Source organism: Mesorhizobium escarrei, from assembly GCF_935825525.1.
Lineage (GTDB): Bacteria > Pseudomonadota > Alphaproteobacteria > Rhizobiales > Rhizobiaceae > Mesorhizobium > Mesorhizobium escarrei.
In genome coordinates, this window is sequence record NZ_CAKXZT010000118.1 from 1 (window position 1) to 54,276 (window position 54,276).

The following is a 54,276-nucleotide window of genomic DNA, read 5'->3' on the forward strand; positions in this document are numbered from 1 at the left end:
CCCGCATCGAAAAACCTTCACCAATCCGGACCTCGCGTGTTGAGACATCAACGTCGCGTTGCCGTACCAAGCAGACCGTCGGCTTATCCAGAGCAGCATTCGAGTCGAGTGGATCGCGCCCGTGACGTGGGTTAGGTGACGGCTCGCTCGCCGTGCTCTCCGGAACAGGCCGGGCAGATCAGCGCCCGCGGCTGGCAGGCTGATGAAGGGATCTTCGCTCAAAGGTGCGATGGTTTCCAGCGTCATGGATCTGCGAGGCGATGGCCTGCATCACTGGCACAGCCGTGAACGGAATCCCAACTCAGCAGGCGACGGGGCTGGACCAGGAAACGCTCAGCGTGCTAGGATTGTTCATTCAGCAGGAAGCGATATGCTCAGACCACTGTCTGCGGTGGCGTTCTGGTTCGGATTGACGGCGACAGCCGCGATGGCCGGACCCCTTCATGATGCGGCGCAATCCGGGGATGAAACGGCACTCAAGGCCCTGCTCGATGGCGGCGCGGCCATCGACGAGAAAAACCCAACCGGTGAGACAGCGCTGGTCGTAGCCTGCCTCGCCAGCCAGCCGGAAGCCGTCGCCTTGCTGATCAAACGCGGTGCCGATGTTGTGGCAAGGAACAACCGCGGAATGACGGCTTTGCACGGCGCATCCTATGCGGGGTGCGCGGAATGTGTGCGGCAGCTGCTGGTGGCCGGGGCTTCGCCTAGCGATGCCGAGAACCGCTTCAAGACGACGCCATTCATCGTCGCCGCCGAAGAAAACCATCCGGACATACTGGCGATGCTGCTGGCCGCCGGCGCTGATGCGGAAGCAACCGAGCGGCACGGCTTCACCGCATTGACCCGGGCCGGATTCAAGGCGCGGAAGGAGACAATCGCCTTCCTGCTGGCGCGCGGCGGCCGGTGCCAGCCGGCGAAGATAGCAGGTGGGTGGAGCGGGGAATGTCTGAAATTGGCGGCCGAATTGGCACGTGCACCCTGAGTTCGCAAACGAAAGGACGAGTGAGATGAAACACCTTGGATTGATTTGTCTCGGTATCTTTGCCGCATCGACCGTGCCGGCTGGGGCCGGCGAGGTCAACACCGGCTATTTCGGTAATGTCGCCATCGAGGGCTACGACACTGTCGCCTATTTCACCGAAAAGCAGGCGGTGAAGGGCTCGGAGAAGTTCCAATCCGAATGGCTCGGCGCTACCTGGCAGTTCTCCAGCGACGAAAACCGGAAGAAGTTCGATGCCAGCCCAATGGACTACGCGCCGCAATATGGTGGCCTGTGCGCCGAGGGTGTTGGCTACAACGAGATGACGGTGAACATTGAACCGGAGGTCTGGCAGATTATCGACGGTAAGCTCTATATATCGGCTGGCGCCGCCTTCGAGGACCTCGCCACCAACCGACTCAAATCGGATGCCAACTGGCCGACAATACACGCCGAACTGCAGAAATAGATTTGCGCTATTTGACGGAGAAAAAGCGAAGCGTGTCGGGCAGAACCAGCGCGTAGTCCAGGCCGGCGCTCTTGTCCGCATAGACCGCGCCGCATTGCCAGTGACCGCGGAAGCTCGCCTCGAACTGCAGGCAGAGCTGGTCGTTCTCAATTCGCGCCAGCCCGGTCAGAAAGGTGTTGGCGCCGCGATAGGCGGCCCGGAAGTCTTTGGTGACCTGCAGAAAGAAAGGCGCCGTTTCGCCGCGTTTGAACGTGGTGATCCCCTGCCAGCCACGTCCAACGGTGAGAGTGGCCAAGGCCTCGCCGCGAATGCGAGCTTGCTCATTCCCCCGATAGTCGAGTGGCCATTCGGGAATGCCGGCCTTGGCTAATAAGGAGAGATAGCGTGCGAGATCGGATGGATTGCGGAACAAGCCGGTGTAAAGGTTGCGAAAGGCGGCAAGGTTGGCGAATGGATAGTTCGTCAAGAAGTCAGAGAGCTTGTGCGCCTCGCCAGTTTGGCCGAGCGCGGCATAGCAGGCGGCCAGATATTCCCGCGTGCTTTCCGAGGCCGGAAAGGCGGCGGCCACAGTCTCGAGCTCGGTCCGCGCCAGCTCGTATTTCCCGGCCAGCGTGTGCACGATGCCCGCAACCTGAAGGAACCCGGGTTGCGGTTTCGGGTTCAGGCGCATGGCCTGGGCAATGGCGCTCACCGCTTCGTCCAACTCGCCGGAATAGGCCAGCACCAAGGCGAGGTTCGCCTTGGCCTCGGCTTCGCCGGGATTGAGCGCCGCCGCGCGCCGCACCGAGGCGATGGCGTCGTCGTGGCGGCCGTCAGCCAACTGAAAGACTGCGAGCGCCGCGAAGGCGCGGGCATTGTTGGGATCGAGCTCCAGCGCCTTGCCGGCGGCCTCGTAGGCCCGCTTGCGGGCGACCGTTGCGGACAGAACCTGATCCGACACGGTCAGCCAGATCTGGGCCGACGTCCGCGCATAGCCGGCATAGGCATCGGCGAAGGAGGGGTCGAGCGCGATCGCCTTGTCGTAGGCGGCCAAGGCCCGGCCCTGCGTCGTGGCATCGACGACATAATAGCTCTGCGCTTCGGCGCGCAGGTACCAATCGTAGGCCTCGAGGTTGGCGGTCGGAATGCGCTTCAGCTCGGCCGCTTCCGCGGAGGTGAGCTCCACCGCAAGCGCTCCCACGATCTCGTTGATCACCTCGTCCTGCACGGTGAAGATGTCCGAGAGGCGCCTGTCGAACTGTTTGGCCCAGATTTGCTGGGCGGTCTCGGCTTCCACCAGGTTGGCGCTGATGCGCAAACGGTCCTGGGACTTGCGCACGCTGCCTTCGAGGACGTAGCGAACGCCCAAGTCGCGGGCGACCGTCTGGGGGCTGACGGTCTTTCCCTTGTAGGGCAGCACCGAGCCGCGGGCGATGACGAACAGGCCGGAAAGGCCGGTGAGTTGGGTGATGAGACCGTCGCTCAGGCCGTCGGCGAAGTAGTCCTGCTCGGAATCGCCGCTGACATTGGCGAAGGGCAGGATGGCGATCGACCGCTTGCCGGCGCCGGCTGGATCGGTGGTGGTATCAGGTCGCGGCGCGCCGCTCAGCCAGAAGGCCGCGACCGCCAACCCGACGAACACGAGCAGCGCGGCGGCGATTGCCGGTAGGGCGAACTTCGGCTTGCGACCTGGGGCCGCTCGGGTGCCGGCCTCCACGCCGTCAAGCGCCACCCGGAAGGCGCGGATCGGCCGGGCGATGTTCTTGACCTCGATTTCGCCCATGTCGACGAACCTGACAGGCAAGCGATCGCGCACCTCGTTGCGCACGGAACGATGCACGCAGATGCCGCCGGGCTCCGCCAGCGCCTGCAGGCGCGCGGCTACATTGACGCCGTCGCCGAACACATCACCACGATCGGCGATGACGTCGCCCAGGTGCACGCCGATGCGAAACGCGAGCTTGCGGGCACCGGGGCTGGCCGCGGCGCGCGCCGCCATATCGCCTTGGATGGCGAGCGCGCAGCGCATCGCCTCCACTACGCTGGGAAATTCGGCGAGGAAGCCATCGCCCATGCGCTTGAATATGCGCCCCTGGTGCTGCGCCGTTTGGGGAGACAGAACCTCCTCGTCCACGGCCCTGAGGTCTCGCAGAGTTCCTTCCTCGTCCTCCCCCATCAGCCGCGAATAGCCGGCGATGTCGGCGGCTAGGATCGCGGCGAGCCGCCGTTCCAATTTGTCTTCGGCCATTGCGATGGACGTTCGAGAGTTTCTGCCGATTTTTCGCTACACTTGCGGCGAACGCTGCGTCATTCCGGTATTTACCATGACAGCCCATCCAAAGCCATTTCCATCCCCAGCAGTCTCGAATGGGTTCCGTTATCGGCCATCAGCAACACGATCACCAGTTTTCTACCTGAAGCCAACGCGACCGCCCTTTTCTCGGCTCGTTCGCGAAGTACTCTTCCATCCGCCTTCCGGCCGAACTCGACCGCATGTTACAAGACGGGTAACTGGTCAATGGGTAGGCCGGCTCCCGCAGACCTCCATTACCAAACTGCCGTCAGCGATCTCGTAATAGCGACCAGTTCAGCACCGCCTCAAAATCATCGCGGCAACTTGAACGTCGCCCTTACAGGCGAAATCGTCCGTTCGGCAGTCACCCAATCAATGACAAGTCATGGCGCAAGGCAGTCATTAACGAGGAACCGCGTCGCCCGCTCGCCATCCCTTGTCATCCCCGCATTCTTCCCCTAATCTCCTTCTGAGAAAACCTTTTCCCAAACCACCCCGCGCTCGCTGGCTCCACCACCCAGCACCTCGCAGGACCATAAGAGAAAAGCTTTTCTCAAACGGGAGGATCGATATTCAAATCATGGCGTCCGACACCCAGCCAACGCCAGTCTCCGCCAAGACCCCAGTCACCCTGCGTGAGGTGGCAACCCTTGCCGGTGTCAGCGTCGCCACGGCCTCAAAAGCGCTCAACGGGCAGGGGCGGATGACCGCCGAGACGCGCGAGCGTATTCGCGAGACGGCGCAGCGGCTCGGCTTTCGGCCGAACAGCCTGGCGCAGAGCCTGTTGCGCCGGCGCAGCTTTACCGTCGGTCTGTTGACCAACGATACCTATGGCCGCTTTTCGCTGCCGGTCATGTCGGGCATTTCGGATGCGCTGGTCGACAAGGGCGTCTCGGTGTTTCTGTGCAATGTCGAGGACGACCAGCGCCTCGGCCAGCTGCATGTCGATGCTATGCTCGACAAGCGCGTCGACGGCATCATCGCCACCGGCAAGCGCATCGACCGCCATCTGCCGGTCGATCTCGCCAATCTGCGCATTCCCGTGATCTACGCCTTCACCCAGCCCGATCCCGGCGCCATCGCCTTTGTCTCTGACGACGCCGGCGGCGCGCGCCTGGCGGTCGAGCATTTTTGCCGGCTTGGACGGTGCCGCATCGCCCATGTCACCGGGCCGGCGAGTTTTGCGGTGGTGCACGCGCGGGCCCAGGCCTATCGTGACGTGCTAACCGAGAAAGGCCTGCCGGTCATGGTACCATTGCTCGGATCGTGGTCGGAAGCGTGGGGTCACGAGGCGGTGAAGCAACTCTTCGACGGCAAGCTGTCGAAGAGCGGCGGCGAAAAGCCCGATGCCGTGTTTTGCGGCAACGACCAGATCGCGCGCGGCGTCATCGACGCGCTGCGCGAGCGTGGGCTTGATGTGCCCGACGACGTCGGCGTCATAGGTTTCGACAATTGGCAGATCGTGGCCGAGGCGACCCGCCCGCCGCTGACCTCGGTCGACATGAATCTGGCGGCACTGGGGCGCGAGGCCGGCCTTACCTTGCTTTCGCTCGTCGGCGGCGAACCCGCCCAGCCGGGCATCCGAAAACTGCCGTGCCGGCTGGTGGTGCGTCAGTCATGCGGCCGTCCGCCGGGCGGTTGAGCCAATGCATGTTGCCCAAAAGTGCGCAGCGGTTTTGGGACGACGACATGCATCAAAGCGAAAGGCCGCTGCGCAGGGAGCGCGGCCGCAGGAAAGAACTATGAGGAGAAAAACATGAGGAGGAGAACCATGAAGACCATGATTGCCGGGTTCGCGCTTGCCGCGAGCCTGTTTGCCTTCCCAGCCGCTGCCGCCGAGACCGCCAACATCTGGGTCCGCGCCGACGGCTCGAACTTCATGCCGCGCATCGTCGATGCCTTCAACAAGGGACATGAGAACCAGATCAAGCTGGACATCATCCCCAATGCCGAGATCATCCCGAAATATGGCGCTGCCGCTGCCGGCGGCACAGCACCCGATGCGCTGTCGCTCGACCTGATCTACACGCCATCCTTCGCGGCCGCCGGCCAGTTGGAAGACATCACCGACTGGGCGACATCCCTGCCTTATTTCAACAGCCTGTCGCCGGCGCACGTCAAGACCGGCACCTACAAGGGCCGCATCTACGGGCTGCCGTTCTCCGCCGATAGTTCGGTGCTGATCTGGAACAAAAAACTGTTCAAGCAGGCCGGCCTCGACCCTGAAAAAGGCCCGACTAACTGGGCCGAGATCGAAGCCTATGCCGAAAAGGTCAATGCGCTTGGCGGCGACACCAAGGGCTTCTATTTCTCCGGCAATTGCGGCGGCTGCAACATCTTCACCTTCACGCCGCTGATCTGGGCCTCGGGCGGCGACATCCTCACCGAGGACGGCTCGAAGGCGACGCTCGACAGCCCGCAGCTGCGCGGCGCCATCGACCTCTACCGCTCGATGGTCAAGAAAGATCTGGTGCCGGCCGGCGCGCAGACCGACACCGGCTCCAACTTCTTTGCGGCGTTTGCCGCCGGCAACATCGGCATCTCGCCGTCCGGGGCCTTTGCCATCGGCGCGCTGAACACCCAATATCCCGATATCGACTACGGCGTCACCTTCCTGCCTGGCAAGGATGGCGGCTGGTCGTCCTTTGCCGGCGGCGACAATTTCGTCGTCACCAAGGGCACCACGAAAATCGCGGTAGTCAAGGAGTTCCTCGATTTCGCCTATTCGCCCGAGGGCCAGACCATCCTGGCCAAGTACGGCAGCTTGCCGGTGCGCGGCGACATCGCCAATGAGGCCCTAAAAGACCTCGACCCGCGCTACAAGATCGCCGCCGAGGCCATGGCCAAGGGCCGCACGCCCTATTCGGTGGTGTTCAATGACCTGATCAACTCCGCCAACGGTCCGTGGAACCAGATGATCAACGAGGTCTTCTTCGGCGAGGACGTCAATGGCGCCATCGCCAATGCGCAGGAAACCATGCAGTCGATCATCGACTCGGCGCCGCAGCAGTAAGCGCCGGCTTACCTCCCCCTTGAGGGCCCTTGAGGGCCCTTGAGGGGAGGTCGTACCGCAGGTCCGGGTGGGGTCGTCTCGGCAGTGCTCGACGTTCTTTTTTCGTCGGCGCGCGTCAGAGGCGACCCCACCCCCGGCCTTCGGCCGGACCTCCCCTCGAGGGGGAGGGGGACGTAGCGCTAACAGCAAGGCTATCGTATTGAGAAAAGACCCCCTCATCCGGCCGCTTCGCGGCCACCTTCTCCCCGCCGGGGAGAAGAGGCTGGCGTCAACGCTGGCGACCTCCTCTCCACCCGGGGAGAGGTCGGATTGCCCCGAATTGCGTTTTGCAATTCGGTTGGCAATCCGGGTGAGGGGGTCTTTTCCCGTTGCGGTTGCCCTGAACCCAGTGAGCGGCCAGCTATGACCACCATCGCAGCAACCTCCGCACCCGCCCGCCGCCGCAAACTGGTCGGCGCCGGCCGCCGGCAGTGGATCGGCCTGCTTTATGTCGCACCGGCCGTTGCCCTGGTCGTCGTCTTCTTCATCATCCCGCTTTGCATGACGGCGTGGATGTCGCTGCACAACTGGCCGCTGATGGGCGCGCACTCGTTCATTGGCCTCGACAATTACTGGGCGATCCTGCGCGATACCAGGTTCTGGAACGCGCTCAAATTCACCGGCTACTATACGGTGATCGTCACCATCGCGATCTTCGTCGTCGCCTTCCCGCTGGCACTGTTCATCGAAAGGCCGCGGCCGCTGACCGGCTTCTACCGGACGTCGTTCTTCATGCCGGCCGTCATCGGTTTCGCCTCGGCCAGCCTGCTGTGGTCGTGGCTGCTCAATGTCGATTCCGGCCTGTTCAGCCCGGCCGCCTTCGAGCTCGGCCTGACCGAGAAGAAGGTCAATCTGCTGGCGACGTTCCAGCCGGCGTTCTGGTCGATCATCGCCATGGTCGTCTGGAAGGTGGCGGGTTTTACCATGATCATCCTGATGACCGGCCTGCAATCGATACCGCCGGATCTGCAGGAGGCGGCGATGATCGACGGGGCAGGGCCGCTGGCGCGGTTTCGCGCCATCACCCTGCCGCTGATGCGCCGCACTTTGGCGCTGGCGCTGATCCTGTCGGTTGCCGGCTCGGTGCTCGCCTTCGACCAGTTCTACATCATCCTGCGCGGCGGGCCGCGCAACCAGACGCTGACCGCCGTCTACTGGATTTTCAATCAGTCGTTTGTGTCGTTCAAGCTCGGCTATGGCGCCGCACTGTCGATGGTCCTGCTGGTCATCCTGGTCGCGCTCAGCCTGATCCAGCTGCGGCTGCTGCGCCAACCTGAGGGCGTTGAATGATGGCGCAGGCACGAAGCCGCAATCGCCGCATCGGCATGCAGGTCGCCGAGCACGCGACAGGCATCATCGCCTCATTGCTGTTCCTGGCGCCGATCGTCTGGACCGTGCTTTCGGCGTTCAAGCCGGCGCAGGAATCGCGCCAGCCGCCGCTGCCGCCCTGGCCGACGACGGGTTTTTCGGTCGAGAATTATGAAACGCTCAACACTTTCGGCGACGGCCTGTGGCTGCCGGCGCAAAACAGCATCTATGTCTCTGTGATGACGGTGGTGCTGTCGGTGATCGTCAGCGTGCTGGCTGGCTACGGTTTTTCGCGCTTCCGCTTTCCGCTAAAAAACCTGCTCTTCGTCCTCATCCTGTCGACCATCATGATCCCGTTCCAGTCGATCCTGACGCCGATCTTCCTGGTGCTGACCAAGATCGGCCTGCACAACACGCTGACCGGGCTGGTCTGCGTCTATGTCACGCTGCAGCTGCCGTTCTCGATCTTCATGATGCGCAACGCCTTCGACGCGGTGCCGCGCGAGATCGAGGAAGCCGCCCGCATGGACGGCGCCAACAACGTCACCATGCTGCTGCGGGTGATGCTGCCGCTCGTCTGGCCGGGCATCGTCACCATCGCGCTGTTCGCATTTCTCGGCGCCTGGAACGAGTTTCTGGCAGCGCTGGTGCTGATGACCGACCAGTCCAAATTCACGCTGCCGATCATGATGACGGCGCTGCAGTCCGGCCGCTTCGGCGCCATCGACTGGGGCGCGGTGCAGGCCGGCGTCACCGTGATGATGGTGCCGTGCCTGGTGCTGTTTCTGCTGCTGCAGCGCTTCTACATCCGCGGCCTCATGGCAGGGGCCGTGAAGTGACCAACCCGAATCGAACCGGAGTAAATTGATGACCGCATCGCAATCCGCCAGTCAGGGCGCCACGCCGGGGCAAACCGGCAAGTTGGGCAAGCCGAAACTCGCCTTCCGCCCGCTGCCGGTGCCGCAGGTCGATGTGCGCGGCTTCTGGGGCGACCGTGTCGATGCCGTCGCCACCAGGACCGCCGGCATCCTCTATGACCGCTGTGTCAAGGCGCGCATGCTCGAGCAGATCGATCCGGACCGGCCATCGCCGGGCGTCGTCATTCCGTTCCATTCACCCTCGCCGGACGAGGCTGCGACCGCCGGCAACGAGTTCACCGGCTCGACCGTGACGACGCAGATGTTCTGGGACAGCGACTGGGGCAAGACCATCGAGACCGCCGCCTATTCGCTCTACCGTCGCCGCAATGACGAGCTGGAGAAGAAGATCGACGCCGTCATCGACATGTACGGCAGACTGCAGCAGCCCGACGGCTATCTGTCGAGCTGGTACCAGCGCATACAGCCCGGCTTGCGCTGGACCAATCTGCGCGATTGCCACGAGCTCTACTGCGCCGGCCATCTGATTGAGGGCGCGGTCGCCTACTACCAGGCCACGGGAAAACGCAAGCTGCTCGACATCATGTGCCGCTATGCCGACCATATCGGCGAGACCTTCGGCCCCGAGCCCGGCAAGAAGAAAGGCTATTGCGGCCATGAGGAGATCGAGCTGGCGCTGGTCAAGCTCGCGCGGGCCACCGGCGAGCAGAAGTATATGGACCTGGCAAAATACTTCATCGACCAGCGCGGCCAACAGCCGCATTATTTCGACGAGGAGGCGCGTGCCCGCGGCGCCGACCCGAAGGCTTACCATTTCAAGACCTACGAATACAGCCAGTCGCACCAGCCGGTGCGAGAACAGGACAAGGTCGTCGGCCATGCGGTCAGGGCGATGTATCTCTATTCGGGCATGGCCGATATCGCCACCGAATATGGCGACGACACGCTGCGGGCGCCGCTCGACCGGCTGTGGGACGATCTCACCACCAAGAACCTCTACATCACTGGCGGCCTCGGGCCGTCGTCGCACAATGAGGGTTTTACCGCCGACTACGATCTGCCCAATGAAACCGCCTATGCCGAGACCTGCGCTTCGGTCGGACTGGTATTCTGGGCGAGCCGCATGCTCGGCATGGGCCCCAATGCGCGTTACGCCGACATGATGGAGCGGGCGCTCTACAACGGCTCGATTTCGGGCCTGTCGCTCGATGGCTCGCTGTTCTTCTATGAGAATCCGCTGGAAAGCCGGGGCAAGCACAACCGCTGGAAATGGCATCGCTGCCCGTGCTGCCCGCCCAATATCGGCCGCATGGTCGCCTCGATCGGCAGTTATTTCTACGGCCTGTCCGACGATGCCCTTGCAGTTCATCTCTATGGAAACAGTACGGCTCGTTTCGATATCGCAGGTCGGCGCATAGAACTGACCCAGGCCAGCAATTATCCGTGGAGCGGGACAGTCTCGATCGGCGTCGAACCCGAGGCGCCGACCGAGTTCAGCTTGCACCTGCGCCTGCCGGGATGGTGTCGCAACGCGGCGCTCAAGGTGAACGGGGAGGCGGTCGATCTGCATGCGGTCACCAGCGACGGCTATGCCGCGATCCGGCGCGAATGGCGCAAGGGCGACCAGGTCGAGTTCGACCTCGAAATGGCCATCGACCGGCTCTACGCCAATCCGCAGGTGCGGCAGGATATCGGCCGCGTCGCGCTTGCCCGCGGCCCGCTGATCTATTGCGTCGAGGAGACCGACAATGCCGGCCAGCTGCACCGCATCGCCTTGCCGCCGACAGCCGAGATCGAGGCGCATCAGCAGCCAAACCTATTGGGCGGCGTCGTGACGCTTTCGGCTGTTGCCAGGAAAGAGGCGTTTGAAGACTGGGACAACGGCCTCTACCGCACCGAACCGCCGGCGGTTGAAGAAGCAAAAATCACCGCTGTGCCGTATTTTGCCTGGGACAACCGCGATCCAGGCGAGATGCTGGTCTGGATCAGAAGCGCCGGATAGGGCCGTAGCGCCGATTTCAGCATACCTTGAATTCACCATGGCGCGCGTCATCTAGTTTTGAGTGGCGTCAGCCATTTGAACGGGCGGAGGCAGATTGTGGCGCTCGAAGCTGTTGTGCGTGCGAACGCCAGCGGTCGGCTTATAGTCGTGACCATCGCGGCGGTGCCGTTGCTGTTCGTGATCAGCGGACTGGCCATTCGCTATGCGGCTTTTGCTTCGGTGTCGGAGGAAACAGGTTTCGCGGCCTATGCCCGTGCGCTGTGCCGGTGGGATTGCGCCTGGTACATTGGCATCAGCGAACAGGGCTATGAGCGCTTTCCCATTCCAGACCACAGCAATGTCGGTCGCTGGGGCTTCTTCCCGCTCTACCCGATGCTGGTGGCGGCGATCCGGTCAGTTTTCCCTTTTCCTACGATACTGATCGCGACGATCACCTCGATTGCGTGCAGCTACGCCGCCTGTCTGGTGGCGTGGCCGCTGCTCGAGAAGAACATGAGCGCCTATGTGCTGTATTGCGCGTTTCTGCTCAGCGGCCCGTTCTCCTTTCACTTCACGACCTTCCTCAGCGAACCGCTTTTCGTGCTGCTGACCTCGTGCGTTTTTCTGGCGCTCAAGCGCTCCAGCTATCTCGCCGCGGGCGTTTCATCCGCGCTGCTGTCGGCGACCAGGCTGGTCGGAGTCTTCGTCGTCTTTGCAACCGTCATTCAAATGTTCAGCGAGCACCGCCGGCAGGGCGGATCGGCGCTGTCTTTCCCGCACTGGCTGCTTGGCCGACCGGTTCTGCTGGTCGCTGTCCTCATCTCGCCCGCCGGTTTGTTCGCTTACATCCTGTTCCTGTACCTCACCGTCGGAGACGGCTTTGCATTCTTGCACATCCAGCGCGCGTTCGGACGGGTGGCTGGTAATCCGCTGGTCTTTCTATGGGACGGGCTCTCCGCCGTTCCGACCACGGGATGGCTGCCCAGGGCGCCGCAATGGAGCGCGCTCGCCGCGATCACCGGATTGGCGCTGTCGGCCGTTCTGGCGGCCCGCAGGCAATATGGCGCGGCACTCTTCTGCGCGCTCTGCATCATCCTGCCACTGATCACCAACCTGGCCTCGATGGTCAGATACGTCATTGGGCTTGCGCCTCTGACAATGATGCTCGCCGTCCTGTTGTCGGCGTCGCAACTCATTTGGCTCGCGGCTTTGGTTCTCTTCCTTGGCGCCTGCTATTTCACGACTGTGGCGTGGATCGGAGGCTACCTTGCCCTGGTCTGACGTTCCGGGCCCGTATCGGCGCGCCGCCTCGCTCGGTGGCTACGCGCTCGCGGCGGTTCTGGCCGGGTCCGAGATCGTCATCCTTGCGCTTGCTCTCAATCCGGACGTCAACGCCGATTATCGCGCCTATTACATCGATCGGACGACGACCTGTCTCAATCGGGATGCCGTCGGCAGCTACACGCTTGGCCAGACGGTATCGTTCCGGAACGACGGCGCCAAGCAGGCGGCCGGCATAAAGGTCTGCGGCTGGTCGGGACCCGTCGCCGACGGCACCCATTCCCTGGGCGAGACCTCGCGGCTTCGCGTGAAGATACCGCCGCTGAGCGACGGGCTGGCCGCCACGCTGCAAATGGCCGCCGTCATTCGTCCGCCACAGATCACGCAGAGGGTTGTGATCTCGGTGAACGGCGTTCGGGCGCATGCGGTGACGCTGTCCGGCAAAGAACCACGAACGGTCTCGTTCGTCATTCCACCGGCGGCGCTCGGCAAGGCCGATACACTCGAAATCGCTTTCGACTATCTCGACGGCATTTCGCCAACTCCGGCCGCCAGCAACATCTACAAGCGCTCCATCAAGCTGGTGTCGTTCCGGCTGGATGCCATTTGAGACGGATTAGCGGTCGCTTTGCCGGCTAGGTTCTCGCTGCGCAAAAACCCATCGGTCGAGTATGAGAAGATTGACCGCTGGAATAATCAGGCATGTAACCAGAATGGCAATGATGGGCGGCAGGCCGAGTTTCGCCGTCAAAAGCGCCGGCGCCGCGTAAGCCACGGCAAAGCCTGTCGCCGTCAGCAGGACAAAACGCCCAGCTTCCGATCGGTGCGATCCGTTCGACATGAAGGTTACTGATTTGTGGGCGAGGTACGAAAACACGGCAGCCGCGGCGTAAGCCGCAAGCGACGCCTGGACCGGCGTGAAGCCGATCCATTTCGATTTGACCAACGCAATAGCCAGGACAGCATACAGGCTCGTCGCGGCGATGCCGACCAACCCGAAGCGCGCCAGCAGCTTCAGCCCGGCGCCGGCGGTCGAACCGCCTTCAGACATGCGCGCTGCACGCATACTGGGCTCCGAGCGGTAGCGGCGCGAGCAGGCGCTCGAGTCTTCTGGCGAACGGCCTGGCCGACGGCAGCAGCAGGAAGTGCTCGGATCGGATATCCTGAAAACCCGTCTGCTGAAAAAGCGACCTTGCCCTGGCGGCGTTGAGCAGGACCGCGTCCTGGTCGAACGGACACCGGAACACCGCAAGACGCGTCAGCGGATTATAGGGATTATGCTCGATGATGCAGGCGACGCCGCCGGGTCGCACGACGCGCCGCATTTCCCGGAAGAAATCGAGCCAGGAGGCGGGCGGAACATGATGGACGACGCAACTGGCGAAAGCCAGATCGAACGCGCCGTCGCCATAAGGCAGGCGCGGCGTCGTGCAGGCCCTGTAAGACACACGTGGATTGTTCTGGCTGGCGCGCAGGATTGATTGTTCCGAGACGTCGCAGCCATCCAGGCTCTCGAAGACGCCTTCGAGATAAGGGTGGAGCGACCCGACGCCGCAGCCGACATCCAGCGCCCGCACCCACTGTCGAAGCCCTCGCTCGACAACGAGACGCTGTAGCAGGTCGGCCTTGGCGATCAGAAAAAAGTCGTGCCTAAGTCCGGAAAACCGGATGGATCCTGCGACCGCCTCGCCATAATTCGATTTATAGTTGTCGAAGAGTTCGGCCATCAGCCGAGGCTCCGTTCCTGGGTTTCCGAAACGGTCGACGGCTCTCACTGGCGGCACGCATCGCCTTGTCGAAGCCGGCGACCCGATCGATCACGTAAAGCGGACGGCGTTTAACCTCGGCGTGGATGCCGCCGACATAGAGCCCGACCACGCCGGTCATGAAAAGATTGATGCCGCAAAGGAGCGACACGATCACCACGGTGGATGTCCAGCCGGCAATGATGCCGGTTTCAAAAATCCAGGCGAAGATCGCGTAAATGCCGAACACCACCGCAAGCGCGGAGATCGCCAATCCGCCCCACAGCGCCATGCGCAGCGGCTTCTCGGAGAAGCTGACGATGCCGTGAACGGCAAGGCGCATCATCTTCCAGAATGGGTATTTGGTCTGGCCGAGGGTCCGCGCCGGGCGTTCGAAAGGCACCGCTGTCTGCTTGAACCCCATCCAGGCGAACATGCCCCTGACGAAACGGTCGTGTTCGGGCATTTGCTTGAAGGTCTCCAGGGCCTTGCGCCCGACCAGGCGAAAATCGCCGACGTCGCGGGGGATGTCGACCGACGTCATCTTCTCCAGCAGGCGGTAGAAGAGACTCGCCGTAAAGCGCTTGAACCAGGATTCGCCCTGACGCTTGACACGGCGGGCATAGACGATCTCGAAGCCTTCCTTCCACTTCGCCACCAGATCGAGGACCACCTCCGGCGGGTCTTGCAGGTCGGCATCCATGACGATGACGGCATCACCCGCAGCCGCATCCATGCCGGCCGTGATCGCGACCTGGTGGCCGAAATTGCGGGAAAGCTCGATCAGCCGGAAGCGCGGCTCGACGGCGACGACGTTGCGAAGGTATTCGACGCTTCCATCGAGGCTTCCGTCATCGACGAAGATCGCCTCAGCCTCGCCGTCCAACCGGCAGATCAGCGAACTGATCCGCTCGATCAGTCGCGGCAGCACCTGTTCTTCATTGTATATGGGAAGGACCAGCGAGTACCGCGGCGGCGACACGTTCACCGCAGTCCTGATGCTTTGGATCACAGAGTCTCGCATGCCGTTGAAAATGGAACGCAAGCTACAAAGTTCCAAGGACACACAAGAAATCGCTAAATTTAGCGGTTTCGGGCAGGTGCCGATCATGCGTGGAAGGACAAAGGCGTTACCGCAATCGAACGTCCATATGTGCTCGGCGCACGGCGTCAATGAGCTATCGGCCAGTCCGAAACCGCCGCGAAGCAGCCTTTGAGGACCCGCTTCGATCATACCGCCCAAAACCGGGTGTCTGCTGGCCCGATCTACCCCGCTTGCCACTTCTGCCATTGCACAAGCCACATCGGAACAATAGATGGTGCGGAGCGGCCGCCCCTTATGTCAGGCGGAAAAAACAGGACTATGCGCATGACCGATACGCTGGACTCAGCGAAATTGACCGACCGGGTCGCGGCCTTGGTCGAGGCTGCCAAACGGGCCGGCGCCGACGCCGCCGACGCAGTTGCGGTGCGCGGCCGTTCGACCGGCGTGTCGGTGCGGCTTGGCAAGGTCGAAGGCACCGAGGCGTCCGAGAGCGAGGATGTCTCGCTGCGCGTCTTCGTCGGCAAGCGGGTGGCGAGCGTCTCGGCAACCGCTGCCTCCGACCCGAAAGCGCTAGCCGAGCGGGCCGTGGCGATGGCGAAAGTCTCCCCGGAAGATCCCTATCAGGGCCTCGCCGATCCGGCCTTGCTGGTCAAGAAGCCGCGCGACCTCGATCTGTTCGATCCGACGGAAGTCTCGGCCGACCAGTTGAAGGAAGCGGCGCTGGCCGCGGAAGCGGCGGCCCTTGCGGTCAAGGGCGTTACCAATTCGGCCGGCAGCGGCGCCAGCGCCGGGCTTGGCGGGCTGGTGCTCGCCACCTCGCACGGCTTTGTCGGCCACTATGTCGCCTCGCGCTTTTCGCGCTCGACCAGCGTCATCGCCGGCGAGGGCACCGGTATGGAGCGCGATTATGAATTCTCCTCGCGCCAGCATTTCTCCGATCTCGACGCACCCGAGGACATCGGCCGCAAGGCCGGCGAACGCGCCGCACGGCGCGTCGGCGCGCGCAAGGCGGCGACCGGGCCGATCGACGTGGTGTTCGATCCGCGCGTCGCCCGCGGCATCGCCGGCCATCTCGCCGGCGCCATCAACGGCGCCTCCGTCGCGCGCAAGACCAGCTTTCTGCGCGACATGATGGGCAAGCAGGTGGCGGCGGCCGCGATCACCGTCACCGACGAGCCGCTCCGGCTCCGTGGCCAGGCGTCGCGTCCGTTCGACGGCGAAGGCATCGAGGGCGAAAAGCTGCTCATGGTCGAGAAGGGCGTTTTGAACCACTGGTTCCTGTCGACCTCAGTCGCGCGGGAATTGGGGCTGACCACCAACGGGCGCGGCTCGCGCAACGGCTCCTCCGTCTCGCCGTCATCGACCAATCTTGCCATCGAGCCGGGCGAGCGGACGCCCGAGGACCTCATCAAGTCGATCAAATCAGGCTTTTACGTCACCGAAGTGTTCGGCCAGGGCGTCGACATGGTGACAGGCGAGTACAGCCGCGGCGCTTCCGGCTTCTGGATCGAGAATGGCGAGCTCGCCTATCCGGTTGCGGAAGTGACCATCGCCTCGAACCTGAAGACCATGTTCCTCAGCATGGTTCCGGCGAGCGATCTCGATCGCAATTTCGGCACCGCCGCACCAACGCTGCTGATCGAAGGCATGACCCTTGCCGGAGCTTGACCAGGTCGCCTCGGCCGCCGGGGCTCGCGAGGATCTGCCGCTGCTGCGCGACGCTGCCCGCGAGGCGGGCGCCATCGCCATGCGCTATTTTGGCAACAATCCGCAAGTGTGGATGAAGGGCGGCACCTCGCCGGTAAGCGAGGCCGATCATGCCGCCGACGCCTATTTGCGCGAAACCTTGCTTGCGGCGCGGCCGGACTATGGCTGGCTGTCGGAAGAGACGGCCGACGATCCGGCAAGGCTTGCCGCCCGCCGCACCTTCGTCGTCGATCCGATCGACGGCACGCGCGGCTTCCTCGAAGGCCTGCGCTCCTGGTGCGTCAGCATCGCGGTGGTCGAGGACGGTCGCACGCTTGCCGGCGTGCTCGAATGTCCGGCCACGGAGGAGACCTATTGGGCGCTGCCCGGTGAGGGGGCATTCCTGAATGGCCGTCGCATTGCCGTGCGCCGCCCGGCAGCGATGGTCGAAATTGGCGGGCCGAAGCCATTGATCGCGCTGATGCCGGCGCAATGGCAGGGCCGCCTGAGCCGCGTGCCCTATATTCCCTCGCTCGCCTACCGGCTGGCGATGGTCGCCAATGGCAGGCTCGACGCGACCTTCGTCAAACCCAACGCACATGACTGGGACGTCGCCGCCGCGGATCTCATCCTGCGCGAGGCCGGCGGCGCATTGCTCGACCAGAAGGGGCGCGCACCGCGCTATGCCGGCGAAGTGATCCACCATGGCGCGCTGGTTGCCGGCAGCGGCGAACTGCTCGCCGTCCTCTCCAACGTCGTCGCAGGGCTGGACGGTTGAACATATCATCAACGGTTCCAAAGTCGGCGGCTTTGGTCTAGACCTGTCACAAACTCACGATATGTGAAGGACCGACATGACCGCGGAAGACGGAAAGAAGCAGCTTTTGCACCTGGTGTTCGGCGGCGAACTGAAGACGCTTGGCGGGACAGAATTCCGTGATCTCGACGCGCTCGACATCGTCGGCATCTATCCGGATTATCAATCCGCGCAAACGGCGTGGAAAGCCAAGGCTCAAGCCAGCGTGGACAATGCCCACATGCGCTATTTCGTCGTTCACCTGCACCGGTTGCTCGACCCCGACAACAAGCCTGCCGGTTGACATGGATGGATCATGAAGCCGTGAAAGGGCCGGCCACGAGGTCCGCGGCAAGGGGGCGCCGCGGTGGCACCCCGAAGACGTTCTGGCGCAAGATACGCGAACCGCTGGCGCAATCGCGATTCGTCAAGAACGCCATCGCCAGCCTGTTTGCGCAGTTCGTTCGCCTTGTCCGCCTGACCAACCGTGATGTCGGCGGATCGGCGCAGATGTCGGGCGGCGCCTATTCGCAGTTCGAACCCGTCATCATTGCGCTGTGGCACGGCCAGCATCTTCTGACACCGGCCTACTATCCCGGCGGACGGCCGCTGGTCGCCATGGTGTCGCGTAGTGCCGATGCCGAGCTCAACGCACTGATGATCGAGAAATTTGGCATCGAGGCGGTGCGCGGATCGGGCGGACGCGAAAGCTCGAAGCGTCGCGACAAGGGCGGCGCCAAAGCGTTGATTGCCCTGAAAAAGTCACTCGCCACCGGCAAGAATGTCGCCATGATCGCTGACATTCCCCATGGCACGCCGCGCGACGCGGGGCTTGGCATCGTTCTCCTGGCGCGGCTTTCGGGCCGCGCGATTCTGCCCGCCGCCATCGCTACCAGCCGCCGCAAGGTGCTGGAGCGCAGCTGGGACAAGACCACGATCAATCTGCCGTTCGGCCGTTCCTCGATCGTGCTTGGAGCGCCGGTGTTCGTTCCGGCCAACGCCGATGAGGCCGAAATGGAACGAAAGCGCCAGGAGGTCACGGCCGCGCTCAACGCCGCGACCGCCGAGGCCTACCGCCTCGTGGATGGCTCAAAATGAGCGAGCGCTGGGCGCGCACTTTCCTGACGGCGTATCGTTTCGCAGGCGCAGCCGCCTATCCCCTGGTCGGGCCCTATGTCGCCTGGCGCACCTCCAGAGGCAAGGAGGACCGAATTCGCCGGCGCGAGCGCTATGGCATCGCCGGGCGCGAGCGCCCCGAAGGGCCGGTCATCTGGATCCATGCGGCGAGCGTCGGCGAGACGATCGCCGTCGTGCCGCTGGTCGAGAGCATCCTCGACTACGGCGTCAACATCGTGCTGACGACGGGGACCGTCACCTCCGCGCAGGTTGCCGACGAACGGCTCGGCGACCGCATCATCCACCAATACGTGCCGCTCGACCTCAAGCCGGCGGTCAGCCGCTTCCTCGACCATTGGCGGCCGGATCTGGCGATTATCGCCGAATCGGAGATCTGGCCGATGACCATCCTCGAGCTCGGCGCACGCCGTGTGCCGCAGGTGCTGGTCAATGGCAGGCTGTCGGACCGTTCGTACAAATCCTGGAAGAAGCGCGCCAACATCGCCGAAGCGCTGTTCGAGAATCTCGCCCATGTTGTCGCCCAGTCGGATGTCGACGGCGAGCGCTTCCTCTCGCTCGGCGCCCGGCCGGTCACCGTATCCGGCAATCTCAAGGTCGACACCACGCCGCCGCCGGCCGATGAGAGGGCGCTGTACACGCTGAAGCGCCAGATCGGCGCCCGCCCGACCTGGGCGGCAATCTCGACCCATGACGGCGAGGAGGTGGTCGCCGCCGAGGTTCACGCAATGCTGCACAAGCGTCACCACGGTCTTTTGACGATCGTCGTGCCGCGCCATCCCGATCGCGCCGAAGCGCTTGCCGCGCAGATCTCCGGCATGGGCTTGAAAGTCGCGCGGCGCAGCAAGGGCGACCGGATCATCGCCGATACGGACATTCTGCTCGGCGACACGATGGGCGAGATGGGGCTTTATCTCAGGCTGACAGAGATCGCCTTCGTCGGTCGTTCGCTCACCTCGGAGGGCGGCCAGAACCCGCTGGAGCCGGCCATGCTCGACACGGCGGTGCTGGCCGGCCGCAATGTCCAGAATTTTCGCGAGACCTATCAGCGCCTGCTCGACAGCGGCGGTGCCAAGCTGGTGCGCGACCGCGACATGCTGGCCGGCGCCGTCAATTTCCTTTTGACCAACGAGGTGGCGCGCCATGAGATGATGGCGGCGGGTGCGGCGACGGTCGAAGAGATGCGCGGCGCGCTGGCGCTCACGTTGAAGTCGCTCGAACCCTACATTCAGCCCTTGGTCGTCAAATCGCGCCTCAAGGGCGCCAACGGCCGTTAAGATGGCCAGCGAAGCGCCCCCCTTCTGGTGGGAAGAACCGGACTGGCGGGCGCTGGCGCTGGCGCCGCTGTCGGCGGTCTATGCGCTGGTTGCCGGCCGCCGCATGCGCTCAGCGGCGCGCGAGAAGATCGAGGCGCCGGTGCTTTGCGTCGGCAACTTCACCGTCGGCGGCACCGGCAAGACGCCGGTGGCGATCGCACTGGCCCGGCAAGCCAGGCGCATGCAGCTCAATCCAGGTTTCCTGTCGCGCGGCCATGGCGGCTCCTTTGCGCGGCCGCATGTCGTCGATCCGCATCATGACGCCGCCAAGCATGTCGGCGATGAACCGCTGCTTTTGGCCGAGCACGCGCCAGTCGCAGTGACGCCGAACCGTGCCGCCGGCGCACGCCTCCTGCTGGAAAAGCATGGCTGTGATTTCCTGATCATGGATGACGGTTTCCAGAGCGCGCGCATCCACATCGACTATGCGCTGGTCGTCGTCGACGCACGCTACGGTGTCGGCAACGGCCGCGTCATTCCTGGCGGTCCGCTCAGGGCTGGTATCGTCGACCAACTGGTTTTCACCAGCGCGCTGCTGAAGATGGGCGAGGGCCTTGCTGCCGATGCCGTCGTTCGCCAGGCGGCGCGCGCCGGCCGGCCGATCTTCGAGGCGCGTACGCGGCCAACTAGCAAGGCGAGGCTGGCCGGCAAGCGATTTCTGGCCTTTGCCGGTATCGGCCATCCCGAGAAATTCTTCGACACGGTCCGTGAGGCCGGCGGCGAGGTTGCGCTGGCCCGGTCGTTTCCGGACCATCATTTCTATGGCCAGGACGAGCTTGCCGAACTGGCAACGGCAGCGCGAGGTGCCGGACTCGGCCTCATCACCACCGCCAAGGACGCCGCCCGGCTGCGCCACGATGCCGCGTCGGCCGATTTCCTCGGACAGCTCGATGTGCTGGAGATCGACACCGTGTTCGATCCCGACCACGTGCCCGAACGCATCATCGACGAGACGCTGGATGCCTGGCGGCAGCGCAAGCTGCAGGGTTGAAAGGCCTTCGGCGTCGCGACGGCAGAACCTTGCGGAATGCTGGCGGGACAGGATCGCTACAGAGCGGCTTCCATATGCGTCAGACTAGCGCCGGCTGCGCAGTTCGGGATGTGCCTCGATCTCGCGGCGCAGCGAGGCCGCGGCACTCACATAGGGCTCCTGCCTGGCGACACTCCAATATTTGAGCTCATCGAGCGGGATGCTCTCGCCGGTGACCGCGCAGCGCACGAAGGCGCCGGGGCTGGTCACCTGGAAGTCGCCGTCCAGATAGCGGATACGGGCTTCCTTGCCGCCGGGGCCTTCAAAGCGGTTCATCATGACATGGAGCCAAGGTTCATGACGATGTCATCGCCACAAAACGCCGGCAAGGTCAAGCTTGGATCGAGACAGGATTGGCTTCAGTCGGCTTCGTTTCGGACGGCAGCCAGCCGAGCAGGCCGGCAAAGTGGATGCCCCGCATCTTACTGCTCGGCTGCGATGAAATCCTCGATCTTTTCCGCCGCCAGTCCGGCCTGGGCCGCGATGCGCCGGGCAAGCTCGGCTGCGGCGGCGCGCGGGCGCCCGATAGGCCGGTCGAGCCAGTAGGATATCGGGCTGAGGACGACGCGGTCGTCGGCGGCGATGATACGGCCAGACTTCAGTTGATCCTCGGTCATCGGCGGCCGCGCCAGCGCGATGCCGAGACCATGGGCTGCGGCGCCGAGCACCAGATTGTAGTCCTCGAAACGGCGGTCCTGCGGACGCGGGCGGTAATCGATGTCCTGTGCGGCAAACCAGGCACGCCAGGCCGAGGCGTCGGAATCGTTGATCAGCGGGAATTTGAGCAGCCGGGCAGGGTCGCCTCGGCCGATCTCGCGGGCGAGATCCGGCGAGGCGACCGGAAACACATGTTCCTCGAACAGCTGCACCGAGACGCGGCCGGGGATGCGGCCGCGGCCGCAGCGGATCGACAGATCGATGCCCTCGTCGGCAAGGTCCGCCTGGCGGATATCGACGTCGAGCACGATGCGCAGCCTGGACGGATTGTTTTCCAGCGCCGCCATGCGCGGCATCAGCCACAGCCCGCTGACCGAGGGGATCGAGGTCAGCCGCACCACGGCGGTGCCGCGCGGCTCGATCCAGCGGTCCGAATTGCTCGATATCAGCGCGAAGGCCTCAGTGGTGCGCAGATGCAGGCGGTTGCCTTCGATCGTCAGCGACACCCCACGCGCGCCGCGATCGAACACTTTCAGCCCGAGCCAATCCTCCAGCTTGGCGATCTGCCGGCTGACGGCGCCATGGGTGAGATTGAGTTTTTCGGCAGCGGCCGAAAAGCTGCCCGTTCGTGCCGCGGCGTCGAAGGCGCGCAGGGTTTCAAGCGGCAGCATCGCGTCTGAGCTGTGATCCATAGTCACAGCTGGCCCTCGATTTGGTCGTTTGTCAATCTATCAGGAAAGGCGTTTTGTGCCTTCTGGACAATATTAGGCACGAGGCTAAGAGATGAGCGCCTGTACCGGCACGTTGAATACGACACAGCGGATAGATACCACTGCGGCCATTGCGGTGGCGCTGACGGTGGTCGGCTGGGCCTCCGCCTTCCCGGCGATCCGCGCCGGCCTCGTCGCTTTCGGGCCGCTGGAACTTGGTGCGCTGCGCTTCGCCATCGCGGCGGTGCCGGCGGCGATTTTCCTCGCCGTCAAGCGGCCGGCGCTGCCCCGGCTCGATGAATTATGGCGCTTTGCCTTCGGCGGCGCCGTCTTCGTTGCGCTGTACACGGCAATGCTCAATTTCGGCGAGCTGACCGTTTCGGCGGGTGCTGCCGGATTCATCATCAATGTCAGCCCGATCTTCACCGCGATCATGGCGATGGCGCTGCTTGGCGAACGCTTCTCAGGCCTGGCCTGGGCCGGCACATTCCTGTCCTTCGCCGGCATCGGCATCATCGCCATGGGCGAAGGGCAAGGCTTGCATTTCAACAATGGCGCGCTGCTGATCCTCGGCTCGGCGCTGTGCTCGGCGGTCAACACCATCGTGCAAAAGCCGCTGTTTGCCCGCCATCATCCGCTGACCATTTCGGCCTCGAATATGGTGCTCGGCGCGCTCTGCCTGCTGCCTTTCCTGCCGAACGGCCTGGCGCAGGCGGCAGTTGCCGACAACGCCGGTCTCGGCGCCGTCATCTTTCTTGGCATCGTGCCAAGCCTCATCGCCTACGCTGCCTGGGCAACCGCGCTCTCCCGTTTGCCGGCGGCGCGTGCCTCGAACTTCCTCTATCTGGTTTCGCCGGTGGCGACACTGATCGGCTTCTTCTGGCTGGGCGAGGTACCGACGCTGCTGGGCATTCTTGGCGGCGCGCTGGCGCTCGGCGGCGTGATCGTGGTGAATTTGAAGCGGTGAATCAGAGGCTTGAAGGTTTGATTGAATCATAGAGATCTGTTTCGAACGGCTCTTTATGATTTCCCCTCTCCGGTTTGCTTCGCAAACCACCTCTCCCCACTTCGTGGGGCGAGGAACCCGAGTGTTTCCAACGTCGCGGCTTTGGCGATTAACGTTTCCTCGCCCCCACGACAGTGGGGGAGAGGTGGCCGCGGAGCGGCCGGAGAGGGGGCTTCGCCAGCGGACCTCGTAAGCCGCAGCCTTACCGCCGCCCGAACAGCCGCTCGATATCTGCGAGCTTCAGCTCGATATAGGTCGGGCGGCCATGGTTGCAGGTGCCGGAGCCCGGCGTCGCCTCCATCTGGCGCAGCAGCGCGTTCATCTCTTCCGGCTTGAGCAAGCGGCCGGAACGCACGGAGCCGTGGCAGGCCATGGTCGCGGCTATTTTGTCCAGCCGCTCTTTCAGCGTGTCGACGGTGTCGTTGTCGGCGATCTCGTCGGCAAGGTCGCGCACCAGCTGCTGGACATTGGTTTCGCCGAGCATCGACGGCGTCTCGCGCACCGCGACCGCACCCGGGCCGAAGCGTTCGACGGCGAGGCCGAAGCGGGCCAGCGTTTCGGAATGCAAGGCGAGCCGCTCTGCATCCTCTTCCGGCAGATCGACGATCTCGGGCAGCAACAGCATCTGCGACGGCACGGCGCGCGAATGCAATGCGTTCTTCAGTGCCTCGTAGACCAGCCGCTCATGCGCCGCATGCTGGTCGACGATGACAAGCGAATCCCTGGTCTGCGCGACGATGTAGTTCTCGTGTACCTGGGCGCGTGCGGCGCCCAGCGCCATGCCGAGCAGCGTCTCCGCCGTCTCAGTCTGTCCGGCGCGCGCGTCGGCGCTGTGCAGCGGTCCGGCGTCGAACGCCGCCTGATCGTTTTCGCCGAAGCCGCCATTTGCAAATCCTGCATCGTCAAGTCCCATCTCCAGCGGCCGCTGCGGCGAGCGGGCCGCGTCGAAACCGGCGAAGCCGGAGGCACGGTAGGCCGCCTCGTAGCTGCGATGCCCGTTGGCCGGCCCGGAATGCGCATAGGACGCCGCGCCCGGCCGGAATGCCGCCATCATGCCGGCCGCCCCTGATGTGGCGGCACGGATGCCGGCATTGGCCAGCGCCTCGCGAATGGCGCCGACTATCAGCCCGCGCACCAGCCCCGGATCGCGGAAGCGGACGTCGGCCTTGGCCGGGTGGACATTGACGTCGACGATGGCCGGATCGAGCGTCAGGAACAGCACCGTCACCGCATGGCGGTCGCGCGGCAGCACGTCGGCGAAGGCGCCGCGGATGGCGCCGGCAATCAGCTTGTCGCGCACCGGCCGGCCGTTGACATAGGCGTATTGCTGCAGCGCGTTGGCGCGGCTGAAGGATGGTATCGAAACGTGGCCGGCAAGATGCACACCATCGCGCATGGCGTCGATGGCGATCGCGTTGGCCGGAAAGTCGGCGCCCATCACTTGCGCGACGCGGCGCAGCCGGCCTTCCGGGCTGTCGTCGGTCGCCGGCAGTTCCAGCGTCGAGCGGTCGGAACCGGCCAGCGTGAAGCGCACGGCCGGGAAAGCGATCGCAATGCGCTTGATCACGTCGCTGGTCGCCGAGCTTTCGGCGCGCTCGCCCTTCATGAATTTGAGCCGCGCCGGCGTCGCGAAGAACAGGTCGCGCACCTCGACTGTGGTGCCGCGATTGGCGGCCGCCGGCTTGACGGCGGACACGCGCCCGCCCTCGATGCCGATCTCGGCGGCGCTGTCGCCGTTGGCCGCGCGCGAGCGGATCGACAGCCGCGCCACCGAGCCGATCGACGGCAGCGCTTCGCCGCGAAAGCCGAGCGAGCGGATGTCGTGAATGTCATCGGCGAGCTTCGAGGTGCAATGGCGTGCGATCGCCAGCGGCAGTTCCTTTTCCGGGATGCCCGAGCCGTCGTCGGTGACGCGGATCAGGTTCAGCCCGCCGCCGGCGGTGACGATCTCTATTCTGGCAGCGCCGGCGTCGAGTGCGTTCTCGACCAGTTCCTTGACCACGCTTGCCGGACGCTCGATGACTTCGCCGGCGGCGATCTGGTTGATCATCGTTTCGGAAAGCTGACGGATGGGCATGGGGGTAGTATACGCGGATTCGTGGGCGATGAGAGGCTGAAATGCATTGACCGCTAGCAAGGGCAGCCAAACTATAACCGTTGCGCTCCGTCCCACCCCCCTCTGGCCTGCCGGCCATCTCCCCCGCAAGGGGGGAGATCGGATGTAGCCTCGGCCTTCGCCAATCTCCAGCGGTTGAAGGCTTGTTGCGGAACGCGTGAACTGCCCATCTCCCCCCTTGCGGGGGAGATGGCCGGCAGGCCAGAGGGGGTACTGTTCCGCCACGACATAGAGATAGGAATATTGTTGAAGTGAATGGGCTTGGCCCCCAATTGACTTAGTGGAATTGGTCGGGCTAAGGCCAAAATCAAATTGCCGTTGGAGGCGACATTTGGACGACATCCTAGATTACTTAATGGTAAAATTCGGTCGATGGATACAGCGTCGAAAGGGTAGAATTGCGAAAATAGTGTGGTTCACAATCTGGACGGTTATTTCGATATCGCTTACGGTTTTTCTGGTTTACCTCCTGTATATACGAGATCTGACCATATAGCTTCTTGTTCTATCGTCGGGTCGTTCTCGAGGAAATCCACGCAGCTGAGCGTGCATTCAACTCATGAGCTTGGGCAGCGCTGCCGCCAGCGCATCGACGGCAAGACGCACTTTCATCGGCAAGTGAGGCGTCTGCAGCCAGAGCGCATAGGCGTCGTAAAGAAATTCCGGCTGGTCCGATAACAGCGGGACAAGTGCGCCGGCCTGAATGCGCTCACGGACCAGCCAGTATGGCAGCCAGGCAAGCCCCATGCCGGCTGCCGCAGCATCGGCGATCGCAGCGAGGTCGTCGAACCGCAACCGGCTGACCGGCATGACTTCCAGCGCAGGCTGGCCGTGGCGCGGGAACAACCACGGTTGAACGACACGGCCAGAACGGCGGTAGATGATGGTCTGGTGGCTGCCGAGATCCTCTATCTGCCGTGGCAACTTATGCATCTCGAGATAGGATGGCGACGCGCAGACGACCATGCGCTGGCGCGCGACGCGACGCGCCATCACGCCGGCCTGATCCTCCAGATTGCCGGTCCGGATGGCAAGATCGCAGCCATCCTCTGCAAGATCGGCGATGGGATCGCTGAACGACAGGTCGAGTTCCAGAGCGGGATATCGCTGCGCAAGCTCCAGCAGGATCGGGGCAACGCAGCGCCGGCCGAAGTGCACAGGCATGATGACGCGCAGCTTTCCGCGTGGTTCGGAAAGTTGATCGGCCGCGAGTGCATCCGCAGCTTCGGCTTCAGCCAGTACCATCCGGCAGCGCTCATAGTAGGCGCGCCCGAAGTCGGTCAGGCTCTGGCGGCGTGTGGTCCGGTTGATGAGGCGCACGCCCAGACGCTCCTCGAGAAACCGGACATGCTTGCCGACCATCGGTCCGGACAGGTCGAGAGCGGCAGCAGTCGCTGCGAACGAGCCGAGATCGACGGTTTTGACGAACACAGCCATGCTCGTAAGGCGATCCATATTCAAAACTCCTAGTTTCTACTGTCTTGCCCAAGCAATCATTTATCTGCCAGTCGGCCGCTGGCATAGCGTATTCGGTTCAAATATTTTGGAGTTATGACCGGATGACACATGTTGTTCGTTTTCATGAGCATGGTGGCCCCGAGGTTCTGCGCATCGAGAATCTCGATATTCCCGCGCTCGGTCAGGGCGAGATTCAGATCCGGGTCAAGGCATTGGGTCTCAACCGGGCCGAGGCGCTGCTGCGTTCGGGCACTTATATCCAGACGCCGCCGTTGCCTTCCGGTCTTGGCCTTGAGGCAGCGGGTGTCGTCGAAGCGGTCGGCGAAGCCGTGCACGGTTTTGCGCCAGGTGACGCCGTCAGCGTCGTGCCGCCATCATCGATGGCCCGCTGGCCTGCCTATGGTGAGATTGCCACATATCCCGCCGAGCTGGTGGTCAAACATCCGCCATCGCTCAGCTGGGAAGAGGCGGCAGCCGTCTGGATGCAATATCTCACCGCCTATGGCGCACTGATCGACATTGCCAAGCTCAGCAAGGAGGACTTTGTCGTCATTACCGCAGCATCGAGCAGTGTCGGACTTGCCGCGATCCAGATTGCCAACATCGTTGGTGCGACCGCGATCGCGGTCACGCGGACATCTGCCAAGCGAGAGGCCCTGCTCAAGTTCGGCGCGGCCCATGTCGTCGCTTCAGCGGACGAAGATCTGGAAGCCCGGCTGAAGGAAATCGCCAGTCCGGACAACATCCGAGTGGTGTTCGACGCTGTCGGCGGCCCGATTTTCGCGCCTCTGACGGCGGCGATGGCACGGGGTGGCATTCTCATCGAATATGGCGGCTTGAGCCCCGAGCCGACGCCGTTCCCGCTATTCGCTGTGCTGGCCAAGACGCTGACGCTGCGCGGCTATCTTGTCCACGAGATCACTGGCGATCCGGTGAAGTTGGAAGCTGCCAAGGCGTTCATCCTCGACGGATTGATGTCAGGCTCGCTAAAGCCGGCAATCGCCAAAACCTTTTCATTCGAGCAGATCGTCGAAGCGCATCGCTTTCTCGAGTCGAACGAGCAATTCGGCAAGATCGTCGTGTCGGTTGATTGAGCATTAATGGGAGCCTCATGCTTGCGCGGCCAGCCAGTCCCGCACCTTGCGAGCATTGTCGCTGAGCTCGCGGTTTCTCGACCAGATGACATGAAAGCCCTTGCCGGTCGTCATTGTGTGGCCGGTGACGCGCACCAGCAGTCCCGATGCCAGCAAGCGCTCGGCAAGGTGGCCCCAGCCGAGTGCAATGCCTTGCCCTTCCATGACCGCCTGGATCACCAGCGCATAATCGTTGATGCGCAATCCGCGCCCGGCATCTGTGATGTTGACCCCGGCCGACTGGAACCACTCGTCCCAGCTCGCGGCTTCACGAAACGGCTCTTCGAGATGGATGAGCCGGTGCGATGGCAAATCCTCGACGGTCTCCGGCAATCCGAACCGCGCCACGTAGCTCGCGCCAGCGACCGGGAATATTTCCTCATCGGCGAGCGGCAGCGAATGATAGTCCGGCCATCCCTGGGGTTCGCCGCCACGAACGCCGAGCGGGATGTCTTCGGCGATGATGTCGAGATCGCGGTCGGCGGTCTGGATGCGCAGGTCGATGCCCGGCAGTTCGTCGCGAAACTGCTGCAGGCGCGGCATCATCCAGAACGAGGCGAAGGCGGTCGAGGCAGCGAGCGTCACATGAGCGCCGACGGCGATCTGGCGCAGATCCTCCGCCGACTTGCGGATGTGCGACAGGCCGAGCGAGACGTCGGCGTGGAAACGCTCGCCGGCTTCGGTAAGACTGACCTGACGATGGCGGCGCTGGAAGAGTTTCGCGCCGAGCTGCTGTTCAAGCCCGCGGATTGCATAGGACACGGCAGCCTGCGTCATGCCGAGCTCCCGCCCGGCGGCGGTAAAGCTCGACAGCCGGCCGGCGGCCTCGAAAACGATCAGGCTGCCGGCCGAAGGCAGCAGACGGCGCAAGCTTCGCATAAGCTGAGCTTATACAAGTGATCAGGATTTTCCAGCGTCACAGCCATATTTCCTCTCGCTAGGCTGGCCGTCATTGGGAGGATAGAGTTGCCATGAACGCACCGGCCGCCGAAGTCACCGAACCCGCCAGCCGCCGAGGTGGCGGCCGCCTGGGCCGCAAGGCGCTGCGGGGAACTCCCATGGCGTCGTTTCCGACGCTGGTTCGCAACATACCCGCATACCAAATGGTCCCGGACGAGGCTGTCGAGCTGATCCACCAGGAGTCGCTCTCGATCCTCGAAGAGGTTGGCTGCGAGTTCCGCGACGACGAGGCCATAGCACTGTGGCAGGCCGCCGGAGCCGATGTCTCTGAGACGCGCGTTCGCATTGACCGCGCGCTCCTGATGGAGCTGGTCTCGAAAGTCCCGCCGGAGTTCACGCTCAATGCGCGCAACCCTGAGCGCTCGGTCCGCGTCGGCGGTAAGAATTCCATCTTCGTGCCGATGTATGGCGCGCCTTACGTGCGCGACCTCGACAACGTCAGGCGCTATGGCACGCTCGCCGACCTTCAGAATTTTCATAAGCTCGCTTACATGGCGCCGGCGCTGCACTCGTCGAGCTCGATCATCTGCGAGCCGATGGAAATAGCGGTGCCGAAGCGTCACCTCCACATCATTCATTCGGCGCTGAAGCATTCCGACAAGCCGTTCATGGGCATTGTGACATCAAAGGATCGCGCCGAAGACACGATGGCGATGGCGGGCATCGTGTTCGGCGAGGATTTTGTCCGTGACAACCCTGTGTTGGTCGCAATCACCAATTGCAACTCGCCACTGGTATGGGACGCCACCATGCTGGACGCGATGAAGGTCTATGCGCGTCACAACCAGCCGTTGATCCTTGCGCCGTTCGCGCTGTGCGGCGCCTCGACTTCGGCCTCGGCGGTGGGAGCGGTCGCGCAGGTCAATGCCGAAGCGCTGGCGGGCGTCGCCTTCACGCAGTTGCTGCGTCCGGGTTCACCGCAGATCTACGGACAGTTCATGGTTACGGTCGACATGAAGACCGGCGCGCCGATGGGCGGCACGCCCGAGGCCGCCCAGATGATGTATCTGATGGGAGCACTGGCGCGGAAATACCGGCTGCCCTGGCGCACCTCGGGCTTCCATGTCGGGTCGAAACTCAACGACGCCCAGGCGGGCTACGAGGCGAACATGCTGATGCATGCCGCCATCCTTGCCGGCGCCAACTACATCTGGCACTCCGCCGGATGGCTCGAGGCCGGCCTGACCTGCGGCTATTCAAAATTCGCCACGGACTGCGAACAGCTTGTCGGCTGGTACAAATATGCCGGCGGCCTGCCGTTCGACGATTTCAAGGAAGCGATGGCAGCGATCCGCGAGGTCGGGCCGCAGGGCCATTTCCTCGGCACCCAGCACACGCTCGAGCATTTCGAGTCCGCCTTCTTCATGCCCAGCATCATGGACTTCAATTCGTATGAACAGTGGAAGGCTGAAGGGGCAAAGGACCACGACACGCGCGGCCGCGAGAAAGCGCGCAACATGCTCGCGGATTATGAGGAGCCGAAGCTCGATGAGGGCATCGCCGATGGTCTCGAAGATTTGATCGCGCTGCGCGAGGAGAAGCTGCCGGACAGCGTTAGTTGATAGGACAGGCGCAGATCTGACGGGAACCAGACGGGAGGAAAAAATGGCAGTCTTCAGAAACAGCGGCGATCGCGTGCCGAGCGCCATCGAGGCGATGGCTAAAGAAGCCCGCTCAGGCCGGATGGACCGGCGCGAGTTTCTGGCGCTGGCAAGCGCGTTCGGGGCATCGACTGCCCTTGCCTACGGTATGATCGGTCTTGCGGTGCCGGGACGGGCTTTGGCCGAAGAGCCCAAGAAAGGCGGAACGCTGCGCGTATCGATGTCGGTAAAGGCGCAGAAGGATCCACGTACTTACGACTGGGTGGAGCTTGCCAACATTTCGCGCTGCTGGCTGGAGCCGCTTGTCCGCTACACCCGCGAATTCACTTTCGAGCCGGTCCTGCTCGAAAGCTGGGACGTCAACGACGACGCGACCGAATATGTGCTGCATCTGCGCAAGGGTGTCACCTGGAACAATGGCGATACCTTCAACGCCGACGACGTGGTCTACAATCTGACGCGCTGGTGCGAGAAGGATACCGCCGGCAATTCCATGGCCGCCCGCGTCGGTGCGCTGATCGACGCCAAAACCGGCAAGGCCAGGGACGGGGCGATCACCAAGGTCGACGACAACACGGTCAAGCTGACGCTGAACGAACCTGATATCTCGCTGATCCCGAACTTCACCGACTATCCAGCGCTCGTGGTCCACCGCAAATTCGATACCGATGGCGCCGATCCGCTCGCCAAGCCGATCGGCACCGGGCCCTTCGAGCTTGTGTCTTATTCGGTCGGCCAGAACGCGGTGGTCAAGCGTCGCGAGAATGGCAAATGGTGGGGCGGTGAAGCGCCGCTCGACAGCGTCGAATTCATCGACTACGGCACCGACTTCAACGCCTCGGTGAACGCATTCGAATCCGGCGAAATCGACGTCAATTTCGAGACGCCCGCCGACTTTATCGACATCCTCGACCAGATGGATCTGGTGAAATCGGAGGTCGCGACAGCGACGACGCTCGTTGCCCGCACCAACATCACGCACAAGCCTTATGATGACAAGCGGGTACGCAACGCCCTGCAAATGGCCGTCGACAACAATGCGGTGCTCGAACTTGGCTACGCCGGGCGCGGCACCCCAGGTGAAAACCACCATGTCAGCCCGATCCATCCGGAATATTTTCCGCTGCCCAAGAAGACACGCGATGCGGCCGGCGCCAAGAAGCTGATGGCGGAGGCCGGACAGGCCGATTTCGAGCATGAACTGATCACCGTCGAGGACGATTGGCAAAAGAACACTGGCGACGCGATTGCCGGCCAGCTGCGCGATGCCGGGATCAAGGTGAAGCGCACGGTGCTGCCGGGATCGACCTTCTGGAACGACTGGACGAAATACCCCTATTCCATGACTATCTGGTACATGCGCCCGCTCGGCGTTCAGGTGTTGGCGCTCGGCTATCGCACCGGCGAGGCCTGGAACGAAACGGCGTATTCGAATCCTGATTTCGACGCCAAGCTCAAGCAGGCCCTCTCACTCATCGACGTCGAGAAGCGCCGCGAGGTCATGAAGGACGTCGAGCAGATCCTGCAGGATTCGGGCGTCATCATTCAGCCGTTCTGGCAGAAGCTGTACAGCCATATGAACAAGAAGGTGAAGAACTACGCGGTCCACCAGACTTTCGAGATGGATCTCCAGAGCGTCTGGCTGGACGCCTGAGTTAAACGCCCAGGGGCGCCTGAGTTAACGCCTGGGATTTCATGGGCCGCAATAAAGCCGGGATGCAGGATTCGTGGTATTGAACGGTTCCCACCACGAAAGCCTGGAGATTATCGGATGAGACTGACTGTGCTTGCCGCCGCTCTCTCGATCGCAGCGCCTGCGGCCGCTCTGGCCGGGCCGGCCTCCAATGCGGTGAAGTTCTTCTACATGCCCGAGGTCAAGTTCGAGGCCGACGCGAAATACCGCGACCGTTTCACCGAGCCGGTGACAAAGCTGTTCGACCTCAACGACCGGGCGCAGAAGAACAAGCCGGACGAGGTGCCTTGCATCGACTTCGCCCCCGGTCTCGACGCGCAGGACTTTGACGAGAAGACACTCGCCAAGACGTTGAAGCTGTCCGAAGCAGTGGATGGCGACAGCGCCAACGTGACGGTGACCTTCAACCTTTTCCCGGAAGGCGATGAATCCAAACGCGAAATGGTCTGGTCGCTGAAGAAGGTCGACGGCAAGTGGAAGGTCGCCGACATCACCTCGAAGACCAGCGGCTGGACGCTGAGTGCGCTCGAATGCCTGGTTGGCCAGACTCCGGAGTGATGCCATGGCCCGCGCACTGGCCCTGGCGACTATGTGCCTGCTGGCCGCGGGTTTGAGCAGCATTGCAGGCCAGGGCCTGTTCGGCGCGCCGCTCTCAGCAGAATATGTACGGGCAGCGCCGGTGCAGCCAGGATCGCCGACGGCGGTGGTGAAACCGTTCTACGAGCATGTCGGGCTTGAGCTCGATCTGGCTCAGCGCAACCATTTCGTCGATCCCGCGAAGTCGGTGCTCGACAAAAGCGATGCGCTGCGGAAATCGGGGCAGGGCGAATGCCTCGATCCCAACATGGCGCTCGACAATGCGGCGTACGACAGGGCCGAGATCGACAACAGCCTGAAGACTGTTGAAGCGGTCAAAGGCGATGAGGCCAAGGTCATCGTCGCCTTTACCGTCGCCGGCAATCCGCACCGGCTGGAGTGGAAATTCAGGAAAGTCGACGGCGACTGGAAGGTAACAGACCTTCTGTCGGTGACCGGCGAATGGGCGCTCAGCCAATATCAGTGTGAGTGAGAAGGGACCGATGAAGATTACCAACATCCGCGTCACCCATGTCAATGTTCCGTTAGACGCCCCATTCTGGTGGACGGCTGGTCTCTATGGCGGCGCCTCGAAATCGATCATAGAAGTCGAGACGGACGAAGGCGTAGTCGGACTGGGCGAGGCGCCGTGGTGGCATTTCGGCGAGGTGATCAAGGCCGAGATCGCGCCGGCTCTGATCGGCGCCGATCCGCTCGACATCGCCGACTGCGAGGCGCGCTGCGTGCCGCCCTGGCAGATCACCGCCAACACCGGCGAGAATGCCACGTCCGTGGCGTTCGGCGCCGTCGAACTGGCGCTGTGGGACATCAGAGGCAAGGTCTTCGGCATGCAGCTCTACAAAGTCCTTGGCGGCGGCGTGCGCAAGGACATTCCGTTTTCTGAATATTTCTCGTTTCGCCCTGCGCAGGGCGGAGCGGGTGGCGAAATGACGTCCGAAGCGATCGTCGAGTACTGCCTGAAGATGCGGGAGGAACATGGCTCCACCATTTTCGAGGGCAAGCTGATCATGGGCGATCCCGAACTCGAGATCAGGACGGTGCGCATGCTGCGCGAGGCGCTTGGCGACAAGGCGCAGATCAGGCTCGATTCCAACATGCAGTGGTCGCTGACCACCGCGCGCTGGGTGCTGCGCGAGATCGAGCCGTTCAACATCCGCAATTATGAGGATCCGGTCGCGACCTTTGAGGAGATGGCGGCGCTGCGCCAGCACTCGCGCATTCCGTTTTCCACGCACATCCCGGATCTCAGACGAGCGGTCGCGCTCGGCGCGCCGGATTACTTCGTCTGCAATTTCGCAGCCCTCGGCGGACTGTCGAAAACCCTGAAATTCATCGCCGCCTGTGAGGCGATGGGCAAGGGGTTCTGGTGCTATTCGAACGATCTCGGCATCATGACATCGGCCTATCTGCACGTCGTGGCGGCGACGCCGTGGATCACCGAGGCATCGCAGTCGCTGTTTCGCTGGCAGATCGGCGACGTTATCAAGGACGGGCCGTTCCGGCAGACCGGCAACACCGTGCGTGTGCCGGAGGGCAACGGACTGGGCGTTGAGCTCGACCCCACTGCGATGAAGCACTGGGCGGCCCACTTCGCCGAACATGGGCCGATGGGCCATTTCAATGATCCGAACAATCCCGGCCGCTACCGGCGGCTGCCGCTCAGTTGATGCGACATACGTTCCATAGAAGCTCAGGCTCAGCCGCGTCCGCGATAGGGCGCGACACCGGTATCGGGCAGCCATGCGCCTTCCGGCGGCGCGCCGGTCTGCCAGAACACGTCGATCGGAATGCCGCCGCGCGGATACCAATAGCCGCCAATCCGCAACCACAGTGGTTTGGTCGCGGCGACGATGCGACGGCCGATCATGACGGTGCACTCTTCATGGAAGGCGCCATGGTTGCGAAACGAGGTCATGAACAGCTTCAGCGACTTCGATTCTACCAGCAGCGTGTCGGGTGCATAGTCGATGACGATGTGGGCGAAGTCCGGCTGACCGGTGACCGGGCAGAGCGAGGTGAATTCCGGGCAGGTGAAGCGAACGATGGCTGGCGGCCCGTCGCCGCGCGAAAACGGCACGGTTTCCAGGACTGCTGCTTCAGGGTTCTGTGGTGCCTCGACGTTTGTGCCGAGCTGGGTAAGGTTTTTCGTATCGGTCATGAGCGGGTTCCTTACTGCATGCCGCCCAAAAGCCAGCCCACGCCCCTGACCCTAGGGTGCGCAGCGGTTCTGTCATAACGACACGCGTGAAAAATTTGCCGCTCATTAGCACAATTTGAAACAGGAAGACGATGACCACCAGCGATCCGCTTCTCCAGCCCTATCAGCTCAAACATTTGACGCTGAAGAACCGGGTCATGTCGACCAGCCACGAGCCGGCCTATTCGGAGGAAGGTATGCCAAAAGAGCGTTACCGGCTCTACCACGCCGAAAAGGCCAAGGGCGGCATGGCGCTGACCATGACCGCCGGTTCGGCGATCGTCTCGCGCGACAGCCCGGCCGCCTTCGGCAATCTGCATGTTTACGACGACCGCATCGTGCCGTGGCTCACTGAACTCGCCGATGCCTGCCACGAGCATGACTGCAAGGTGATGATCCAGATCACCCATCTCGGTCGCCGTACCGGCTGGAACAAGGCCGACTGGCTGCCGGTGCTGTCCGCCTCGCCAGTGCGCGAGCCAGCGCACCGCGCTTTTCCGAAGACCATCGAGGACTGGGACATCGAGCGCATCGTTGCCGACTACGCGGCCGCCGCCCAGCGCTGCCAGGCCGCCGGCCTCGACGGCATCGAGTTCGAGGCTTACGGCCATCTGATGGACGGCTTTTGGTCGCCGGCCACCAACCAGCGCGACGACGATTTCGGCGGCTCGCTCGACAACCGCTTGCGCTTCACCGGCATGGTGCTCGACGCCGTGCGGGCGGCGGTCGGCGAAAAGTTCGTCGTCGGCATCCGCATGGTCGCCGACGAGGATTTTGAGAAGGGCCTTTCGAAACAGGAAGGCGTCGAGATCGCCAGACGGCTGGCCGGCTCCGGCAAGGTCGATTTCCTCAACATCATCCGCGGCTCGATCGAAACCGATGCCGCACTGACCAAGGTCATCCCGGTGACCGGCATGCGCTCATCGCCGCATCTCGATTTCGCCGGCGAGGTGAGGGCGGCGACGAAATTCCCGACCTTCCATGCGGCGCGGATTTCGGATGTCGCAACCGCGCGTCACGCCATCGCCACGGGCAAGCTCGACATGGTCGGCATGACCCGCGCCCACATCGCCGATCCGTATATCGTCCGCAAGGTGATGGAGGGCCGCGAGCACGAAATCCGCCCTTGCGTCGGCGCCACCTATTGCCTCGACCGCATCTATGAGGGTGGCGAGGCGCTGTGCATCCATAATGCGGCAACCGGCCGCGAGGCTGATATTCCGCACATCATCTCGAGAACCGAGGGACCGAAGCGAAACGTGGTCGTTGTCGGCGCTGGGCCCGGCGGTCTGGAAGCGGCGCGTGTCGCGGCCGAGCGTGGGCACCAGGTGACGGTGCTTGAAGCATCAAGCCAGGCCGGCGGCCAGGTGCGTCTGGCGACACAGAACCCGCGCCGCAAGGAACTGATCGGCATCATCGATTGGCGACTGGCCGAGTTCGACCGGCTCGGCGTCGAAATCCGCTATGACACCTGGGCGGAGAAGGACGATGTTCTGGCGCTGTCGCCCGACGTGGTGGTGGTCGCCACCGGCGGCCTGCCGCAGAACCCGCCGCTGGGAGCGGGCGACAATCTCGTCACGTCGAGCTGGGATATCATGGCCGGCAGCGTCAAGCCGGCTGAAAACGTGCTGCTCTACGACGACAATGGCGGCCATCAGGGCATGGGTGCGGCCGAGCTGATCGCCAATAGCGGTGCAAAGCTGGAGCTGGTTTCGCCCGAACGCTTCTTCGCCCCGGAAATGGGCGGCATGAACCACGTGCCCTATATGCGCGCCTTCCAGGAAAAAGGCGTCACCATCACCATCAACACGCGGCTGCGTTCGGTGCGGCGCGAGGGCAATCAACTGGTTGCGGAGGTCGGTTCAGACTTCGCTGACGGCTGGCGCGGCGAGCGGCGGGTCGATCAGGTGGTGGTCGAGCACGGCACGCTGCCGCTCGACGATCTCTATCTCGCACTGAAACCGCTGTCGAAGAACGGCGGCGCGGTCGATTACGAACGGCTGGTCAATGGTGGCGACATTTTCCCGGCGCGCAATTCGCAAGGCGGTTTCGTGCTCTTGCGCATCGGCGATGCGGTCGCCTCGCGCAACATTCACGCCGCAATCTATGACGGCATCAGGTTCGGCCTGCGGATCTGACGATCGTCACCGCTCGATTGGAGGCGCGAAGTCGAACTTCCGCAGGGAAGCCAGGCACGTCGGTCCAATCTGCGCGCCACGGGCGAATGTCGATTGATCCCAACTGCCGGACGTATTGTTTCAGTGGGCTCGCGATGCTATTTATGACCACAGTGGTCATAAAAGGGGCACAGCATGCGTGAAATTCAGTTGAAGGATGCCAAGGCTACGCTTTCGGCGGTGGTTGATCAGGCCGTGGCGGGAGAACCTGCCGTCATCACGCGTCACGGGCGCAAGCAGGCTGTGATCCTGTCTTTCGAAGACTACGAACGGCTGTCGCGGGTGCCTAGCTTCGGACAATTGCTGGCGGCGTTTCCCGGTGACAAAGGCGATATTCCCCCCCGTTCCCGTAAACAGGTTCGCAAGGTTGCGTTGTAACCCGGTCGATTGGTGCTGATGTTTCTGCTGGACACCAACATCATCTCGGCAATCGCTCCCGCCAAGAAGGCGGATCGGGCAGCGCTGGCAACATGGCTCGACAAAGCCAGCGATTACCTGTTCCTGTCCGTTGTCACTGTGTCCGAAATCGCTGCAGGGCTCGCCAAGGCCGAGCGCGAGGGTGCGACGACAAAGGCGGCTTTGCTACGCAACTGGTGGCAAGCGGTCGAGCACCTATATGGAGAGAGGGTTCTTCCCTTCGATTTGCGTGCCGCACATGCCGCCGGGTCCATCCTTGATCGGGCAAGGGCGCATCGACCAGGGTTCGAAGACATAGCGATCGCCGCTACGGCCGAGGTCCACGGTTTGACGATACTGACGGACAACGAGCGTCATTTTGCACCGCTCGGGGTGCCGATGCTCAATCCGCTGAAGAATTTGCCACCATTGCAGCACCCGGCGGCAGATCGGCCTTAGCCCCATCAGGCCGCCATTTCCGAAGAGGCGTGTCAAGGTTGGCGCCTTACGCCAGCCTTCCCTGCAGCACCGTCAGCCTGGCTCTCTTCGGCGCCCGCGCGACCAGCCATTCGCGTGCCTGGTCCTGCGGCATCGGGAAGGCGATGGAGTAGCCCTGCACCTGGTCGCAGCCGATCGCCATCAGCGAATCGAGCTCAGCCTCGGTTTCGGCGCCCTCGGCGACGATCGAGATGCCAAGGCCGCGGGCGAGTTCGGTGATGGCACGCACGATCTTGGTGTTGTCGCCGTTCTCATCGATGTTCTGGACGAAGCGGCGATCGATCTTCAGCCTATCGATCTCGTTCGGGTTGACGTGGCTGAGCGACGCGTAGCCGGTGCCGAAATCATCGAGTTCAAGATGGACACCGGCGGCGCGGATGTGCCGCAGCTTTGCCGCGATGCCGGTTTTCTCATCGTCGAGGATGACGGATTCGACGATCTCGAGCGACAGTTTTTGTGGCGGCAGCCCAGCCTTTTCCAGCGCACCGAAGAGGAAGGCGTCGAAATCGGCCTCACGCAATTCGCTGCCGGAGACGTTGACGGCGAGCCGTCCGAAGGCAATGCCGGCGCGGTTCCACTCCGCCGCCTCGCCGATCGCCTTGGCGATGACGATGCGGCCGATCGCAGGCATGAGCCCGCTTTTCTCGGCGATGGGAATGAACTCGCCCGGTGCGATCATGCCGCGCTCGCCATGTTTCCAGCGAACCAGCGCCTCGATGCCGCCGATCGTACCGTTCGACAACGAAACCTGTGGCTGGAAATAGACCTGGAACGCCTTCGCCGCGATAGCGATCCTGATGTCATGCTCGAGCCGCTTGCGGTAGTCGAGTTCATGCCGCAACTCCTCGGAGAAGAATGAGAGACTGCCGCCACCCCGTTTCTTGGCGGCGTGGAGCGCGAGGTCGGCATGGACGAGCAGATCTTGCGCGTTGTCGGCATCAATCGGATAGACGGCGACGCCGGCGCTGGCGCCCGGAAGGATGGTCGTGCCCCGATAGACGATCGGTTCATTGATCTGCGTCAGGACGCGCCCGGCGACCGTGTTGATGTCCTCGGTGCCGCCGGCACCGTTGAGGATCATCACGAACTCGTCGCTGCCAAGACGCACGCAGAGATCCGACGCCCGGCAAGAATCACGCATGCGCTGCGCCGTCACCACCAGCACATAATCGCCGGCGGCGTGGCCGAGCGTGTCGTTGATCTGCTTGAACCGGTCGAGGTCGAGGTGGACCGCCGCAAGCCGCTCCCGCCGGCGCTGCGCGCCCTTGATCAGCGTATCGAAATGGTCGGTCAGGAAGGTTCGGTTGTGAAGGCCGGTAAGGCCGTCATGCACGGCGATGAAGGCCATGGAATTGCGGGTATCGATCAGTTCACGCGTCTTGCGCAGGATGGCGTTCGACATCGGCCTGAAGATGAAAAGTGCCACCAGCACGATGACGCCGATGGTAGAGTAGAACAGCGTTCTATGGAGATCGAGCAGTCTTCCCGATTGCGCATCGGCTTGGGCGCTGATGCGCTGGCCGAGTGCCGCATAGCCCGACAGGGTCGCATTGGCGACGGAAGCGTCGAGATTGACGCGTTCGCCGCCACCCTTGTAGCCGCCATTATCGGCCATACCGAGTTGCGATTCAAACGCCGAGACCAGTCGTTCGCCGTTGGCGATAAGCCCGACCGAGAAGTAATCGAGATGAAACGGCTTGGCGAAAAGGACGCTCTCGACTGATTTTGGATCGAGCCTTGCCGGTGACGCCGGGTCGGCGACCACTCGCTCGAGCAGAAGGTCGTAGTTCCTCTCGAAGTCGGCCGTGGCCTGTTTGAATGCGGTGACCAGAGCCGGTTGTTGGTTGCGCGTAGCTGCACCTGCCGCGTTGGCAAGGAAGACAATGCGTTGCGACAGCACCTTTTGCATGCCGACAATATCGAGCAGCGTCGCGTCGTGGCGCTGGCCAGCCATCATCTGCTGGAGAAGAATGAAAGAGGCCATCACCATGGCTGCAATGATCAGCAGCGCCAGCCAATAGCCTGCCTTGATCAGCAATATGAGCCTGCCCGAAAAGGTTTGCATCGGTTGCTGCGACATTTTCTGGGGCGGTCCCTCGCCGACAGATTGTTGGGTATGAGAACCATTGGCTTTAAAGGTTAACAGCTCCGGAAGACGACAGAGCAGCAGCGATGGAAAGCTCGCGAAATGGTTATCGCGTTCTTTCGCGCCGCAGCTGCATTTGAACATCCGCCATTTGGCGGCATTCTGGCCACTGACCGTCGAGTCACCGAAGCCGTCGCTTTTGCGGTGGATTTTTCGCCCACACGGGGCGACAGTCCATTCAATCTCAACAGGGCCAGATCATGAGCGCGGCATTCCTCTCCCATATAGACAGCGAGCTTCAAGGGCTGAAATCGGCCGGCCTCTATAAATCCGAGCGGGTGATCACCTCGACGCAGTCGGCCGAGATCGAGGTGAGCGGCGAAAAGGTGCTGAATTTCTGCGCCAACAATTATCTTGGCCTCGCCGATAGCGCCGACTTGCGCGATGCGGCCAAGCAGGCACTCGACCGCTATGGTTATGGCATGGCGTCGGTGCGTTTCATCTGCGGCACGCAGGAGGAGCACAAGCAGCTCGAGGCGACGATTTCTGGCTTTCTCGGCATGGAGGACACGATCCTCTACGGCTCCTGCTTCGACGCTAATGGCGGCCTGTTCGAGACGCTGCTCGGCGAGGAGGATGCGGTCATTTCCGACGCGCTGAACCACGCCTCGATCATCGACGGCGTGCGGCTGTCGAAGGCGAAGCGTTTCCGTTACGCCAACAACGACATGGCTGATCTGGAAGCGCGGCTGAAGGAGGCAATGGATTGCCGTTTTCGGCTGATCGCCACCGATGGTGTATTTTCCATGGACGGCATCATCGCCAATCTGAAGGGCGTCTGCGATCTCGCCGACAAGTACGATGCAATGGTGATGGTCGACGACAGCCATGCAGTCGGCTTCGTCGGCAGGAGCGGGCGCGGCTCGGCCGAGCATTGCGGCGTCGAGGGCAGGGTGGACATCATCACCGGCACGCTCGGCAAGGCATTGGGCGGCGCGTCGGGCGGCTACACTTCGGGCAAGAGCCAGATGGTCGACTGGCTGCGCCAGCGCTCGCGTCCCTATCTGTTTTCCAACACGCTGATGCCGGCGATCGCCGGCGCCTCGATCCGGGTTTTCGAACTGATTAAAAATGGCGATGCGCTGCGTCAGCGCCTCTACGCCAATGCGGCGCGCTTCCGGTCTGAAATGGGTAAGCTCGGCTTTACGCTGGCCGGCGCCGATCATCCGATCGTTCCGGTCATGCTCGGTGATGCGACGCTGGCGCAGGAGATGGCGGCGCGCATGCTGCAGCGCGGCATCTATGTCATCGGCTTCTCGTTTCCGGTGGTGCCGAAGGGCCAGGCGCGCATCCGCACGCAAATGTCGGCCGCCCATTCCAGCGCCGACATCGACCGTGCGGTCGAGGCGTTCGGCGCGGTCGGGCGCGAACTTGGTGTGATTTCCTGAACGGCCGGAACCGAAAAGCGATCCCGGATCAAGAAATTCAAGCGACTAAGATTCTGGCGACTAAGATTCTGGGGACAAAAGAATGTCGAACATGATGAAGGCGCTGGTCAAGGCCAAGGCCGAGCCGGGCATCTGGATGGAAGAAGTGCCGGTGCCGGAGATCGGCCCGAACGACGTTCTGATCAAGATCAAGAAGACCGCGATCTGCGGTACCGACGCCCACATCTACAATTGGGACCAGTGGGCGCAGAAGACCGTGCCGGTGCCGATGGTGACCGGCCACGAATTCGTCGGCACAGTCGCCGACTTCGGCGCGGCAGTCACCGAATACAAGATCGGTCAGCGTGTGTCAGGCGAAGGCCACATCGTCTGCGGCCATTGCCGCAATTGCCGGGCGGGCAGGGGGCATCTGTGCCGCAACACGCTCGGCGTCGGCGTCAACCGGCCGGGCGCCTTCGGTGAATATCTGGCGATCCCGCAGCACAACGTCGTGCCGATCCCCGACGACGTGCCCGACGAGATCGCCGCAATCTTCGATCCCCTAGGCAATGCGGTTCACACTGCACTGTCCTTTGATTTGGTCGGCGAGGACGTGCTGGTCACCGGCGCCGGGCCGATCGGCATCATGGGTGCGCTGGTGGCGCAGTGCGTCGGCGCGCGAAAGGTGGTCATCACCGACATAAACCCGGTGCGGCTGGCGCTGGCGAAAAAACTCGGCGTCCAGCATGTGGTCGATGCGTCGAAGGAAAAGCTGCGCGATATCATGCCGGCGCTCGGCATGACCGAAGGTTTTGACGTCGGCCTCGAAATGTCGGGTGCGGCACCCGCCTTCCGCGACATGATCGACGCCATGAACAATGGCGGCAAGATCGCCATTTTGGGCATTGCGCCGACCGGCTTCGAGATCGACTGGAACAAGGTCATCTTCAAGATGCTGCATCTCAAGGGCATTTATGGCCGCGAAATGTTCGAGACCTGGTACAAGATGATCGCCCTGGTGCAGGGCCCGCTCGATGTCAGCGGCCTGATCACCCACCGCATCGGCGTGGACGACTTCCAGACCGGGTTCGACGCGATGCGCAGCGGCAATTCGGGCAAGGTGGTGATGGACTGGTAGGCGTTGGCCGGGTGCCGAAACGTTGGAGGGACAGCACCCCCACTGGCCTGCCCTCTTTGCCAAAACTTGGCATCTCCCCCGCAAGGAGGGAGATTGGCAGCTTCGCCGCTGCGCCCATCTCTGCAACATTGATGATTGGCGAAAGCATTAGTGACATCTGATCTCCCCACTTGCGGGGGAGATGGCCGGCAGGCCAGAGGGGGGTGGGAAGGATCGCTGCGTAGCAGCTTCGTTCACCTGCCCAACGCTGCCTCCAGTGCCGCCAATCCTTCCGCGATCGCGACGCGCTCGCCAGCGCTGAGTTTTGACAGCAGTTCCCGCTCGAATGCCTTCGCCAGCGGCACCATCTCGCGATAGGCGGCAAGGCCCGCGTTGGTCAGCGTCAGATGCTCGACACGGCGGTCTTTTTCATCCGGTTTTCGCGTCAGCCAGCGACGCCGCTCGAGCTCGGCGACGGCGCGCGAAACCTTGGTCTTGTGCATGGCCGACTGTTCGCCGAGCGCTGTTGCCGTCATCGTGCCGTGCTGGCCGAGACCGGCCAGCGTGCGCCATTCGGGCCGCGTCAGGCCGTGTCGGCCCTTGTAAACCCTGGAAAATTCGCGGCTGACAGCATCGGCAAGCCGATAGAGCCGGTAGGGCAGGAAGCTTTCAAGTTCGAGGGTGTCAGCCTCCATGGTCTGCTCCATCACGATTGATAGTTACATTTTCGATAGTTACAAACGAAACCAATTTGGTCAATCCAGGGAGGATGCCATGGGTTTTTCCTACATGCCGGGGTTCGGCAACGACTTCGAAACCGAGACTTTGCCTGGTTCGCTGCCGCAAGGGCGGAATTCGCCGCAACGGCCGGCCTACGGCCTCTATGCCGAGCAGCTTTCGGGCTCGCCCTTCACAGCGCCACGCGGCACCAATGAGCGTTCCTGGCTCTATCGCATCAGGCCGAGCGTCAGGCACACCGGTCGCTTCAAGGCGGCGAATTATCCGCTGTGGAAAAGCGCGCCGAATGTCGGCGATCACGAACTGGCGCTTGGCCAGTACCGCTGGAACCCGGTGCCGATGCCGAAGGAACCGACCGACTTCATTGCTGGCATGCGCTCGATTACCACCGCCGGCGACGTGCTCGGCCAGACCGGCATGGCCGCCCATGTCTACGTTGCCAACCGCTCGATGGCCGACGGCCATTTCTTCAACGCCGACGGCGAGTTGCTCGTCGTGCCGCAAGTGGGGGCGCTGCGCTTCGTCACCGAGATGGGCGTCATCGAATTGCGACCGGGCGAGATCGCCGTGCTGCCGCGCGGCCTCGTGTTCAAGGTCGAACTGGTCGATGAAACAGTGCGCGGCTATGTCTGCGAGAATTACGGCGCCAAGCTGACGCTGCCGGATCGTGGCCCGATCGGCGCCAATTGCCTGGCCAATCCGCGCGATTTCAAGACGCCTTGCGCCTGGTTCGAGGACAAGGAGACGCCGTGCCGGCTGATCGTGAAATGGTGCGGCCAGTTTCATGTCACCGAACTCGATCATTCGCCGCTGGATGTAGTCGCGTGGCACGGCAATTATTCGCCCTATAAATATGATCTTGCGACGTTTTCGCCGGTTGGCGCGATCCTGTTCGACCATCCCGATCCGTCGATCTTCACGGTGCTGACCGCGCCGAGCGGCGAGGAGGGTACCGCCAACATCGACTTCGTCATCTTCCCGCCGCGCTGGCTGGTGGCCGAAAACACGTTCCGCCCGCCCTGGTACCACCGTAACATCATGAGCGAGTTCATGGGGCTGATCCACGGCCAGTACGACGCCAAGGAGGAGGGCTTCGTTCCCGGCGGCATCAGCCTACACAATCTGATGCTGGCCCACGGGCCTGACGCGTCTGGCTTTGAAAGGGCCTCGCGCGCCGAGCTGAAACCGGTCAAGCTCGACAACACCATGGCCTTCATGTTCGAGACCCGATTCCCGCAGATGCTGACCCGCTACGCCGCCGAGGTTGAGACGCGGCAGGAGAACTACATCGACTGCTGGGCCGATCTGAAGAAGCGCTTCAACGGCACGCCCGAGGGCGACTGGTCTTGAGCGCTGATTCAACGCGGGATCGGCTGGTGCTGCTGGGCTCGAAGGGCGGCCCGGCACTTCGGCCGGGCGGGCCGTGGCCAAGTTCGTCGCTGCTGGAGATCGGCGGCCGCACCATCGTCGTCGATTGCGGGCTTGGCGTCACGCGCGGCCTGGCTGACGCCGGCATCAGCCTGAAGGCGCTCGACCTGGTCTTCATTACGCATCTGCATTCCGACCATATGCTGGAACTCGGTCCGCTGATCCACACCGCCTGGACGGCGGGTCTGGCGACACCGGTCACCGTGTTCGGCCCGCCCGGCACCGGCCACTATTGGCAGCGCTTTTGCCAGGCGATGGAATTCGACATCGAGATCCGCATCGTCGACGAAGGCCGGCCTGATATCGCAGATATGGTTTCGATCATCGAGTTCGGCGAAGGCCGGTTGATGGAGGAGCGCGGCCTGAAGGTTTTGGCGCTGCGCGTCGACCATCCGCCGGTGACCGACTGCTTTGCGCTGCGCTTCGAGCATGCCGAACAGAGCATCGTATTCTCCGCCGATACGGCGTTCTTTCCGCCATTGGCCGATTTCGCCAACGGCGCCGACATCCTCGTGCATGAAGCCATGCTGGAAGATGGCATCGAGCGGCTCGTCGCGAAAACCGGCAATGGCGCGCGGCTGAGAGAGCATCTGCTCGCCAGCCACAGTCTTGCCGAAGAAGCAGGACGGATCGCCACCGATGCCGGGGTTAGGAGACTGGTGCTCAACCACCTCATTCCGGCCGATGATCCCGAGATCGGCGAGGCCGACTGGATTGCCGCCGTCAGGAAAACATGGGCCGGAGACTTGACGATCGCACGCGACGGCCTTGTTGTGGGGCTGGAGCATGATCCCGAACCGAAGGACCGCGCTAGCGAAAAGTGAGAACCGGTTTTCGGAAGAGATCACGCGTAGAACAAAATTCAAAGCGGCACCAAAGCCGCATCAGGAGAGGAAACCGCATGAAGCTTGCCACATTGAAGGACGGGACGCGCGACGGAAAGCTGGTCGTCGTCTCGCGCGACCTGACGCGGTTCACCGATGCCTCGTTTCTGGTGCCGACGCTGCAGGCGGCGCTCGACGACTGGAGCCGGATCGTGTCGCATCTGGCGACAATAGCGGAATCGCTGGAGAACAATGCGGTGCCGTCAGCGCGCTTTCACGAGCATGACGCCCATTCGCCGTTGCCGCGCGCATATCAATGGGCCGACGGCTCGGCCTATGTGAACCATGTCGAGCTGGTGCGGAAGGCGCGCGGCGCCGAGATGCCGGCAAGCTTCTGGACCGATCCGCTGATTTATCAGGGTGGCTCTGACGCCTTCATCGCGCCGCGCGACCCGATCCGGGTAGTCGACGAGGCTCTTGGCCTCGACATGGAAGCGGAGGTCGCCGTCGTCGTCGACGATGTGCCGATAGGCGCAAGTCTCGATGCGGCAAGGGCCGCGATCCGGCTGGTCATGCTGGTCAATGACGTCACGCTGCGCTCCCTGACCGCGCCAGAGCTTGGCAAAGGTTTTGGCTTCTTCCAATCAAAGCCGTCCTCGGCTTTTTCCCCCGTCGCGGTGACGCCGGACGAACTGGGCGACGCCTGGGATGGCGGCAAGGTCAGCCTGCCGCTGCTGGTCGATGTCAACGGCAAGCCGTTCGGCCGCGCCAACGCCGGCGTGGACATGACCTTCGATTTTCCGGCGCTGATTGTCCATGCCGCGAAAACCCGGCCGCTGGCCGCCGGCACCATCATCGGTTCGGGCACGGTCTCCAACAAGCTCGACGGCGGCCCTGGCAAGCCGGTCTCGGCAGGCGGCGCCGGTTATTCCTGCATTGCCGAGTTGCGCATGATCGAGACGATCGCAGCCGGCGAGCCGACAACCCCGTTCCTGCGCCTTGGCGACATTGTGCGCATCGAGATGAAGGACAGGACCGGACATTCGATTTTTGGTGCGATCGAGCAGAAGGTCGAGAAATACGGAGAATGACAGGCGAGACGGTCTATCTTCTTTGCGGTGTCTGGGCCCTTGTCGTGCTGGGGATCTTCATCCAGGCGATCCGGCTGAGCTATCGCATCGAGGGGCGTTCACCCGGCCTTACCAACCGCAGCGGCTTTCCGCGCAACGCGATGATGTTCCACACCGTCACCAACATGAACGTCGCACGGGATCAGGAAACGCAAGCCATGCGGCGGCGCATGAATCGGCTGCTGCTGATCGTTCTCGCCGGATTTGCGCTTCTGTGGGCGGGGGTGTCGTTGGCCCAGTCAGCGGAGTGATCTAGCTTAATCGTTCCAAACGCGGGTGGACCCAAGATGCCCTACACCGCTACTTATCTTTGGTTCGTGGGAATTTGAGCATCGCTAATGCCTGGCTTTTGATTTCGGCGATCCGGCTCTGCCGTCAGGTCGAGGATCGATCTGAAAGACTGCGTAACTTCAGTAGCGTGGCGCGTCTGCCGAAGCTTGTTACCGTCGCTACAAATCGGGACGTTGCGAGCGATGTTGAAACGCAGGCGCTGCGCCATGGTATGATCGCTCGTCTGCTAGCCATAGGTGCTATCGGTATCGCCGTGAATTTGGTTGCCTGGACTGGTGTGTGACGTGGACCTGCTCGACCATCTGCGCCGCATGGCGCGCAACAATCTCTGGTCGAACGACCGGCTCTATCGCGCTGTGCTGCAGCTTGAGCCCGATGATTTCGAGGCCGAGCGAACCAGCTTCTTTCCGTCGATCAAGGCGACGCTCAACCACATCCTGGCGGTCGATCATCTTTATCTCGATTTTCTCGAAGAGGGCGGCGTCGGCGCCGCGGCCCATGACGATTTCGTGCCCTTCGATGAACCACAAGCGCTGTTTGCCGCCCAGGTCGGGGCCGACCGGCGGCTGATCGCCTTTTGCGACCACCTGTCGGCCGACGATCTCGATCGCCGCGTCATCACCGACCGGCGCGAGGACGGAAAAATACCGGAGCGCATCGGCGATCTGCTCGCCCACCTCTTCGTCCACGATATCCATCATCGCGGCCAAGTGCACGCGATGCTGTCCGGCACGTCAATGAAACCGCCGCAGCTCGACGAGTTCTTCCTCGCCTATGATCTGAAGCTGAGGCAAGCGGAGGTGGAGAGGTTGGAACTAGGCAATCAGGCCAAGACGACATCGTAACGGGCGAAATGCGGGTCAGCCGTCAGAATGGTTAGGTTCTCCACTTGCGCCTGTGCGATGAGAAGTCTGTCGAATGGATCACCGTGGTGATGAGGCAGGCCGGCAACCTTTTGCGCATGAAGAAACGTGATGGTGAGGGGAAGAAAGCGCATCTTCGGAAGCAGCGTTGCCAGATCATCGGGAGCTTCGAGCTTTCCGATGGCGCGCTTGATGGCGATCTCCCAAATGCTGGCGGCGCTGGCAAAGACGACCGCATCTGACGCTAGAATGGCACGATGCGGATCGCGAAGACGAGGATTGTCCGCAATCGACCAAAGGATAATTTGCGTGTCGGCGAGAAACGGGCCGATAGTCATTTAGTGTACTCGTCCCACTCGGGACCGAGTTCGTCAAAATCGTCTGCGATTCGGATTCTACCCTTCAAGGCGCCGATGCGAGGTAGGAGGTCGGGCGATGCTGGCGGTACGAGGCGAGCAGCGACTTTGCCGTGCCGGGTGAGCACGATCTCTTCGCCGGCTTCCGCCCGGCTGACAAGTTCCGACAATTTCGCTTTGGCTTCGGCGATCGAGATATTCATGGGCTGATCCTTTATGACCAGAATTTAGGTCATAATTGATCGAACCGCAAGGAATTTGGAGGCGTCTGCGCCTCACTCCGCCGCCTGCACCTTCAGCACGCCGCGCTTGATCTGGTCCTGCTCGATCGATTCGAACAGCGCGCGGAAATTGCCCTCGCCAAAACCCTCGTCACCCTTCCTCTGGATGAATTCGAAGAAGATTGGCCCGATTACGGTTTTCGAGAAGATCTGCAGCAGGATCTTGGTCGTGCCGCCGTCAACCACGCCTTCGCCGTCGATCAGGATGCCGTGCTTTTTCATCCGCTCGATCGGCTCGTCATGGCCGTGAACGCGGGCATGAGACATTTCATAATAGGTTTCCGGCGGGCCGGGCATGAACTTCAGCCCGTTGGCTGCCAGCCTGTCGGTGGCGCCGTAGATCTCGTCCGTGCCGACGGCGATATGCTGGATGCCTTCGCCATCATACTTCTTCAGATATTCGGCGATCTGGCTGGTCTCGTCCTTGGACTCGTTGAGCGGGATGCGGATCTTGCCGCAGGGCGAGGTGATGGCGCGGCTGACCAGGCCGGTGATCTTGCCGTCGATGTCGAAGAAGTGGATCTGCTTGAAGCCGAACAGGTCGCGATAGAAATCCCACCATTTGTCCATGTTGCCGCGGTAGACATTGTGGGTGAGGTGGTCGAGATAATAGAAGCCGACGCCTTCCGGCTTCGGGTCGCGCTCGCCCAGCCAGTCAAACTCGGCATCGTAGGCCGAGCCCTTGTCGCCGTAGACCTCGATGAAGTAAAGCTGCGAGCCGCCGATGCCGACGATAGCCGGCACATCGAGCGCCTTGTCGACGCCTTCATAGGGTGTGGCGCCCTTGGCGACAGCATGGTCGAAGGCATGCCTGGCGTGCACGACCCGCCAGGCCATCGAGGCAGCGCAGGGGCCGTGCTTGTCGACGAATTTCATCGCATGCGAGCCGGGTTCGGCATTGACGACATAGTTGATGTCGCCCTGCCGCCAGACGGTGATGTTCTTGGTGCGGTGCTTGGCTACCGGTACATAGCCCATGCGGGTAAACAGCTCGGCGAGCTTTTCCGGTTCGGGATGCGCGAACTCGACGAATTCGAAGCCGTCGGTGCCGGCGGGATTGGCCTTGCTGATCGTTGCGGGCGGTGCATCGTGCGGGAAGGGACCCATTGTGTTGTCCTCCAAAAGCTGCTTGGCCGGAAAAGGCCCATTTCGGCGTAACCATAGCGCGAAGCCAGCGCATGGTGCTTGCATTCAAACGCTTTAAATGATCGAGTGATGCGCGAACTGTGCACGTATGGAGAAGAATCCATGGATGATGCGCGCGTCGACCAGTTTGATCGCAAGATAATGGCTCTCTTGCAGGGCGACGCACGGCTGACCAACAACGATTTGTCGGAACGGGTGAACCTGTCGGCGTCGCAATGTTCGCGCCGCCGCCAGAGGCTGGAGGAGGACGGCTATATCAGGGGATATCGCGCGGTGCTCGACCGCGACAAGCTCGGCTTCTCACTGGTCAACGTGATCTCGGTTACGCTCGCCACCCACAACCGTGACAATGCGCAGCGCTTCGGCGAATTGGTGGCGCGGCTGCCGGAGGTGCAAGAGGCGCACGCGCTGACCGGCGAGATGGATTACATCCTGAAAGTGGTGACGCCCGACCTGAAATCGCTGTCGGAATTCGTCAACGGCGTGCTCCTGCCGCACGAATCCGTGCAGCATGTGAAGACGGCGATCGTGCTGGAAACGCTGAAGGAAACTGGCGCGCTGCCGATTTAATGCATGTCGCGCAAAAGTGTGCAGCGGTTTTGCGATCACGACATGCATAAAACAACAACCTAAAGCGCGTCGCATGAGGCCGGTCAAACGCGACGCGCTTTAGCCCTTCGACTGCTGGATCAGCCCAAAAAGGTTGGTGCAACGTGCGCCGGAACGGCAATAGGCGAAGATCGGGCCTTCGAGTTCATCGAGCGCCTCAGCCTGGTCGTCAACATTTTGGGCCGTGATCTGGCCGCTGATGACCGGGATGTAGCGAAAGGTAAGCCCGGCAGCTTCGACTGCCGCTTTGACCCTGTCCGCCGAAGGCTGGCCGGGCTGCTCGTCATCAGGCCGGTTGCAGATTACGCTCTTGAAGCCGGCGGCCTTGATGGCGGCGACTTCTTCGGGCTGGATCTGGCCGGAGACCGAATAGTCCTCGGTGATCTGACGATATTCCATGTTTCCTCGCAAAACTGGTTTGGCCGCAGTCTTGCCACTCCCCGACGAGATCGGCAATCCGCGCAGAATGAAATCCCATGCGCAGATAGTTATTTTCGACGGAGAATCCAACCGAGCCGACGCGACCCGGCTGGATAGGAAGGCATCAGCTTCCGAGGATTGCGCCTTTGATCTGGGCGATGTTGTTGCGCATCAGGTCGATGTAGGTCGAGGCCGGGCCGTCGGCTTGCGACAGCGCATCTGAATAAAGCGTGCCGCCAACCTTGATGCCGGTCTCGCTGGCGATCTGCTCGATCAGCCGCGCGTTGGTGATGTTCTCGATGAAGACCGCCGCCGCCTTGTCCTGCTTCACCTGGCTGACCAGCTTGGCGACGTCGGCAGCGGACGGCTCCGACTCGGTCGACACCCCTTCGGGGGCCAGGAAGGTGAGGCCATAGGCCTTCTCGAAATAGCCGAAGGCGTCATGCGAGGTGATGACGACGCGCTTCTCTTGCGGGATCGACTGGATCGCCGTCTGCACTTCGCCCTCAAGCGCGTCGAGTTTCTTGGTATAGGCGGCGGCATTGGCCTTGTAGCTGTCGCAACCCCCAGCGTCGACGGTGCAGAAGGCGTCGGCGATGTTCTTGACATAGATCCTGGCATTGGCGATCGACTGGAAGGCATGCGGATCGGTCTCGCCATCAGTATGGGCGCCTTCAGCGGCATCGGCATCGGCGAATTCCGGTTTGAAGTTGATCGGCGTGACCCCCTTGGTCAGAACGGCGATCGTCGCCTTGGTGGCGCTGGCGTCGACCAGGCGCTGCAGAAAGCCTTCGAAATGCAGGCCGTTGACCAGCACCACATCCGCACCCGCCATCGCCACCGCGTCGGCCGGGCTCGGCTCGTAGACATGGGCGTCGCCATCCGGCCCGACAATGGTGGTCAGATTGATCCGGTCGCCGCCGACATTCTTGGCGAAATCGGCAATGATCGTGAAGCTGGCGACCACTTTCAACGGCTCCGCGATGGCCGACGACGCGCCAAAGGCGGTTAATGTTATAACGCCCACTGTCAAGGCGGCGCGGATCGATTTCAGCATGGACAGCACTCCTTTGGGATCAGGCGGTTCTGTGGCGGTGATGGATAATACGGGCGCGCAGGATGCCGCGCGTGCCGAACAGGATTGAGGCAAAATAGACGACGCCGGCCGACAGGATGATGGCCGGTCCGGAAGGCAGCGATACGTGGTAGGACAGAAGCAGCCCGGCGACGCAAGAGGCGAAGCCGATCAGCACCGCCAGCACGCACATCGGCTCGACGCGCATGGTCCAGAAGCGGGCGGCAGCCGCAGGCAGCATCATCAGCCCGACGGATAGCAGCGTGCCGAGCGCCTGGAAGCCGCCGACCAGGTTGAGCACGACGAGGCCGAGGAAGATGAAATGCACCGGGCTGCCCAGCCGGCTGACCGAACGCAGGAACAGCGGGTCGAGACATTCGGCGACGAGCGCCCGCCAGAAGATGGCGAGGCTGACCAGCGTGACCAGCACGATGCCGCCGATCAGCGTCAGCGCTTCATTGTTGAGCGCCAGCACGGTGCCGAACAGCACATGCATGAGATCGACGCTGGAGCCGCGGATCGACACCATCAGCACACCGATCGCCAGCGAAATCAGGTAGAAGGCCGCCATCGAAGCGTCCTCGCGCTGGATGGTGAAGCGCGAGACTGCGCCGGCGCCGAGCGCGACGATGATGCCGGCAATCAGCCCGCCGATGGTCATCGGCAGGATCTCCAGCCCATAGAACAGGAACCCGGCGGCAGCACCCGGCAGGATGGCGTGGGCCATGGCGTCGCCGGAAAGGCTCATGCGCCGCAGCATCAGGAACACGCCGACCGGGCAGGCGCCGAGCGACAGCATAAGCGAGCCGGCAAGCGCCCGCTGCATGAAGGCGAATTCGGCGAACGGAGCGATGAGCAGACCGTAGAGCGTGTCCATCATGCTGCCCGCGGCCCGGAGCCGTGATGATGGTCGTGCGCATGGTCGTGCCCATTGTCGTGCCCATGGTCGTGACCCTGATCACCGTGCCTGTCGGGCTCGCACCAGGGCGCGTTCTCCTCCCAGGCTTCGTGGAAGCGGCGTGCGCGCAACAGGTTCTCCGGCCGCAGCGTTTCCTGGGTTTCGCCCCATGCGATTGGCTGGCGCGCCAGCAGCAGCGTCTCGGGGAAGTTCTGGCGCACCAGTTCCAGATCGTGGACGACAACCAAGATCGTGCGTTCCTCGCCATGCCAGCGCTTGATCAGTGCGACCAGGTCGCCGACCGTCTTGGTATCGACGGCGTTGAACGGCTCGTCGAGCAGAATGAGATCGGCGTCCTGCAGCAGCACGCGGGCGAACAGCGTGCGCTGCAGCTGGCCGCCCGACAGGGTGTCGATCGGGCGCTTCTCGAAGCCGCCGAGGCCGACGGCCATCAGCGCCTGGCTGACCGAATCGCGATCTTCCCTGGTGTAGCGGCCGAGCAGCCCGCGCCGTGGCCATAGGCCGAGCGAAACCAGATCAACGACCCGGGCGGGAAACGAGCGGTCGAGTTCCGACTGTTGCGGCAGATAGGCAGCGCGCACGCCGGGCGCCCGGACAACCGTGCCGGCCATCGGCTTCAACACGCCGATGATACCCTTCATCAGGGTCGACTTGCCCGAGCCATTGGCGCCGACGACGGCAGTTAGCGACCCTCGGCGGATCGTGCCATCGAGATGGTGAATCGCCGGATGGCTGTTGTAGCCCAGCGTCAGGTCGCGGAAGGTCAGGCAGGTTTTGGTCATGTGACGATCCGTGGGACACGATCAATACGGCAGCGGCGGTGGATATGTGATGTTATTACATTAGTCAACAAGTCAATCCGGCGGAATTGCGGCGACCGGAGCAATTTGGCGTGTGCCTATTTTCGCCCCACGCCTGCTGGCTCAAGAGGATTCGCTCATGCAACCTTGCCCCCAGCGAACCGCGACTCTAAAGAGGCGCGACCCACAAACGAAGGAAACGTCCAATGAGCATTCGTCGCATCGATGTTGGCCCACGCATGAGCCAGATCGTCATCCACGGCAACACCGTCTATCTGGCCGGTCAGGTTGGCGAACCGGGCGGAAACGTCGGCGCCCAGACCAGGGACATCCTGGCGGCCATCGACGAATTGCTGGCCAAGGCCGGCACCGACAAGACCAAGATCCTGCAGGCGATCATCTGGCTGGCCGACATGAGCACCTTTGCCGAGATGAACGCGGAATGGGACAAGTGGGCGCCGCAGGGCCATACCCCGGCCCGCGCCACCGGCGAGGCCAAGCTTGCCGGACCGGAATATCTGGTCGAGATCATCGTTACCGCCGCGGTTTGAGGCGCTTTACCCTCCCCCTTGAGGGCAGGGGAATCGCGTTTGAG

56 protein-coding genes are annotated in these 54,276 nt (G+C 62.8%); 36 read left to right on the top strand and 20 right to left on the bottom strand.

From position 1 onward, the window contains the following. The coding region (locus NMG80_RS11090; protein WP_254018121.1) for a hypothetical protein at positions 1–246 on the bottom strand (246 nt) is incomplete at its 3' end. A 124-nt stretch (positions 247–370) separates the two neighbouring features. On the opposite strand from NMG80_RS11090, the gene NMG80_RS11095 reads away from it, so the two are divergent. Next, entirely contained in the window at positions 371–982 is a 612-nt protein-coding gene (locus NMG80_RS11095) for an ankyrin repeat domain-containing protein (protein WP_254018122.1), read from the top strand. Between the two features lie 25 nt (positions 983–1,007). Beyond that, positions 1,008–1,448: a YHS domain-containing (seleno)protein gene (locus NMG80_RS11100; RefSeq protein WP_254018123.1), complete on the top strand. Its 441-nt coding sequence runs from the start codon at positions 1,008–1,010 to the stop codon at positions 1,446–1,448. A gap of 7 nt (positions 1,449–1,455) precedes the next feature. Here the strand turns inward: NMG80_RS11100 and NMG80_RS11105 are convergent, their stop codons facing one another. Further along, positions 1,456–3,675, bottom strand: a complete 2,220-nt coding sequence (locus tag NMG80_RS11105) for an adenylate/guanylate cyclase domain-containing protein (protein ID WP_254018124.1) — start codon at positions 3,673–3,675, stop codon at positions 1,456–1,458. Between the two features lie 625 nt (positions 3,676–4,300). Between NMG80_RS11105 and NMG80_RS11110 the strand changes: the two genes are divergently transcribed. The 7 genes from NMG80_RS11110 (at position 4,301) to NMG80_RS11140 (ending at position 12,830) form a co-directional block, all read left to right on the top strand. Next, positions 4,301–5,362 carry a LacI family DNA-binding transcriptional regulator gene (locus NMG80_RS11110; RefSeq protein ID WP_254018125.1) on the top strand — a complete coding sequence of 354 codons (1,062 nt, stop codon included), beginning with the start codon at positions 4,301–4,303 and terminating at the stop codon, positions 5,360–5,362. 129 nt (positions 5,363–5,491) lie between these two features. Continuing rightward, entirely contained in the window at positions 5,492–6,733 is a 1,242-nt protein-coding gene (locus tag NMG80_RS11115) for an ABC transporter substrate-binding protein (protein ID WP_254018126.1), read from the top strand. 402 nt (positions 6,734–7,135) lie between these two features. After that, positions 7,136–8,062, top strand: coding sequence for a carbohydrate ABC transporter permease (locus NMG80_RS11120; protein ID WP_254018127.1), 927 nt, complete (start codon positions 7,136–7,138; stop codon positions 8,060–8,062). Next, complete coding sequence (locus tag NMG80_RS11125) at positions 8,062–8,919, top strand: carbohydrate ABC transporter permease (RefSeq protein ID WP_254018128.1); 858 nt, start codon at positions 8,062–8,064, stop codon at positions 8,917–8,919. The genes NMG80_RS11120 and NMG80_RS11125 overlap by 1 nt, the downstream gene beginning before the upstream one ends. Before the next feature lie 28 nt (positions 8,920–8,947). Continuing rightward, positions 8,948–10,960 carry a glycoside hydrolase family 127 protein gene (locus NMG80_RS11130; RefSeq protein ID WP_254018129.1) on the top strand — a complete coding sequence of 671 codons (2,013 nt, stop codon included), beginning with the start codon at positions 8,948–8,950 and terminating at the stop codon, positions 10,958–10,960. 96 nt (positions 10,961–11,056) lie between these two features. Next, on the top strand, positions 11,057–12,220 hold the full coding sequence (locus tag NMG80_RS11135; RefSeq protein ID WP_254018130.1) for a putative hexosyltransferase: 1,164 nt from the start codon (positions 11,057–11,059) through the stop codon (positions 12,218–12,220). Beyond that, the gene (locus NMG80_RS11140) at positions 12,207–12,830 is read left to right on the top strand and encodes a hypothetical protein (protein ID WP_254018131.1); all 624 of its coding nucleotides are present in this window, start codon (positions 12,207–12,209) and stop codon (positions 12,828–12,830) included. Before NMG80_RS11135 ends, NMG80_RS11140 begins: the two co-directional genes overlap by 14 nt. 6 nt (positions 12,831–12,836) lie before the next feature. Here NMG80_RS11140 and NMG80_RS11145 read toward each other — a convergent pair whose 3' ends face one another. From NMG80_RS11145 to NMG80_RS11155, 3 genes are read right to left on the bottom strand one after another with little or no spacing between them, the layout of a single operon-like run. Next, positions 12,837–13,286, bottom strand: coding sequence for a GtrA family protein (locus tag NMG80_RS11145; RefSeq protein ID WP_254018132.1), 450 nt, complete (start codon positions 13,284–13,286; stop codon positions 12,837–12,839). After that, the gene (locus NMG80_RS11150) at positions 13,264–13,947 is read right to left on the bottom strand and encodes a class I SAM-dependent methyltransferase (protein WP_254018133.1); all 684 of its coding nucleotides are present in this window, start codon (positions 13,945–13,947) and stop codon (positions 13,264–13,266) included. The genes NMG80_RS11145 and NMG80_RS11150 overlap by 23 nt, the downstream gene beginning before the upstream one ends. Beyond that, positions 13,922–14,977 (bottom strand): glycosyltransferase family 2 protein, encoded by a 1,056-nt coding sequence (locus NMG80_RS11155; protein WP_254018134.1) that lies wholly within the window; start codon positions 14,975–14,977, stop codon positions 13,922–13,924. Before NMG80_RS11155 ends, NMG80_RS11150 begins: the two co-directional genes overlap by 26 nt. A gap of 357 nt (positions 14,978–15,334) precedes the next feature. Between NMG80_RS11155 and NMG80_RS11160 the strand changes: the two genes are divergently transcribed. From NMG80_RS11160 to lpxK, 6 genes are all read left to right on the top strand, one after another. Further along, positions 15,335–16,678: a TldD/PmbA family protein gene (locus tag NMG80_RS11160; protein ID WP_254018135.1), complete on the top strand. Its 1,344-nt coding sequence runs from the start codon at positions 15,335–15,337 to the stop codon at positions 16,676–16,678. Then, on the top strand, positions 16,665–17,474 hold the full coding sequence (locus NMG80_RS11165; protein ID WP_254018136.1) for a 3'(2'),5'-bisphosphate nucleotidase CysQ: 810 nt from the start codon (positions 16,665–16,667) through the stop codon (positions 17,472–17,474). The genes NMG80_RS11160 and NMG80_RS11165 overlap by 14 nt, the downstream gene beginning before the upstream one ends. Positions 17,475–17,550: 76 nt before the next feature. Beyond that, the gene (locus NMG80_RS11170; RefSeq protein ID WP_027153864.1) at positions 17,551–17,796 is read left to right on the top strand and encodes a DUF4170 domain-containing protein; all 246 of its coding nucleotides are present in this window, start codon (positions 17,551–17,553) and stop codon (positions 17,794–17,796) included. A gap of 5 nt (positions 17,797–17,801) precedes the next feature. Further along, the gene (locus NMG80_RS11175) at positions 17,802–18,590 is read left to right on the top strand and encodes a lysophospholipid acyltransferase family protein (protein ID WP_254018137.1); all 789 of its coding nucleotides are present in this window, start codon (positions 17,802–17,804) and stop codon (positions 18,588–18,590) included. Beyond that, a complete protein-coding gene (gene waaA / locus NMG80_RS11180) occupies positions 18,587–19,903 on the top strand; it encodes a lipid IV(A) 3-deoxy-D-manno-octulosonic acid transferase (protein ID WP_254018138.1) in 1,317 nt (438 codons plus the stop codon). The genes NMG80_RS11175 and waaA overlap by 4 nt, the downstream gene beginning before the upstream one ends. 1 nt (position 19,904) lies before the next feature. Continuing rightward, a complete protein-coding gene (lpxK, locus tag NMG80_RS11185; protein ID WP_254018139.1) occupies positions 19,905–20,933 on the top strand; it encodes a tetraacyldisaccharide 4'-kinase in 1,029 nt (342 codons plus the stop codon). A gap of 84 nt (positions 20,934–21,017) precedes the next feature. On the opposite strand, the gene NMG80_RS11190 is transcribed toward lpxK, so the two are convergent. Then, a complete protein-coding gene (locus NMG80_RS11190; RefSeq protein ID WP_027153867.1) occupies positions 21,018–21,251 on the bottom strand; it encodes a DUF2093 domain-containing protein in 234 nt (77 codons plus the stop codon). 143 nt (positions 21,252–21,394) lie between these two features. Next, positions 21,395–22,300: a LysR substrate-binding domain-containing protein gene (locus tag NMG80_RS11195; RefSeq protein WP_436798587.1), complete on the bottom strand. Its 906-nt coding sequence runs from the start codon at positions 22,298–22,300 to the stop codon at positions 21,395–21,397. Between the two features lie 112 nt (positions 22,301–22,412). Between NMG80_RS11195 and NMG80_RS11200 the strand changes: the two genes are divergently transcribed. Beyond that, on the top strand, positions 22,413–23,306 hold the full coding sequence (locus NMG80_RS11200; protein WP_254018141.1) for a DMT family transporter: 894 nt from the start codon (positions 22,413–22,415) through the stop codon (positions 23,304–23,306). A gap of 241 nt (positions 23,307–23,547) precedes the next feature. Here the strand turns inward: NMG80_RS11200 and mutL are convergent, their stop codons facing one another. Then, positions 23,548–25,422, bottom strand: coding sequence for a DNA mismatch repair endonuclease MutL (mutL, locus tag NMG80_RS11205; RefSeq protein ID WP_254018142.1), 1,875 nt, complete (start codon positions 25,420–25,422; stop codon positions 23,548–23,550). A 591-nt stretch (positions 25,423–26,013) separates the two neighbouring features. Next, positions 26,014–26,916 (bottom strand): LysR family transcriptional regulator, encoded by a 903-nt coding sequence (locus NMG80_RS11210; RefSeq protein ID WP_254018143.1) that lies wholly within the window; start codon positions 26,914–26,916, stop codon positions 26,014–26,016. A 104-nt stretch (positions 26,917–27,020) separates the two neighbouring features. Between NMG80_RS11210 and NMG80_RS11215 the strand changes: the two genes are divergently transcribed. Then, on the top strand, positions 27,021–28,013 hold the full coding sequence (locus NMG80_RS11215) for a zinc-dependent alcohol dehydrogenase family protein (RefSeq protein ID WP_254018144.1): 993 nt from the start codon (positions 27,021–27,023) through the stop codon (positions 28,011–28,013). A 15-nt stretch (positions 28,014–28,028) separates the two neighbouring features. Here the strand turns inward: NMG80_RS11215 and NMG80_RS11220 are convergent, their stop codons facing one another. Then, positions 28,029–28,931, bottom strand: a complete 903-nt coding sequence (locus NMG80_RS11220) for a LysR substrate-binding domain-containing protein (protein WP_254018145.1) — start codon at positions 28,929–28,931, stop codon at positions 28,029–28,031. A 92-nt stretch (positions 28,932–29,023) separates the two neighbouring features. Here NMG80_RS11220 and NMG80_RS11225 point away from each other — a divergent pair, with 92 nt between their 5' ends. From NMG80_RS11225 to NMG80_RS11245, 5 genes are all read left to right on the top strand, one after another. Beyond that, positions 29,024–30,574, top strand: a complete 1,551-nt coding sequence (locus NMG80_RS11225) for a trimethylamine methyltransferase family protein (RefSeq protein WP_254018146.1) — start codon at positions 29,024–29,026, stop codon at positions 30,572–30,574. A gap of 43 nt (positions 30,575–30,617) precedes the next feature. Further along, positions 30,618–32,267, top strand: a complete 1,650-nt coding sequence (locus tag NMG80_RS11230; protein WP_254018147.1) for an ABC transporter substrate-binding protein — start codon at positions 30,618–30,620, stop codon at positions 32,265–32,267. Between the two features lie 117 nt (positions 32,268–32,384). Next, positions 32,385–32,864, top strand: a complete 480-nt coding sequence (locus NMG80_RS11235; protein ID WP_254018148.1) for a DUF3828 domain-containing protein — start codon at positions 32,385–32,387, stop codon at positions 32,862–32,864. A 4-nt stretch (positions 32,865–32,868) separates the two neighbouring features. Next, positions 32,869–33,375: a hypothetical protein gene (locus NMG80_RS11240; RefSeq protein ID WP_254018149.1), complete on the top strand. Its 507-nt coding sequence runs from the start codon at positions 32,869–32,871 to the stop codon at positions 33,373–33,375. Between the two features lie 10 nt (positions 33,376–33,385). After that, positions 33,386–34,570: a mandelate racemase/muconate lactonizing enzyme family protein gene (locus tag NMG80_RS11245; protein WP_254018150.1), complete on the top strand. Its 1,185-nt coding sequence runs from the start codon at positions 33,386–33,388 to the stop codon at positions 34,568–34,570. A gap of 29 nt (positions 34,571–34,599) precedes the next feature. Here NMG80_RS11245 and queF read toward each other — a convergent pair whose 3' ends face one another. Continuing rightward, entirely contained in the window at positions 34,600–35,061 is a 462-nt protein-coding gene (gene queF / locus NMG80_RS11250) for a preQ(1) synthase (RefSeq protein WP_254018151.1), read from the bottom strand. Between the two features lie 131 nt (positions 35,062–35,192). On the opposite strand from queF, the gene NMG80_RS11255 reads away from it, so the two are divergent. The 3 genes from NMG80_RS11255 (at position 35,193) to NMG80_RS11265 (ending at position 38,132) form a co-directional block, all read left to right on the top strand. After that, positions 35,193–37,238 (top strand): oxidoreductase, encoded by a 2,046-nt coding sequence (locus NMG80_RS11255; RefSeq protein WP_254018152.1) that lies wholly within the window; start codon positions 35,193–35,195, stop codon positions 37,236–37,238. 174 nt (positions 37,239–37,412) lie between these two features. Further along, positions 37,413–37,655, top strand: coding sequence for a type II toxin-antitoxin system Phd/YefM family antitoxin (locus NMG80_RS11260; RefSeq protein ID WP_254018153.1), 243 nt, complete (start codon positions 37,413–37,415; stop codon positions 37,653–37,655). Between the two features lie 18 nt (positions 37,656–37,673). Beyond that, complete coding sequence (locus tag NMG80_RS11265) at positions 37,674–38,132, top strand: type II toxin-antitoxin system VapC family toxin (protein ID WP_254018154.1); 459 nt, start codon at positions 37,674–37,676, stop codon at positions 38,130–38,132. Positions 38,133–38,178: 46 nt separating this feature from the next. Here the strand turns inward: NMG80_RS11265 and NMG80_RS11270 are convergent, their stop codons facing one another. Beyond that, positions 38,179–40,251, bottom strand: coding sequence for a putative bifunctional diguanylate cyclase/phosphodiesterase (locus NMG80_RS11270; protein ID WP_367185946.1), 2,073 nt, complete (start codon positions 40,249–40,251; stop codon positions 38,179–38,181). A gap of 108 nt (positions 40,252–40,359) precedes the next feature. Here NMG80_RS11270 and NMG80_RS11275 point away from each other — a divergent pair, with 108 nt between their 5' ends. From NMG80_RS11275 to tdh, 3 genes are all read left to right on the top strand, one after another. After that, positions 40,360–40,521, top strand: a complete 162-nt coding sequence (locus tag NMG80_RS11275; protein WP_254018156.1) for a hypothetical protein — start codon at positions 40,360–40,362, stop codon at positions 40,519–40,521. Further along, a complete protein-coding gene (locus NMG80_RS11280; RefSeq protein ID WP_254018157.1) occupies positions 40,518–41,705 on the top strand; it encodes a glycine C-acetyltransferase in 1,188 nt (395 codons plus the stop codon). Before NMG80_RS11275 ends, NMG80_RS11280 begins: the two co-directional genes overlap by 4 nt. An 82-nt stretch (positions 41,706–41,787) precedes the next feature. Beyond that, complete coding sequence (gene tdh, locus NMG80_RS11285) at positions 41,788–42,822, top strand: L-threonine 3-dehydrogenase (RefSeq protein ID WP_254018158.1); 1,035 nt, start codon at positions 41,788–41,790, stop codon at positions 42,820–42,822. A 233-nt stretch (positions 42,823–43,055) separates the two neighbouring features. Here tdh and NMG80_RS11290 read toward each other — a convergent pair whose 3' ends face one another. Further along, on the bottom strand, positions 43,056–43,496 hold the full coding sequence (locus NMG80_RS11290; protein WP_254018159.1) for a MarR family winged helix-turn-helix transcriptional regulator: 441 nt from the start codon (positions 43,494–43,496) through the stop codon (positions 43,056–43,058). Between the two features lie 79 nt (positions 43,497–43,575). Between NMG80_RS11290 and hmgA the strand changes: the two genes are divergently transcribed. The 6 genes from hmgA (at position 43,576) to NMG80_RS11320 (ending at position 48,057) form a co-directional block, all read left to right on the top strand. Then, positions 43,576–44,889, top strand: coding sequence for a homogentisate 1,2-dioxygenase (hmgA, locus tag NMG80_RS11295; protein ID WP_254018160.1), 1,314 nt, complete (start codon positions 43,576–43,578; stop codon positions 44,887–44,889). Next, a complete protein-coding gene (locus NMG80_RS11300; RefSeq protein WP_254018161.1) occupies positions 44,886–45,791 on the top strand; it encodes an MBL fold metallo-hydrolase in 906 nt (301 codons plus the stop codon). Before hmgA ends, NMG80_RS11300 begins: the two co-directional genes overlap by 4 nt. Positions 45,792–45,868: 77 nt before the next feature. Further along, positions 45,869–46,882, top strand: coding sequence for a fumarylacetoacetate hydrolase family protein (locus tag NMG80_RS11305; protein WP_254018162.1), 1,014 nt, complete (start codon positions 45,869–45,871; stop codon positions 46,880–46,882). Next, the gene (locus NMG80_RS11310; RefSeq protein ID WP_254018163.1) at positions 46,879–47,172 is read left to right on the top strand and encodes a hypothetical protein; all 294 of its coding nucleotides are present in this window, start codon (positions 46,879–46,881) and stop codon (positions 47,170–47,172) included. Before NMG80_RS11305 ends, NMG80_RS11310 begins: the two co-directional genes overlap by 4 nt. A gap of 74 nt (positions 47,173–47,246) precedes the next feature. Further along, positions 47,247–47,495, top strand: a complete 249-nt coding sequence (locus NMG80_RS11315; protein ID WP_254018164.1) for a hypothetical protein — start codon at positions 47,247–47,249, stop codon at positions 47,493–47,495. A gap of 1 nt (position 47,496) precedes the next feature. After that, positions 47,497–48,057: a DinB family protein gene (locus tag NMG80_RS11320; RefSeq protein WP_254018165.1), complete on the top strand. Its 561-nt coding sequence runs from the start codon at positions 47,497–47,499 to the stop codon at positions 48,055–48,057. On the opposite strand, the gene NMG80_RS11325 is transcribed toward NMG80_RS11320, so the two are convergent. From NMG80_RS11325 to hppD, 3 genes are all read right to left on the bottom strand, one after another. Beyond that, positions 48,036–48,413, bottom strand: a complete 378-nt coding sequence (locus tag NMG80_RS11325) for a type II toxin-antitoxin system VapC family toxin (protein ID WP_254018166.1) — start codon at positions 48,411–48,413, stop codon at positions 48,036–48,038. The genes NMG80_RS11320 and NMG80_RS11325 overlap by 22 nt on opposite strands. Further along, positions 48,410–48,634 carry a type II toxin-antitoxin system Phd/YefM family antitoxin gene (locus NMG80_RS11330; RefSeq protein ID WP_254018167.1) on the bottom strand — a complete coding sequence of 75 codons (225 nt, stop codon included), beginning with the start codon at positions 48,632–48,634 and terminating at the stop codon, positions 48,410–48,412. The genes NMG80_RS11325 and NMG80_RS11330 overlap by 4 nt, the downstream gene beginning before the upstream one ends. 72 nt (positions 48,635–48,706) lie before the next feature. Beyond that, a complete protein-coding gene (hppD, locus tag NMG80_RS11335; protein WP_254018168.1) occupies positions 48,707–49,819 on the bottom strand; it encodes a 4-hydroxyphenylpyruvate dioxygenase in 1,113 nt (370 codons plus the stop codon). 141 nt (positions 49,820–49,960) lie between these two features. On the opposite strand from hppD, the gene NMG80_RS11340 reads away from it, so the two are divergent. Next, positions 49,961–50,428, top strand: a complete 468-nt coding sequence (locus NMG80_RS11340) for an Lrp/AsnC family transcriptional regulator (protein WP_077372472.1) — start codon at positions 49,961–49,963, stop codon at positions 50,426–50,428. Between the two features lie 99 nt (positions 50,429–50,527). Here NMG80_RS11340 and NMG80_RS11345 read toward each other — a convergent pair whose 3' ends face one another. The 4 genes from NMG80_RS11345 to aztA all read right to left on the bottom strand — a co-directional run bounded on the left by NMG80_RS11345 (position 50,528) and on the right by aztA (position 53,663). Further along, positions 50,528–50,866: a protein tyrosine phosphatase family protein gene (locus tag NMG80_RS11345; RefSeq protein WP_254018169.1), complete on the bottom strand. Its 339-nt coding sequence runs from the start codon at positions 50,864–50,866 to the stop codon at positions 50,528–50,530. A gap of 145 nt (positions 50,867–51,011) precedes the next feature. Continuing rightward, positions 51,012–51,944 carry a zinc ABC transporter substrate-binding protein AztC gene (gene aztC / locus NMG80_RS11350; protein WP_254018170.1) on the bottom strand — a complete coding sequence of 311 codons (933 nt, stop codon included), beginning with the start codon at positions 51,942–51,944 and terminating at the stop codon, positions 51,012–51,014. 19 nt (positions 51,945–51,963) lie between these two features. Then, positions 51,964–52,839: a zinc ABC transporter permease AztB gene (gene aztB, locus NMG80_RS11355; protein WP_027153901.1), complete on the bottom strand. Its 876-nt coding sequence runs from the start codon at positions 52,837–52,839 to the stop codon at positions 51,964–51,966. After that, positions 52,839–53,663 carry a zinc ABC transporter ATP-binding protein AztA gene (gene aztA / locus NMG80_RS11360; RefSeq protein ID WP_254018171.1) on the bottom strand — a complete coding sequence of 275 codons (825 nt, stop codon included), beginning with the start codon at positions 53,661–53,663 and terminating at the stop codon, positions 52,839–52,841. Before aztA ends, aztB begins: the two co-directional genes overlap by 1 nt. A gap of 224 nt (positions 53,664–53,887) precedes the next feature. Here aztA and NMG80_RS11365 point away from each other — a divergent pair, with 224 nt between their 5' ends. After that, entirely contained in the window at positions 53,888–54,232 is a 345-nt protein-coding gene (locus NMG80_RS11365) for a RidA family protein (RefSeq protein ID WP_254018172.1), read from the top strand. Positions 54,233–54,276: the final 44 nt, after the last annotated feature.

Bases quoted from the DNA above. Each gene is read 5' to 3' on its own strand.
- NMG80_RS11095 (WP_254018122.1), top strand. From the start codon at position 371: ATGCTCAGACCACTGTCTGCGGTGGCGTTCTGGTTCGGATTGACGGCG.
- NMG80_RS11100 (WP_254018123.1), top strand. From the start codon at position 1,008: ATGAAACACCTTGGATTGATTTGTCTCGGTATCTTTGCCGCATCGACC.
- NMG80_RS11105 (WP_254018124.1), bottom strand. From the start codon at position 3,675: ATGGCCGAAGACAAATTGGAACGGCGGCTCGCCGCGATCCTAGCCGCC.
- NMG80_RS11110 (WP_254018125.1), top strand. From the start codon at position 4,301: ATGGCGTCCGACACCCAGCCAACGCCAGTCTCCGCCAAGACCCCAGTC.
- NMG80_RS11115 (WP_254018126.1), top strand. From the start codon at position 5,492: ATGAAGACCATGATTGCCGGGTTCGCGCTTGCCGCGAGCCTGTTTGCC.
- NMG80_RS11120 (WP_254018127.1), top strand. From the start codon at position 7,136: ATGACCACCATCGCAGCAACCTCCGCACCCGCCCGCCGCCGCAAACTG.
- NMG80_RS11125 (WP_254018128.1), top strand. From the start codon at position 8,062: ATGGCGCAGGCACGAAGCCGCAATCGCCGCATCGGCATGCAGGTCGCC.
- NMG80_RS11130 (WP_254018129.1), top strand. From the start codon at position 8,948: ATGACCGCATCGCAATCCGCCAGTCAGGGCGCCACGCCGGGGCAAACC.
- NMG80_RS11145 (WP_254018132.1), bottom strand. From the start codon at position 13,286: ATGCGTGCAGCGCGCATGTCTGAAGGCGGTTCGACCGCCGGCGCCGGG.
- NMG80_RS11150 (WP_254018133.1), bottom strand. From the start codon at position 13,947: ATGGCCGAACTCTTCGACAACTATAAATCGAATTATGGCGAGGCGGTC.
- NMG80_RS11160 (WP_254018135.1), top strand. From the start codon at position 15,335: ATGACCGATACGCTGGACTCAGCGAAATTGACCGACCGGGTCGCGGCC.
- NMG80_RS11170 (WP_027153864.1), top strand. From the start codon at position 17,551: ATGACCGCGGAAGACGGAAAGAAGCAGCTTTTGCACCTGGTGTTCGGC.
- NMG80_RS11175 (WP_254018137.1), top strand. From the start codon at position 17,802: ATGGATCATGAAGCCGTGAAAGGGCCGGCCACGAGGTCCGCGGCAAGG.
- waaA (WP_254018138.1), top strand. From the start codon at position 18,587: ATGAGCGAGCGCTGGGCGCGCACTTTCCTGACGGCGTATCGTTTCGCA.
- lpxK (WP_254018139.1), top strand. From the start codon at position 19,905: ATGGCCAGCGAAGCGCCCCCCTTCTGGTGGGAAGAACCGGACTGGCGG.
- NMG80_RS11190 (WP_027153867.1), bottom strand. From the start codon at position 21,251: ATGATGAACCGCTTTGAAGGCCCCGGCGGCAAGGAAGCCCGTATCCGC.
- NMG80_RS11195 (WP_436798587.1), bottom strand. From the start codon at position 22,300: ATGCTGCCGCTTGAAACCCTGCGCGCCTTCGACGCCGCGGCACGAACG.
- NMG80_RS11200 (WP_254018141.1), top strand. From the start codon at position 22,413: ATGAGCGCCTGTACCGGCACGTTGAATACGACACAGCGGATAGATACC.
- mutL (WP_254018142.1), bottom strand. From the start codon at position 25,422: ATGCCCATCCGTCAGCTTTCCGAAACGATGATCAACCAGATCGCCGCC.
- NMG80_RS11210 (WP_254018143.1), bottom strand. From the start codon at position 26,916: ATGGATCGCCTTACGAGCATGGCTGTGTTCGTCAAAACCGTCGATCTC.
- NMG80_RS11215 (WP_254018144.1), top strand. From the start codon at position 27,021: ATGACACATGTTGTTCGTTTTCATGAGCATGGTGGCCCCGAGGTTCTG.
- NMG80_RS11220 (WP_254018145.1), bottom strand. From the start codon at position 28,931: ATGCGAAGCTTGCGCCGTCTGCTGCCTTCGGCCGGCAGCCTGATCGTT.
- NMG80_RS11225 (WP_254018146.1), top strand. From the start codon at position 29,024: ATGAACGCACCGGCCGCCGAAGTCACCGAACCCGCCAGCCGCCGAGGT.
- NMG80_RS11230 (WP_254018147.1), top strand. From the start codon at position 30,618: ATGGCAGTCTTCAGAAACAGCGGCGATCGCGTGCCGAGCGCCATCGAG.
- NMG80_RS11235 (WP_254018148.1), top strand. From the start codon at position 32,385: ATGAGACTGACTGTGCTTGCCGCCGCTCTCTCGATCGCAGCGCCTGCG.
- NMG80_RS11240 (WP_254018149.1), top strand. From the start codon at position 32,869: ATGGCCCGCGCACTGGCCCTGGCGACTATGTGCCTGCTGGCCGCGGGT.
- NMG80_RS11245 (WP_254018150.1), top strand. From the start codon at position 33,386: ATGAAGATTACCAACATCCGCGTCACCCATGTCAATGTTCCGTTAGAC.
- queF (WP_254018151.1), bottom strand. From the start codon at position 35,061: ATGACCGATACGAAAAACCTTACCCAGCTCGGCACAAACGTCGAGGCA.
- NMG80_RS11255 (WP_254018152.1), top strand. From the start codon at position 35,193: ATGACCACCAGCGATCCGCTTCTCCAGCCCTATCAGCTCAAACATTTG.
- NMG80_RS11260 (WP_254018153.1), top strand. From the start codon at position 37,413: ATGCGTGAAATTCAGTTGAAGGATGCCAAGGCTACGCTTTCGGCGGTG.
- NMG80_RS11265 (WP_254018154.1), top strand. From the start codon at position 37,674: ATGTTTCTGCTGGACACCAACATCATCTCGGCAATCGCTCCCGCCAAG.
- NMG80_RS11270 (WP_367185946.1), bottom strand. From the start codon at position 40,251: ATGTCGCAGCAACCGATGCAAACCTTTTCGGGCAGGCTCATATTGCTG.
- NMG80_RS11275 (WP_254018156.1), top strand. From the start codon at position 40,360: ATGGTTATCGCGTTCTTTCGCGCCGCAGCTGCATTTGAACATCCGCCA.
- NMG80_RS11280 (WP_254018157.1), top strand. From the start codon at position 40,518: ATGAGCGCGGCATTCCTCTCCCATATAGACAGCGAGCTTCAAGGGCTG.
- tdh (WP_254018158.1), top strand. From the start codon at position 41,788: ATGTCGAACATGATGAAGGCGCTGGTCAAGGCCAAGGCCGAGCCGGGC.
- NMG80_RS11290 (WP_254018159.1), bottom strand. From the start codon at position 43,496: ATGGAGGCTGACACCCTCGAACTTGAAAGCTTCCTGCCCTACCGGCTC.
- hmgA (WP_254018160.1), top strand. From the start codon at position 43,576: ATGGGTTTTTCCTACATGCCGGGGTTCGGCAACGACTTCGAAACCGAG.
- NMG80_RS11305 (WP_254018162.1), top strand. From the start codon at position 45,869: ATGAAGCTTGCCACATTGAAGGACGGGACGCGCGACGGAAAGCTGGTC.
- NMG80_RS11310 (WP_254018163.1), top strand. From the start codon at position 46,879: ATGACAGGCGAGACGGTCTATCTTCTTTGCGGTGTCTGGGCCCTTGTC.
- NMG80_RS11325 (WP_254018166.1), bottom strand. From the start codon at position 48,413: ATGACTATCGGCCCGTTTCTCGCCGACACGCAAATTATCCTTTGGTCG.
- NMG80_RS11330 (WP_254018167.1), bottom strand. From the start codon at position 48,634: ATGAATATCTCGATCGCCGAAGCCAAAGCGAAATTGTCGGAACTTGTC.
- hppD (WP_254018168.1), bottom strand. From the start codon at position 49,819: ATGGGTCCCTTCCCGCACGATGCACCGCCCGCAACGATCAGCAAGGCC.
- NMG80_RS11340 (WP_077372472.1), top strand. From the start codon at position 49,961: ATGGATGATGCGCGCGTCGACCAGTTTGATCGCAAGATAATGGCTCTC.
- NMG80_RS11345 (WP_254018169.1), bottom strand. From the start codon at position 50,866: ATGGAATATCGTCAGATCACCGAGGACTATTCGGTCTCCGGCCAGATC.
- aztC (WP_254018170.1), bottom strand. From the start codon at position 51,944: ATGCTGAAATCGATCCGCGCCGCCTTGACAGTGGGCGTTATAACATTA.
- aztB (WP_027153901.1), bottom strand. From the start codon at position 52,839: ATGGACACGCTCTACGGTCTGCTCATCGCTCCGTTCGCCGAATTCGCC.
- aztA (WP_254018171.1), bottom strand. From the start codon at position 53,663: ATGACCAAAACCTGCCTGACCTTCCGCGACCTGACGCTGGGCTACAAC.
- NMG80_RS11365 (WP_254018172.1), top strand. From the start codon at position 53,888: ATGAGCATTCGTCGCATCGATGTTGGCCCACGCATGAGCCAGATCGTC.